Source organism: Aeromonas sp. S16(2024), from assembly GCF_041403065.1.
Lineage (GTDB): Bacteria > Pseudomonadota > Gammaproteobacteria > Enterobacterales > Aeromonadaceae > Aeromonas.
In genome coordinates this window covers 1-56426 of sequence record NZ_JBGLQX010000004.1, presented here as the reverse complement: position 1 = coordinate 56426, position 56426 = coordinate 1, and the positions used below count along the sequence as shown (strand labels likewise).

Here is a 56426-nt window from a genome sequence, read left to right as displayed (position 1 = left end):
TTTCTGGGATGGGAGGTGGGGTGCAACCCTTGATGTATCCGGGTTGCTCTTTTTTCATGAAATATCAGCCAGGTACTCATGGGGAAACGGGGGGAAGCACCACTTAGGACTCACGGGGGTAGTGAACGACCTGGGTGGCGTTGGCTCTTCTATGCTGATAGCTGGCCTCGAAATCCGCTATCAATGACCAGGGAGATCATCATGGCGCGTGTCAGTACCTATCTCAATTTTGCCCGGGAGACGGAGGCGGCCTTCCTCTTCTACCGCGAGGTGTTCGGCGGCGAGTTCAGCGGCCCCATCCACAGATTCAAGGAGTCCCCCGGCTGCCCGGGCCAGCCGCCCCTGTCACAGGAGGATGGCGATCTGGTGATGCATGTGGAGCTCGCCATCTTGGGCGGCCACGTGCTGATGGGCACGGACGCCCCCGCCAGCATGGGGTTCACCCTGGTGCAGGGCAACAACAGTTACCTCAACCTGGAGCCGGACAGCCGGGCCGAGACCGACCGTCTGTTTGCGGCCCTGGGGGAGGGCGGCCAGGTGGAGATGCCGTTGCAGGAGATGTTCTGGGGCGACTATTTCGGTTCTCTGGTGGACAGGTTTGGCACCCGCTGGATGTTCAACTGCCAGAGCAAGAGCTGAGCCCTTGCCTGTGAATGAGAAGGGGCGCCGCGGCGCCCCTTCTGTTTTAAACCACCTCCATTTACCTGGTCCCACCATCTGGGGAGCACCGGCATCTGACTCCCGGGGGCTGAGATGACCTATGGCTGCCATCCCGCCATCTCGCCGGGAAGGATCCAGACATCGGACTCCTGGGGGCCGAGATGGCCCAAGGCAACTTGGCTTATAGCTGCCGCCCTACCATTTCCGCCGGTATGACCCGGGCATCGGGTTGCTGGGGGCTGAGATAGCTTATGGATGCCGCCCTACCATGTCGGCGGGCACCACCCAGGCATCGAACTGCTGGGCCGTGAGGTGGCCGGAGGCGATGGCCGCCTCCCGCAGCGTCAGCCCCTGGTGGTGGGCCAGTTTGGCAATCTCGGCGGCCTTGTCATAGCCGATGTGGGGGTTGAGGGCCGTCACCAGCATCAGGGAGCGGGCCAGCAGCTCGTCGATGCGCGCCCGGTTCGCAGCGAGGCCGAGGGCGCAGTGATCGTGGAAGCTCTGCATGCCATCCGCCAAGAGCCGCACGCTTTGCAGGAAGTTGTAGGCGATCATCGGCCTGAACACGTTGAGCTCGAAGTTGCCGCTGGCACCGCCGATGTTGATGGCCACGTCGTTGCCCATCACCTGGGCGCAGAGCATGGTGAGCGCCTCGCTCTGGGTCGGGTTGACCTTGCCCGGCATGATGGAGGAGCCGGGTTCGTTCTCCGGGATGCTGAGCTCCCCCAGCCCGCTGCGGGGGCCGCTTGCCAGCCAGCGCACGTCGTTGGCGATCTTCATGAGAGAAGCCGCCAGCGTCTTGAGGGCGCCATGGGCATGGACCTGGGCATCGCTCGCCGCCAGGGCCTCGAACTTGTTAGGGGCACTCACCAGGGGCAAGCCGGTCTGCTGTGCCAGGGTGCTTGCCACCGCCTCGGCAAAGCCGGGCGGGCAGTTGAGACCGGTGCCGACCGCGGTGCCGCCGAGGGCCAGCTCACACAGATGGGGCAGGGCTGCATTCAGGTGGCGCTCCCCTTGCGCGAGCTGGGCGACCCAGCCGGAGATCTCCTGACCCAGGGTGAGGGGGGTGGCGTCCTGCAAATGGGTACGGCCAATCTTGACGAGGTCGTCGAAGGCGGCGGCCTTGTCGGCCAGGGTCTGTTTGAGGGTGATGAGAGCAGGCAGCAGCTGGCCTGTGATGGCGGTGACGGCCGCCAGGTTCATGGCGCTGGGGAAGACGTCGTTGCTGGACTGGCTCTTGTTCACCTCGTCGTTGGGGTGCACCAGCCGCGCCTCTCCCCGTTCGCCGCCAAGCAGCTCGCTGGCGCGGTTCGCCAGCACCTCGTTGAGGTTCATGTTGGTCTGGGTGCCTGAGCCGGTCTGCCACACCATCAGGGGAAACTCGGCATCGTGCAGGCCGCACAGCACCTCGTCGGCGGCGGCCATGATAGCCTGGGCCTTGCGGGCGGGCAGCAGCCCCAGGGCATGGTTCACCCTGGCGCAGGCGGACTTGATGCGGGCGAGGGCATGGATGATCTCCATGGGCTGGCGCTCCCCCGAGATGTTGAAATGGTGCAGGGAGCGCTGGGTCTGGGCCCCCCAGAGCCGCGCCGCCGGGACTTCGATATCACCGAAGCTGTCGTGTTCGATCCTTACTGTCATGGCCTTCTCCCATCGAAAAACAAGGAGCAAGGGATAACCCTTGCCCCCACAGCATGGCAAATCCCGTGATCGCTCACATAGGTTCGTTTCTCATGGCGTCAGTCGCGGGGCTGAAACGGCGTCAGCGCGGCCAGTGGCCGGGCGTCCTCATACTCCTGGATCGCCTCGCCGTGCTTGAAGATCTTGAAGCCTTCGCCGCGCACGCTCCAGTACTCGACGGTCTCGCCGCTGCTCTCGCCGCTGATCTGCAACAGGCTGGCCTCCCGCAGGGCCACCACGGATTCGCTCGGGTTGATGGCGCAGAACTCGGCGAGCCGCTCATCCCGGGTCTCCCCCATGTGGCCGCTGATGCTGGCATCCAGATAGTGGGGATTGATCTGCAGCGGGAACAGGCCCAGCGCCGGCAGCACGGCGGCGCTGCACACCGGCATGTCGTTGGTGGTGCGGATGCTCGGGGTCGCCACGTTGCAACCGGCGCTCCAGCCCACATAGGGCACGCCCCGTTCACGCACGGCCCGCTGTATGGGCACGATGAGACCGTATTCGTGCAGCAGCTGGTTCAGGCGCCAGGTGTTGCCGCCACTGATGAAGATGGCGTCTGCCTGGTTGATGGCGTCCACGGGATCGTCGAACTGGTGGATGCTGATGGCCTCCACCCCCAGGCTCTCGGTGAGATCCTGGGCACGGGCATCCCAGTCGCTGCGGATCACCGCATAGGGAATGAGCAGGATGCGCTTGACCTGTTTGCGGGCGAGCAGGGCCTGCACCCGGTCGCGGGCCCAGCCGAGCAGGCCCGGGTGTTCGGTAGTTTTGCCATTGCTGAGCAGAAGCAGTTCCATGAAGTCTCCTCGAAATAATGCGCAGGACCTCGGTCCGTCCTGATAAAGGGAAGGGGTTACTCTACCCCCAAGGCGGCGCCAAGTGTGTGATCTCGCCGCGTTTTGTGCCCCGGGGTTTGCCCATGGCGTGAGCCATTCAGGGCTGCCCATTGACCGCCGCATAGCGCAGCATCAGCTCGGCCAGGGAATCGACCTCTAGTCGCCTCATCAGGCTGGCGCGGCACACCTCGACGGTGCGCACCGAGATGCAGAGATCTTGCGCTATCTGCTGGTTCTTGTGGCCCCGGGCGATGAGTTGCAACAGCTGGTGCTCGCGGGGGGTGAGCCGCTCAAAGGCCGCCCGATGGGAAAGACGCGCCGCCGCGGCCAGGGTCCCCTGCTCGGCCCGCGCTATGGCGGCGAGCAAAGGGGCCAGCTGCACCGGCTTTTGCAAGAAATCCACCGCCCCCTGTTTTAGGGACTCCACCGCCAGGGGTACCTCGCCGTGGCCGGTGAGAAACAGGATGGCGATGGGGCTTTGGGCCGCCTTCAGCCGCTGCTGCACCTCGGGGCCCGACAGTCCCGGCATGCGGCAATCCAGGATGAGGCAGGCGGGCAGGCGCAGATCGACCTCTGCCAGGAAGCGCTCGCCGTCGGCAAAGCAGCGCAGCTGCCGCTCGTCGCAGCTCTCCAGCATGAAGCGCAGGGAGTCGAGCACGGCCTGGTCGTCATCGACCAGATAGAGGGGAGGGCGGTCAGTGGACTGCATGTCAGCTCCTTGGATTGAAATCGGAAGCGGCCTCAAGCCGCTGCCGAGGGGCGGGCAGGGTCACCCGGGCCAGGCAGCCATGGGGGCTCAGGTTGCTCAAGGCGAGCTGGCCGCGATGACACTCGACCACGTCCCGGCAGATGGCGAGCCCCAGCCCCATGCCATCGTCCTTGTCGCTGTGAAACGCCTGCTGCAGCCAGGCCTCTGGCATCCTGAGGCCAGGGCCGTTGTCGCGGATCTCCAGGACCAATAGCGCCGCCTCGAAGGAGACAAGCAGCTCGACCCGGCCCGGCTCAGCCCTTTGCGCCGCCGGGCCGTCCGTTCGGGCCGCGCTCTCGGCGCCATTCTTGATGAGGTTCATCAGCAACTGCTCCACCCCGGTACCATCCAGGGGGAGCAGGCGCGGCTGCCCCTGCCAGCGCAGTGTGAAGGTGACGCCGAGGGGGCCCAGCATCTGACCGAGCAGGGGTTGCAGGCCCTCCACCAGGGCGACCAGATCCGTGGGCTCGGCTTGGCGGGGGCGCTTTTGCAGCCGGGATCTCAGCCGGTTGACTGTCTGGGTGATGCGCTGGACCTGCAGGCCAATCTGCTCCAGGGCCTGGCGCAGGGGTTCCTGTGATGCGGCCGTGGCAGGATCCTGCCCCTGCCTCGCCAGGCGCAGCAGGGCACCCTGGCTGTAGTTGGCGATGGCGGTGAGGGGCTGGTTGATCTCGTGGGCCACGTTGGCGCCGAGTTCACCGAGTTCGGCGAGGCGTCTGGCCTGCTCTAGCTGGCGCCCCTTCTCCTCGAGTTGCTGGCGGGTGGCGAGCAGTCGGCGCTGGCTGCGGTTGAACAGGTATTGCAACAGCAGGTGGTGACCGCCGAGCAGCAGCACCAGCGCCAGGGCGCCCCAGCCCCACTGCTGATGCTGGCGCAGCCAGTGCCAGGCCGATTGCCACCAGGGCCCCTGCAGGGGGTGGCGATCCAGCGCCTTGAGCAGGCGGTCGATGCTGAGCTGGCTGGTGGGCACTGTCCAGCCCGCCGAATCGGCGGCCATGGCCGCCTCGCTGTCTGCTGGCAGATCGAACAGTGCTCGGGTCACCGCCAGGGCGAGCGCAGGGGAGGCCTGCTCCGTCTTGGCGAAGGCCCAGTTAGGGTAGAGCCGGGTCGAGCTCTGGCAGCCAAAGCCCGCCGGCGCCTGGTTGTCCAGCACCCGAAAATCCGAGTCGGCGACCTTGCCCTCCCGCACCATGCGCTCCAGCTGGCATACGGGCACTATGGCGGCGGCGACGTCCCCTGCCGCCAGCTGCTCGATGAGCCTGTCCAGGGGGAAGCCGGTGAAGCGCACGGCGGAGAAGAAGCGCTCCAGCCTGATCCCCTGCTCGTCTGCCTCGAAGCGGTAGGCGAGGTAGCCGCCGAAGGCGTTCTCCGACACGGCGGCAACCGGCTGTCCCTCGAGATCCTGCCAGTGCCGGTAGGGGGCATGGGCGCGCACCACCAGGGCGGCGCCTATGGCGAGGTTGTCACCCCCCGCCGGGCTCTTGAGGGTGGCGAGCCAGGCCAGCGGATACTGGCGCGACAGGCTGACCGACTGGCCCGGGTTGGTGATGACAAAGTCGAGCCTGTTCTGTGCGACGGCCTCGGCCAGCGCGTCGAGCTCCAGGGGCACCAGCGCGAAGCGCCGCTCTGGCACGCGCTCGTCCAGCCAGCCCATCAGCGGCTGCCACTGGGTCTTCGCAAGCGCCGGGCCGCGAGTCGCCAGCACCCCTATTCGGACCGGCTCGGCCAAGGCTCGCACCGGCTCGCTCCGGGCCAGCGCCGACGCTGTCTGGGGCGGCACAGGCTCTGCCAGGGCGGGGGCGACGCCAAGCCAGAGCAACAGGGCCAGCAGGGGCTTGCGGGCGGGCGATGAGGGGGCGTGACGGAACAGGGCGCTCTCCTTGGGCGGCTGATGGGGAGGCCAGTCTATCACCGGGGCGATGTGCTGGGTCGCCCTGGCGCCGTGATGGGTGACGAATGGGGCTTTGGTCACAGTTTGGCGGTTATGGGGCCGGTTTTATTGCGCTGGATCAACCCGGCTCCCGGTATGTGGAAAACCACAATAGAGGCGACTTGCTGCGTTGCGGACAATCGGCCCAACCCCCCTTTCGGGGAAGCCAGCTCAGCAGAAGGAAAGACGCCATGGAGCTCAGCAAGCGCCGATTGTTATCCGGAATCGCCGCCCTCACCGCAGGGGCGGCCCTGATCCCCGTGACTCAGGCCCAAGTTCAGGCCCAGCCCGTCCCCGTTCCCTGCAATGGGCGGGCGGCCATCAGCCGCGGGGACGGGCGCAAGCGTTACGGCATGCTGATCGACTTGCGCCGCTGCGTCGGTTGCCAGGCCTGCACCGTGGCCTGCACCATCGAAAACCAGCCCCCCCTCGGCCAGTTTCGCACCACTGTGAGCCAATACGAGGTGAGCGATGTGGCGGCCCTCGAGGCCCCCGCCTCCCTCTTGATGCTGCCGAGGCTGTGCAACCACTGCGCCGAGCCCGCCTGCCTCGATGTCTGCCCCACAGGCGCCACCTTCCAGCGCGACGACGGCATAGTGGTGGTCAACAACGACTGGTGCGTCGGCTGCGGCTACTGTGTGCAGGCCTGCCCCTACGACGCCCGCTTCATCAACCACGAGACCAACACCGCCGACAAGTGCACCTTCTGCGCCCACCGGCTGGAGGCGGGGCTCTTGCCCGCCTGCGTGGAGAGCTGCGTCGGCGAGGCGCGCATCATAGGGGACTTGAACGATCCCAAGAGCCGGATCAGCAGACTGCTGCGCGAACATGAGCCCGCCCTCAAGGTGCTCAAGCCCGAGGCCCACACCCAGCCGCGGGTCTTCTATCTCGGCATGGATGAGGCTTTCGTCAGCAAGATCGACGGCCATCCGGCGCAGCGCACCCTGCTCGGCGACGACGGCAAGGAGATAGCCCATGACCATTCATGAACTGCTGGCCCCGGAGCAACCCATCACCTGGCTGCCCTGGGCGGTGCAATATTTCTTCCTCATCGGCCTCGCCTATGGGGCCCTCTGGCTAGGGGCGGCGAGCCTGTGGCGCAAGGAGCCGGATCGGCGGCTGCAGACCCTGGCCGCCGTGCTGATGGTGGCAGCCGGCCTGGTGGCCCCCATCGCCCTGACGGCAGACCTGCACCAGCCCGCCCGGGCCTGGCACTTCTACGCCCAGACCCGCTTCACCTCCGTCATGTGGTATGGCGCCTACCTGCTGCCGCTGTTCAGCCTGCTCTCCATGCTGCTCGGCTGGCTGCTGCTCAGGCCCGCCCTGGCCCGGCGCGGCGAGGAGCATGACAGGGTGGCTGCCCTGGCGCGGCTGCTCTGCCTGGGACATTGGCCCAGCGACCCCTGGCTCAAACCGCTGGCTTTGATGGCGGCTTTGAGCGGGCTCAGCATCGCCCTCTACACAGGTCTGGAGACCATGGCGGTAGCGGCGCGGCCCCTCTGGCACAGCCCCTGGCTCCCCTGGCTGCTGGCACTGAGCGCCCTGCTGGCGGCCCAGAGCGCCCTGCTGCTGCTCAACCGCCTGCTGGCGGGCTGGCAGCAACGTACGGAGGCGGGGCTGCTACGCCAGATCCGCCCGACCCTGGCGCTGCTCGCCCTCTCCCTGCTGGGCTGGGCCCTCTTTGGGGGCGCCTCGGCGGCGGAGGCGAGTGCCCTCTATCGGCTGGATCCGAGCTGGCGGCTGGCGGCCCACTGGCTGCTGCTGACCCTGGGCCTGCTCGGCCTGCTGCTGTTGGCGGGGCACCGATTCTCTTTGCGCCTGCAAACCTGGGGCCTGGGGCTGCTGGCACTGCACCTGGTGTGGGGCCTGCGCTGGCTGGTGCTTATCCAGGGGCAGCTGGTCCCGAAATACGGGGCCGGCGTCTATCTCTACCAGATAGCCTGGGGGCCGGCCGGGGTGCTCGGCATCCTGGGCACCTTCGGCCTGCTGCTGGCCTTGCTGGTGGCGCTCTCAGAGCTGGTGCGCGCCCCGGCTCTGCCATCCGTCACACACTCATCTGCCACCCAGGCAGCCACCACCCATTCCGCTCGCGAGGCACTCTGATGGATCACAGCAAGCGCAAGTTTCTCAAAGGGGCCGCCATTGCCGGGGGCACAGGGCTCTTCGTGGCCGGTTACAGCGACACCCTCAAGCAGGTGGCGAGCGGGGTGGCCACCGGCAGCTCGGGCAAGCCGACCCGGGATCCCATCCACGGCAACTCTCTGGCGGTGGAGTACAGGGTCGACGAGCAGGGGGAGCTTCACCCCAACCCGAACCAGCGCCTCGCCAACACCATGTGCCTCGGCTGCTGGACACTGTGCGGGGTGCGGGCCCGCATCGACAACGAGAGCGACAAGATAGTGCGCATCCTCGGCAACCCCTATCACCCCCTCTCGGCCCTGCACCACATCGATTTCAAGACGCCGGTCAAGCAGGCGCTGATCGCTACCAGCGGCTATCAGGAAGGGGGGCTGGAGGGACGCTCCACCGCCTGCGCCCGGGGCAACGCCATGCTGGAGCAGCTCGATAGCCCCCACAGGGTCACCCGCTGCCTCAAGCGGGTCGGCCCCCGTGGCAGCGGTCGCTGGCAGAGCATCTCCTTCGAGCAGCTGATCGAGGAGGTGGTGGAGGGGGGCGATCTGTTCGGGGAGGGCCAGGTTGAAGGGCTCAGAGCCATCCGCAACCTGGCTGAGCCGCTGGATCCCGCCAACCCGGAATACGGCCCCAGGGCCAACCAGTTGCTGGTGAGCAACGCCTCGGACGAGGGGCGCGATGCCCTCATCAAGCGCTTCACCTTCAACAGCTTCGGCACCCGCAACTTCGCGAACCACGGCGCCTACTGCGGCCTGTCGTACAGGGTCGGGGCCGGCGCCCTGCTGGACGATCTGGAGAAGAACGCCCACCTCAAGCCCGACTGGGACGAGAGCGACTTCCTGCTGTTTATGGGCACCTCTCCCCAGCAGTCCGGCAACCCCTTCAAACGCCAGTCCCGCCAGCTGGCGGCGAACCGGGCGCGTGAGGGCAAGCCCTTCTCCTATGTGGTGGTGGCCCCCAGCCTGCCGAACACGGTGAACCTGCCGTCTGCCCCCGCCAACCGCTGGCTGCCCATCAGGCCCGCCACGGACTCGGCCCTGGCCATGGCCATGCTGCGCTGGATCATCGACAACGAGCGCTACGCCGAACCCTTCCTGGCGGCCCCCAATGCCGAGGCCGCCGAGCGGGCCGGCTATCGTGGCTTTTGCAACGCCAGCCATCTGGTTGTCTGCGACCAATCCCACCCCCGCTTCGGCCAGATGCTGCGATCAAGCGATCTCGGGCTGCCCTTTGAGGGCGAGGCCTATGGCGAGGGGGATGCGGTGCTGGTGGTCGAAGAGGGGAGCGACGAGCTGACACCGGCCGGCCGCTGCGAGCGGGCCCGGCTCTGGGTGGCGCTAAGCGTTCCGACCCCGGGCGGGCCGCTGGCGGTCAAGAGCAGCTTCCAGCTGCTGGCCGAGGCGAGCCGGGAGATGAGTCTCGAGCAATACAGTGCCGAGTGCGCCGTGCCGGTGGGCGACATCAAGGAGCTGGCGCGGGAGTTCACCAGCCACGGCACCCGGGCGGCGGTGATCACCCATGGCGGCACCATGAGCGCCAACGGCTTCTACACGGCCTGGGCCATCATGATGCTCAATGCCATGATAGGAAACCTCAATGCCCGGGGCGGCGCCGTGGCGAGCGGCGGCAAGTTCGACCCCTTCGGCGCCGGGCCGCGCTACGATCTGGCGAGCTTCCCCGGCATGGTCAAACCCGCCGGGGTCTTCCTGTCCCGCTCCAAGTTCCCCTACGAGCAGACCTCGGAATATCGCCGCAAGCGCGAGGCGGGGCAGAACCCCTATCCGGCCCACGAGCCCTGGTTCCCACTCTCCGGGCCCCTGCTCGGCGAGCACCTGACCGCGGCGGTGAGCGGTTATCCATACCGCGCCAAGGCCTGGATCAACCACATGGGCAACCCCCTCTACGGTCAGGCGGGGCTCAGCCATGCCATAGGGGAGCAGCTCAAGGACCCTGCCGTGCTGCCGCTTATTGTCAGCATCGACAGCTTCATCAACGAATCCTCGGCGCTGTCGGACTACATAGTGCCGGACACCCTGACCTACGAGTCCTGGGGCTGGGCCACCGCCTGGCACGGGGTCATGACCAAGGTCTCTACCGGCCGCTGGCCCGTGGTGGAGCCTCGCGTCGCCAAGACCGCCTCGGGGGATCCGGTCTGCATGGAGTCCTTCTTTATCGCGGTGGCCAAACGCCTCGGCCTGCCGGGCTTTGGCGAGGGGGCCCTCAAAGGGGCGGATGGCAAGCTGCACGGTCTTCACAAGGCGGCGGACTTCTCCCTCTATGGGGCGGCCAACGTCGCCTATCTCGGCGAGCCGGTGCCGCCCATAGGGGCCGAGGATCTCGCCTGGTCCGGGGTGGAACGGATCCTGCCTGTGCTGAATACCACCCTGAGCGCGGAGGAGGCGGGCCGCGCCGCCTATCTCTTCGCCCGCGGCGGGCGCTTCGAGCCGGTGGCCAAGGGGCGCGATGAATCGGGTCAGCCGAGCAAGCGCTGGCCCAAGCCATTGATGCTGTGGAACCCGGCGGTGGGTAGCCGGCGCCACAGCCAGAGCGGCCAGTTTTTGAGCGGCACCCCGCGCTTCTTCCGCCCCCAGCTCGCGGATGGCACGCCGCTCAAGGAGGCGTTCAAGCCGGCCCAGTGGCCCCTGCTGCTCACCAGCTACAAGTCCCACACCATGAGCTCCATGAGCATAGGCTCGGATCGCCTGCGCCAGGTGCACCCCAGCAACGGGGTGCGGCTCAACGTCCAGACGGCGGCCCGCCTTGGCATAGTGAGCGGGGACAGGGTGCGGGTCAGTACCCCCAATGGCAGCGTGATCGGGCTGGCCGAGTGCGTGGCCGGGGTGCAGGAAGATGCCATCGCCATCGAGCACGGCTTCGGTCACAAGGAGCTGGGGGCGCGGGCGCATTGGGTCGACGGTAAGGAGGTGGTGGCCAGTGCCCTGCGCGGCGCCGGGGTGAACCTCAACGATCTGGCGGTGCTGGATCCCAGCCGTCACGGCCGCTACCCCCTGGTGGACTGGGCCATCGGCTCCTCGGCGCGCCAGGGCCTGCCAGCCCGGGTGGAGAAGCTGGTGTAGCGCCAGAGGCAAAAAAAAGCGGGGCCATCATGGTCCCGCTTTTCATTGCGTGCTCCTGAACATCACTGGTCCAGTTCAAAGTCCACCCACACCAGGCGGTGATCCGAGCTCACCCCCTTGGCGATGCCGAGCTTGGCGTCATACACCAGGTGGTAGCCGGGCTCGAAGCTGGCGGGCCAGAACATCCCCGAGGCGATGGCATTGAGGTTGGCGGAGGGGATCAGGTGATCGAGCTGCAGGCCGCTGCTGCTGGTGATGCGCTCCGGGGTCGGCCTGTTGTTGTTGCGCTTGCACTGATCCGGCTGGCTGGCGAGACACTCGGGGCCCCCCTGGCTCACCGGGATCAGGGCGCCGTTGGTGACCGCCTGATTGACCAGCACATGGTTGTGCAAGTCCTGGATGGCACTGAGATCGCCGTCGCCAAGTTGGGGATCGGCGTTGAGATCCCCGGCGATGACGAAGCGGGCACCCTGTGGCAGGCCGCCCGCCTTGCCGGCGTCGTCCACCATGTAGCTGGCGCTCTCCACATAGTCTTGCCAGAAGGCGACCTCGGCCCTGTTGTGCTTGACGTTGTGGCGTGCCGCATTGCCGAAGATGGGGGGCGTGGGGTGGGAGATGAGGAAGTGGACCACCACCTCCTTGTTGCCCTGCTTGATGCGCACCGGCACGTCGGCGTGATTCTTGGAGGAGAGCGGGAACTGCTCCCAGGTCGCGGCGTCATACCAGGCATCGCCGCACTGGCGACCGGCCGGGATCGGCGCCCTGGGGTTGTTGCAGTCGTCGATGACGGGGTTCGTCTCGCCCGGCATGTCCTTCCACTTGAAGTGCTGGAAGGTGCGGATTCCCTTGGTGTCGATGGGATACTTCGACATCAGGGCGAAGGCGTACTGGCCGTGGTAGTTGCCAAAGCCCCAGGCGTCGTCCGGCCCGTTGTTGCGCTTGCCATCCAGGTTGAGGTCATGGCCGCTCATCAGCCCTGTGTTGGTGGCGAAATTCTGCATCACAGGGTAGCTGATGGCCTTCACCTCGCCGTGCTGGGCGTGGGCCAGGTAGTTGTCGTTGAAGGCCTTGAGATCGGTTGTGCTCTCCCCCTTGCCGTCATTGTCGAATTCGTTGAGCAGGAAGACATCCGGCCGGGTGCGCTGCACTATCTCGGCGATATTGCGGATCTGCTGCACGTTTTTGGCCTGGGTGACCTCGGCCTTGCCGAGGCTGGCGTCGCCGTCCTGGTAGCGGGCCAGCAGTGCATCCTGGGCGGCGCGGTCCAGCGCCAGTTCGCCGGAGAGCATGCCGGGGGCGGTGCGATCGAAGGAGAGGTTGAAGGTAGCGAAGCGAACCATGGGATCTGGGGCCTTGGAGTCATTGTTGCCGTGACAGCCTGCCATCATTCCAAGGGAAATGGCAGCACCCTGCCGGATTTCATGGGGAATGTGCCCGTGTTTCCCCCTTCAAGGCCCAGCGCTCCGTTCAGGACCAGCGGGAGAGGGGGGAGGGCATGGCGTAGGCGTAGCCCTGCTGATAGTCGCAGCCGAGTCGGTTCGCTATCTCGATATGGGTCTGGGTCTCCACCCCTTCGCACACCACGGCCATGCCGAGTCGCTGCAGGTAGGCCACCAGACCCACCAGCATCTTGAAGGCGTGAGAGGTGCGCGCCGCCTGCAGCAGCAGGGAGCGGTCCAGCTTGACTACCTCGTAGGGCAGGGCCATCAGGCGCTGAAAGTTGCACTCCAGGGAGCCGAAGTCATCGCAGGCGATGTGGGCGCCATGGGCGCGCAGCACCTCTATCAACTCCCTGTACTGGCTCTCCAGCCGGGCGTATTCCAGCACCTCGAACCAGATGTCGATCCCCACCTTGCGTGCCTGCACCAGCACCAGCAGCAACAGGTTCTGATAGGTCGGGCTGGAGAGCGCCGGGTTGAGGTTGATGGAGAGCGTATAGGGCCCCCCCTTCGCCAGGACAGGCAGATCCCTCATGATGGCCCTGAGCATGACGATATCCAGATGCAGGGATTCGTCCTGGTTGAGGGAGGCAAAATCGATGCCTTTGTAACACTGGGCCACCGGATCCCAGCGCCTGGCCAGCGCCTCATACCCCTTGACCTGACGGTCCCGACCTATGATCGGCTGGTAAAAGGGAACGGCGACATCCGCCATGGCCATCGTTGCCATGGCACTCATCGGATCCTCTTCTTTGAACGCAAACATGGCTCTCACCTGATGGCGATGGATGGCTGCGCATAATACAGGGCGCAGCCACCCGGCAGCTGTAGGAATTGTCTGATAATCAACCGACCACTCGAGTGGGCAGGGGCCGGACTGGAGGGCCGCGACGGAGATCCGTCAGGCTGCAGGGGCCCGTGATGAAACGGGCTCAAGGGAGGTCGGGTGAGGTGTCAACGAAGAGCGTGTTCCAGCTGATGGTCTCCGGCATCAAGGAGGGGCGTGCCATGCATGGCCTGGGCCAGCCACTCCCAGTCCAGTGGCGGTGTGCCGGCCTTGAAGCGTTGGTAGGCCTGGCCCTGATGGATGGTCAGGAACAGGGTCGTCGACAGGCCGAGGCGGTTGAGATAGCGCACCATGACGTCACCCTGATAATGGCGCAGTCGTTGCTGCAGTTGGGGCAGGCTCAAGCCCTGCTCCTGGCCGGTTTCATCCCAGATTGCAAACATGTGAGGCGGCTCCTGACGGTGAGGAGTCCACTGTTTCGAAAAATCGGGGGCAGGGCAATTGTCAGATCTGACAGTGCCGAATGGAGTCTTTCCAGAAAAGCGAAAACCCGGCGCCAGGCCGGGTTTTCTGAAGGATGGTGGAGGGAGAAGGATTCGAACCTTCGAAGGCAGAGCCGTCAGATTTACAGTCTGATCCCTTTGGCCGCTCGGGAACCCCTCCACAGGGGTACTACTTTTTACAGGCCTTTCACGCAATGCAGGAAGATGGTGGAGGGAGAAGGATTCGAACCTTCGAAGGCAGAGCCGTCAGATTTACAGTCTGATCCCTTTGGCCGCTCGGGAACCCCTCCACGGGGTATTTTCCTGATTTTTTACTTACTTGGCGCACTTGAATGGTGGAGGGAGAAGGATTCGAACCTTCGAAGGCAGAGCCGTCAGATTTACAGTCTGATCCCTTTGGCCGCTCGGGAACCCCTCCCCAAGTGCGAGGCCGCATACTACCAGATCCGGCAAGCTTGTGAACCCCTAGGCCGCATTCTGACGACAAAAAAGTGTCAACTGGTTATTTTTTGATATGTTTCGCTCAAAATTCACGCTTTTCAATGACTTTTATGTCGATGTCCGAGGAGGCCGGCAGGGAGGGCATGGACAGAGGAGCCACGATGGGCTCCTCTTTTTTATGCGGGAAAGGGTGGCAGTGGCGAGGCTCAGGCGTCTGAGGTGCGTGCCTGCTGGCAGCCCTGAACCGCGTGGGCGATGAGCTCGAGGGCGCTCTGCTCGCAGGAGGGCAGCTCCTCGTCACATTGGCCTAGGGGGGTGACGCGCTCGCCCCATTTGATGAGGGCGGCGCCCCAGGTCAGGCCGGCACCGAAGGCGGCGGTCAGCAGGTGGCTGCCTGGCTTGACCCGGCCCTGCTCCAGCGCCTCGCACAGGGCGATGGGCACGGTGGCGGCGGAGGTGTTGCCGTACTGCTCTATGTTGACCATCACCTTCTCCATGGGGGCGTTCATCCGCTTGGCCAGGGTCTCTATGATGCGCACGTTGGCCTGGTGGGGGACTATGAGGTCGACTTGCTCGGGGGCTATGCCGGCCTGGGCCAGCACGGCACCTGTGGCCTCGCCCATGCCGCGCACGGCGCGCTTGAAGATCTCCTGCCCCTCGAAGTTGAAGGTGAAGAGACCGTCGATGTCGGCGAAACGCACCCGATCGGTGCCGAAGTTCGGCACGTGCAGTATCTCCCGCGCCTCGCTGTCACAGCCGAGCTTGCTGGCAATCAGGCCGCTCTTCTGCTCGCTCGCCTCTATCACCACGGCGCCGGCGCCGTCGCCAAACAGCACTGCGGTGTCGCGCTTGGCCCAGTCCAGCAACTGGGTGAGGCGCTCTGCGCCTATCACCAGCACCTTCTGCATCATGCCGGTCTGCACCAGGGAGGTGGCGACCGAGAGCGCATAGACGAAACCGGTACAGGCTGCATTGAGGTCAAACACCGCCGCCTTGTGGGCGCCCAGGGCCTGCTGCACGGCAGAGGCTCCATTGGGAACTAGCGTGCCCGGGGTGGCGGTGGCCAGTATGATGCCATCGAGTTCACCGGCGTCCAGGCCGGCGCAGGCCAGGGCGCGGCGGGCGGCCAGGGTGGCGAGCGCCTGGGTGCTGACGTGGGAGACCCGACGGGCCTTGATGCCGGTACGCGGATAGATCCACTCATCCGAGGTATCCATGATGGTGCTGAGGTCATCGTTGGTCAGCACTGCGGGGGGGAGGCATTTGCCCCAGCCGGTGATATTGGCGTATTTCATCTTGTTATCGCTTCTTGTTGTGGATCGCCCGCGGGCGGAAAAGTGCGCAATTATGTCGTACAGGTTTTCCAGTGTCATCCCGCGAGGAGGGGAGCGCAAGGGGGCGCAGGGGGAACAAGGTGGTGATTTTGCTTAAATTCCCGCTTCTCCATGTCTTAAGATGAGAGCCCGACCCAGGCTCTCCCTTCCCGAGGTGTTGTCAGTGCACAAAGCGAATCTCAACCTCTTGCCCACCCTCAAGGTGTTGCTGGAGACCCGCAACATCAGCCGGGCGGCGGAGCTGCTGCATCTGAGCCAGCCCTCCATCAGCAAGCAGCTCGGCCAGCTTCGCAGCGAGTTTGGTGACGAGCTGCTGGTGCGGGAGGGACAGCGCTGGCTGTTGACGCCGCGGGCCGAGAGCCTGGCGGCGGCGCTTGCCGATTCTCTCGGTGCCCTGGAGCGGCTCTATGCGGCGCCCGAGTTTGCCCCCGAGCGTTGCGAGCGGGTGTTTCGGCTCGCCTCCTCCGACTACGTGGCCCAGCATATCCTGCCCGACATCTGCGCGGCGCTGGCCAGGGCCGCCCCCCTGGCGGCGCTGGAGTACAGCCTGTGGGACAAACGCCAGCTGCCGCAGCTGTGGCAGTCCGAGCTGGATCTGGTCTCCACCATCACCGAACTGGTGCCGGATCAGATCCGGGGCCTGCACCAGGGGGAGGACAGGCTGGTGATGCTGATGGGGCGCCACCACCCGCTCTCGGGCACGGCGCCCAGCCTGGATGACTACCTCGCCTGGCCTCATCTGCAGGTGAGCGGCGGCGGCGACAAGGACAGCCCGGTGGAGCAGGTGCTGGCGCCCCTGGGGCTCTCCCGCCGCTGGTTTGCCCGGGTGCCCTTCTTCCAGGCGGCGGTAGAGGTGCTGCTGCGCACCGACTGCCTGATGACCACCCCGGCCCACATCGCCTGGCAGCTCTCCCGGGAGCACGCCCTGAGTTTTTGCGATCTGCCCTTCGCCACCCGGGTGCAGCAGTATCATCTGCTGTGGCACCAGCGCCACCACCTGGATCCGGCCCACCGCTGGTTTCGCGAGCTGGCCTACCCCTTCCTGCGGGATCACCTGCAGCGCACCCTGGGGGAGAGCCGCAAGCAGCTGGATCTGAAGGCGGATCACCTCCGCTAGGACAGTTTGTTATGCCAGCCTATAGCCGTTGGCTATGGACTCTATTCATAACTTTCACTTCTGGCATAGCTGGCCGCCTCCTACCCTGATCCCAGGTAGAGACATTCGACTAGAGAAGGAAAGGGTATGGAAATGACGAGTTGGCTGGCGCTCGCCGCCATTTGCGTGATGGGGGCCATCAGTCCGGGGCCCAGCCTGGCACTGATCATCCGCAATACGGTGCAGGGAGGGCAGGGCCACGGGGTGGCCACGGCGCTCGGCCACGGCCTGGGGGTGGGGATCTACGCCCTCATCACGGCCTTGGGTCTCTCGCTGCTGATCACCCAGACCCCGCTGCTGTTTGATCTGATCCGCTACGGCGGCGCCGCCTTCCTCGCCTGGCTCGGGATCAAGGCGCTGCTGGCCAAGCCCGCCAGTGGCGACGCTGCCGACGAGACGGTGCACGGCGCCCGTGGCCGCCAGGGGGCGTTCGAAGGCTTTATGGTGGCCTTCCTGAACCCCCAGCTCGCCATCTTCTTCATCGCCCTGTTCAGCCAGTTCGTGCACGCCGATACCGGCTGGCGCGAGGGGAGCATCATGATGCTGACCGCCGGCGGCATAGACGCGCTCTGGTACGTGCTGGTGGCCCTGGTGCTCTCCCGCGGGCCTGTGCTGACCTGGCTCAAGGCCAAGTCCTTCGTGATCGACAAGGTGAGCGGCCTGGTGCTGCTGGGATTGGCGCTCAAGGTGGTGATCTAGACCCGCGTCGGGTGCCAGCGTAGTCGCCCCTCATCCCCAGCCCTTCTCCCCTGGCGGGAGAAGGGCTGGGGATGAGGGGGCAGCCATATGTGCTTGTCCTTGTACCGGGTCAATCCTGCATTCTGCGGTGATCTTAAGCGGGATCAAGGCAGGGGGCGCCCGGTCTCGCTAGAGTGACGGGCATTTCTCGTCCGCCTTCAGACCAGACCCATGCAGGATCACACCCAGACTAACCGCCTCGAGCTGCTGGCTCCGGCCAGGAACCTCGCCTATGGCATCGAAGCCATCAACCATGGCGCCGATGCCGTCTACATGGGCGGCCCCGCCTTCGGTGCCCGCAGCGCGGCGGGCAACTCCCTCGAGGATATCGAAGCGCTGGCGCGCCACGCCCACCGCTTCGGCGCTCAGGTGTTCGTCGCCTTCAACACCTTGCTGCACGACCACGAGCTGGAGCAGGCCCGGCGCCTGACCCACCAGATCTACGAGGCCGGGGCCGATGCGCTCATAGTGCAGGACATGGGCCTGCTGGCGCTCGACCTTCCTCCCATAGCGCTGCACGCCAGCACCCAGACCGACAACCGCACGCCGGAGAAGGTGAAGTTCCTGCAGGATGTGGGCTTCTCCCAGGTGGTGCTGGCGCGCGAACTCTCGCTCGAGCAGATCCGTGCCATCAGCGCCCAGACCCTGGTGCAGTTGGAGTTCTTTATCCACGGCGCCCTCTGCGTCTCCTACAGCGGCCAGTGCAACATCAGCCACGCCCGCACCGGCCGCAGCGCGAACCGCGGCGAGTGCGCCCAGCTCTGCCGGCTGCCCTGCTCCCTGCAAACCCCAAGGGGGGAGGTGCTGGTGGAGAACAGCCACCTGTTGTCCCTCAAGGACATGGATCAGAGCGCGAACCTGGAGGCGCTGATCGCCGCGGGCATCCGCTCCTTCAAGATTGAGGGGCGCCTCAAGGGGCTGGATTACGTCAAGAACGTCACCGCCTGGTATCGCCAGAAGCTGGACGCCATTCTCGAGCGCCGCCCCGATCTGGTGGCCGCCTCCGCCGGTCGCTGCAGTTACGGTTTCACACCGGATCCCAAAAAGAGCTTCAACCGGGGCAGCACCGACTACTTCCTCCATGGCCGCCAGCCGGGGATAGACGCCACCAGGAGCCCGAAATATGTGGGTGAACCCCTGGGCCGCGTCAGCAGGGTGACCCGCGACGGCATCGAGATCGACGGCAAACCCGTGAGCCTCAACAACGGCGACGGCCTTGGCTTCTTCAAGCCGGGGGGCGAGCTGGTGGGGATGCGCCTGAACAAGGTGGACGGTAAGCAGTTACTGCTGTCGGAGCCTGTACCCGGGCTCAAGGTCGGTGCCGAGATCTTCCGCAACCACGATCAGGCCTTCAGCAAGTTGCTGGAGAAGCCGAGCGCGGATCGCCGGATCCGGGTCGATATGCGGCTCTCTGAGTGCGACGAGGGATTGCGACTCGAACTGGTCGACGAGCAGGGCATAGGCGCTGCCGTCACGCTCCCCTGCAACAAGCAGCCGGCCGACAACCCGGCGCGGGCGCTGCAACAGGCGCGCGACCAGCTCGGCAAACTTGGCAACACCCTGTTTGTGGCGCGCCAGATTGAGTTGGCATTCACTTCTCCCCTGTTCATTGCTGCATCCATGCTCAACGGCCTGCGCCGGGACGCCATAGCCGCCCTGGAGGCGGCCCGTCTGGCCGCCTACCGGCGACCCGAGCGGCGCATCCCGTTGCGAGGCGCCACCTATCCCCAGCATCGCCTCTCCTACCTTGGCAACGTGCTGAACAGCGCGGCGGAGCAGTTCTTTCGCGAGCACGGGGTGGGGCGCATCGCCCCTGCCTATGAGGCAAATAAGGAGCAGGGGGAGGTGGTGCTGATGATCACCAAGCACTGCATTCGCTACAGCCAGCACCTCTGCCCGAAGGAGGTGCCCGGCCTCAAGGCCGAGCCGCTGGAGCTCAAGATGGGCAAGGATACCTTCCGCCTGCGTTTCGACTGCCATCGCTGCGAGATGCAGGTGATGGGTAGCCTAAAGGGGTGATGGCTGCCCGTGTGGGCATAGGGCGACAGCGGATTTGATGGCAGTATGGGGCTGGGAGGGGGTTTGCCTGATCACGGATATCCCGTGGTGGCGAGCAAGCCTCCTCGATACCTCTCTCTGCAGACAAAGGAGCTGTCATGAACATCAATGCATTACCGTTTTGCACGACCCGCTGGGCCGACATCCCGCCGACCGAACACCAGGGGGAACGCGGCGTCGCCCGCTGGCACACCCAGCAGTTCGGGGCGCTGCGGGTGCGGATGGTGGAGTACTCCCCCGGCTATCTGGCGGATCACTGGTGCAGCAAGGGGCACGTGCTGCTCTGTCTCGAGGGGGAGCTGCACACCGAGCTGCAGGATGGTCGCGTCTTCACCCTGACGGCGGGCATGAGCTATCAGGTGGCGGACAACGCCGAGCCCCATAGATCCTACAGCGAACAGGGCGCCCGGCTCTTTATCGTCGACTGAGCCGCGCGCTTTCCCGTTTCCCCTTGTGCTTCAGGATCTTGCCCATGCTTGAGCTCAGACCCAACTGTGAATGCTGTGACCGTGATCTGCCCGCCGACACGGCAACTGCCTATATCTGCTCCTTCGAGTGCACCTTCTGCGCCGAGTGCAACGATCAGTATCTGCACCTGACCTGCCCGAACTGCGGCGGCGAGCTGGTCAGGCGCCCGCGCCGCCCGGCGGCCAAGCTGGTGAACAACCCCGCCTCCCTCAAGCGGGTCTTCAATCCGGCCCTGAAAGCGGCTCTGAGCAAGGGGCGCTAGGGTCGAACCTTCCACGGCAAGAGCGGGGCTGGCAAGGGGCTGGCCCCGATGGCCCTTGACCTTCTCCCGACGGCCATGCTGGCCAGGTTTGAGCCGGCAGAGCCGTCCTTCCTCCTGAAGCGGGGCCGAGGGGCCCCGCCTGGGATCACACCGGTTATTTCTCCATCACCAGGTTCCAGGGGCCATCGGCCTGGATAAAGAAGACCGCATCCTCGCTGCCTTCCACCTTGGCCACATGGGGCTGCTTGTCGGTCAGGGCGAAGTAATCGCCGGGGCCGAGGGAGTACTCCTTGCCTGCGACCGTCAGGGTGATGGCGCCCGACACCAGGGTCACATAGTGATCCGTGTCGTGATGATGGTTCGGCGTCACCAGCCCAGCCGGGTATTTCAGGAAGAACCGGCTCTGCCCCGTGGCCATGTCACCGGATACCGGTGCGGCGGCGATGCCGTTGCCCATGTCCTTCCACTTGAGATCGGCCTTGGTCATCACCACGGTCGACTCGGCCCGGGCGGGGACGCCGACCAGCAGCAGAGCCGATAGCGAGAGAACGACGGCATGCATGAGTTTCATCTGCACTCTCCTTTGCGAGTTGAACGACCCGTTCAATGGGGCGAGGCCATCATGGTCTCGCCTCTCCAAGCATAGGGTCTGGGCAGCCTGCCCGCGGTGCCCGGCCGATGTGGCGCTTTAGGTGGTGATGCCCTCGAGGTGCAGCAATGCCTGCTTGATGGGCAGGCCCCCCGCATAGCCGGTCAGGCTGCCGCTTTGGCCGATCACCCTATGGCAGGGCACTATGATCGACAGCGGGTTGCGACCGTTCGCGGCCCCGACGGCGCGGCTCGCACTCGGCTTGCCGATGGCGCGGGCGATGTCGCCGTAGCTGCGGGTCTCGCCATAGGGAATGTCGCACAGCGCCTGCCACACCGCTTGCTGAAACGCCGTGCCCCGCGCCGCGAGCGGTAGCGTGAAGCGTTGCAACCGCCCCGCGAAGTAGTCTCGAAACTCGGCGAGAAAGGGGGCGAGCGCCTCGCCGTCCTGCCGCCAGTCGCTCATGTCGGGCAGTGGCCGCAGCCCTGCCACAAAGTCCACGTGCACCAGCCCCTGCTCATCGATGGCGACCAGCAGATCGCCGCAGCGGGTGGGTAGAATATCGTAGCGGATCATGGGGTTGTCTCCTTGGGGTCGTTGTCCGGGTGCTTCCGGGCCGGATCTGTCAGCAGCGCAGGCTGCTCGCTCATGGCGTGCCACAGCCAGCTCGCGGCATAGGCGCGCCACGGCTGCCAGGGGGCGCTGCGCGCTTCCACCTCTTTGACCGGCAGCTTGGTGCCGCCCCCCAGCGCCTTTTGCAGCACGAGATCCGAGGCGGGGAAGGCATTTGTGTCCAGCCCGCAGCGCAGCCGCCAGTAGGCGACTGTCCAGGGGCCTATGCCCGGCAGCGCGAGCAGTTGCTCGTCGCTCGCGCTGCCAAGGGTGAGCGCGCCGCCCGCGAGTGCCGAGGCCAGCCCCTGCAGCGTGCGGATACGGCTGCCCGGCATGCCGATGCCGCCCAGATCCAGCGCGCACAGCTGGGCCGGGGTGGGCAGCTGCGCCACCCCGAACTGCGCCAGGGTGCGTGCCACCAGGCGCCCCATGATGGTGATGGCGCCCTTGACTGACACCTGCTGGCCGACGATGGCGCGCAGCATCACCTCGTATTCGTCCCAGCCCCCCGGCAGCCGCACCCCGGGCCAGCGCCCCTGTATCCGCGCCAGCAGCGGATCCTGCCCGAGCTGCTCGCCGATGCGCACCATATCCGCATCGAGATCCCACATGCGGCGCACGCGATACAGTATGTCCGGCAGCGCACTCGGCGGCAGATCCTGCACCGTCAGCCTGAGCCTCTCCCCCTCGAGGGGCTCGATGCGAACCAGCCCCTCCTGCTCGCCGACCCGGTGGCGGCGCTCGTAGCCGTGCTCATCCACCCGCTCCAGCCCCGGAATGGCGCGCAGCCGGTAGAACGCGAGCATGGCCTGCGCATCGAACGGCGGGCGATACATCAGTTGCAACTGCAGGCTAGCCTGCGGCGTCTGCGCCGGCGTACCGCCCTCCCGCTTGCGCAGGGCGCCCGGCGTCAGCCCGTACGCCTGTTGCCAGGCGTCGTTGAAGCGGCGAATGCTCGCAAAGCCAGACGCGAACGCGACGTCCGTGATGGGCAGATGTGTCTCTGTCAGCAGCCGCTTCGCGAGCAGCAGGCGGCGCGTTTGCTCCACCTGCTTTGGCGAGGCGCCGAGGTGTTGCTCGAACTGGCGCCGCAGCGTGCGCTCCGTGATCCCGGCCTGCGCCGCGAGCGCGCCCAGGCTGTGCTCCGCGAGCTCACCGCGCTCGATGCGCGCCAGCACCTGGGCGACCAGGGGCGGCAGATCCCCGCTCTGCGCCGGTGCGAGCTCGGGGCGACAGCGCAGGCAGGGGCGCAGCCCGTGCTGCTCTGCCGCCGCCGCGAAGCGAAAATAGCGCACGTTGTGCTCGTGCGGCGCCCGCGCAGGGCAGATGGGGCGGCAATAGATGCCGGTGGAGAGCACGCCGGTGAAGAAGCGGCCGTCGAAACGCGCGTCTCGCGCGAGCCGCGCGGCATGGCACTGCTCGCGGGTGAGGCCGGGGATGATCTCGTCCTGGGGCGATGGGACGGGGGGCGCTGTGTTCATGGCATGACTCGGATTTCTGTGGGCATGTCCCAGAGACTAAGCGGGGGCGAGAGGGGTGACTAGCCAAAAACGGACAGGGATAGCAAAAATAGTGGGGCAGGGGGAAGTGCGGGCGCGACGAGGGTCGCGCCCGGGAGCGGTTATTTCAGGTAGCGCTGTTCCAGGTGCTTGCGCAGCCACTGCGGATTCAGTGCCTCGCCAGTCGCGCGGCGAATGAGCTCGTCCGTGCCGTGCAGGCTGCCCTGGGACCAGATGTGGCGACCGAGCCAGCCAAAGATCTCAGGCAGGCGACCTGTCTCGATGAGCTGGCCCATGTCGCCGAGCTCTCGCTCGAGTGCGAAGCGCAGCTGCGCCGCGTACATGGCGCCGAGCGTGTAACTCGGGAAGTAGCCAAACGAGCCGTCCGTCCAGTGAATGTCCTGCATGCAGCCATTCTGGTAGTTGCCCTGGGTGGACAGCCCGAGCCACTGCTGCATCTTGCCGTCCCACAGCGCCGGGATGTCCGCGACCTCGATGCGCCCCTCGATGAGATCGCGCTCCAGCTCGTAGCGCAGTATGACGTGCGCCGGGTACGTCACCTCGTCCGCATCGACGCGGATGAAGCCGGGCTCGACCCTGTTGTACAGCTTCTCGAGGTTCGCCGGTGCGAGTGCGGCCTGCTCGCCAAAGTGCGCGCGGATGCGCGGCGCTATCTGCGAAAGGAACGCGGGGTGATGGCCGAGCTGCATCTCGCAGAACAGGCTCTGGCTCTCGTGAATGCCCATGGAACGCGCCTCGGCGACCGGCTGGCCGAGCAGATGGCGCGGCAAGCCCTGCTCGTAGCGCGCGTGGCCCGTCTCGTGGACTATGCCCATCAGGCTGGAGACGAATTCGTCCTCGTTGTAGCGCGTGGTGATGCGCACGTCCGTCGGCACGCCGCCGCAGAACGGGTGGCTGCTCACGTCGAGCCGGCCGTGGGCGAAATCAAAGCCGAGCAGCCCCATCACCTCCTGGCCGAGCGCCTGCTGTGTCGCGACCGGGAAGGGGCCCTTCGGGGTGAGGATGGCGTCGCGCTTCTGCCGCTCGCTCACGGTCTGGATGAGGCCGGGCAGCCAGCTCGTGAGATCGCCGAAGATCTGATCCAGCCGCGCGCTCGTCATGCCGGGCTCGTACAGCGCCAGCATGGCGTCATAGGGGCGCACCCCGAGCGCCTCGGCGCGCAAGGTCGCCACCTCCCGCGACAGGCGCACCACCTCCTCGAGATTAGGGGCAAAGCCCGCCCAGTCGTTCTCCTTGCGCTGGCGGCGCCAGGCGTGCTCGCACTTGCTGCCGGCCAAGGATAGTGCCTCCACCAGATCGCTCGGCAGCAGGCTCGCATCCTGCCAGTGGCGTTTGATCTCCGCGAGGTTCGCGCGCTGGGTCGCGTCCAGCGGCTCGCTCTCGGCCCTGGCAATCCAGTCGCCGAGTTCGGGGGCGGTGCGCTTGTGGTGGATCAGCACGCCGAGCTCCGCCATCGCCTCGGCGCGGGCCTCGTTGCCCCCCTCCGGCATCATGGCGGCCTGATCCCAGCCGCAGATGGCGGACAGGTGGGAGAGGCGGTGCAGTTGTTGCTGATGTTGTTCGAGTTTCTGGTATGACATGGGATTGTCCTTGTTATCGTCCCTGATGGTATGCACCCCGTACCTGGCATGATCGGGGCTGCCCGATGCTAGCACTGTGCCGCAGGCGGGGGCCACCCTCAGGCGGTCAGCCGAGGCGCTTCTGGTGACGTTCGCGGTTCTCGGCCTTCTTGCGCTCGCTCTTTCGCAGCAGCACATAGAGCGCGCCGCTGCCGCCGTGGCGACGCTCGGCGCTGTGGATGGCCATCACCGCAGGCAGTTGCGGCAACCAGGCGCTGACATGGCTCTTGAGCAGGGCGCGCGGGGTGCTGCGCTCCCCCTTGCCATGCAGGATCAGCAGGCAGCGGATGTCCCGCACTTCGCACTCCGCAATGAACTGCACCAGGGCGGTTCGCGCCTCCTTGATGGTCTTGTGGTGCAGGTCGAGGGAGCCTTGCAGCTCGTACTTGCCGAGCCGCAGCTTCTTGTAGACCCCCTCCTGCACGCCGTCGCGCTTGAAGCCGACGATGTCGTGGGGGTCCAGCATGGGGACAGCCTCCATGCTGAGGTGATCCAGAGCGAGCTGTTCGGCGGTGGCGGCATGGCGGCGCGCGAGTTGCGCCTCGGTCGGCAGGCTGTTGCCCGCGCTGGGGGCTATGTGGTCGCTGCGCAGCGGCCGCACGTCAGCCACTTCCTGCAGGAACAGTGAGAGTTCGTCGTTATGAGACACGGCAGGCTCCCCGCATGAGAATGAGGGGGCATTATAGCGGGCCAGGCCTGTGCTTAGAATGGCGGGGGCGCGGCGGGCTCAGGGGCCCGCACCTGGTGTCGCCGTCGGGTTATTGACCCTCTTTCGGCGGCTCGGCGTGCATCACCTTGTAGATGAAATAGACCGCATAGGCGCTGATCAGCAGGAAGGTGCCGATAATCACCAGCATGGACATCAGCCCCACGCTGTTGCCGAACATCAGGTTCATCCAGAATTCCATCTCGTTCACTCCTGTCATTGCGCGATGACAGGCATGATAGATACCTCTTTGGGTGGGATGAGATGATCTCGATCAAGTCCCTTTGTGGTTGTTTAATCGGCAACCCATTCTGTGAGCGGCCTCGCACCCGGCGCCCCGCACGGCGGCAGGGCGCAGGTCTGGCGGACTTAGTCTGCCGCTGCGGGCTCGGTGAGCGGCGTGATGCGCCAGCCCTGCTGCTCCAGCAGGGCGAGCAGGCCCTGTTCGCCATAAAGGTGCAGGGCCCCTACCACGATAAAGCTCTCGTTTGGCAGACCGGGCCACTTCTTGACCCAGTTGCGGTTGCGCTCCGCCAGCAGGGTCTGCTCCAGCCAGGCTTGCAGCTTGGGTGGCGCCATCTCCTCTTTCAGTAGGTTGATCAGGGTGGCCTGATCCCCGTTCTGCCAGGCCGCCATGACCTCGGTGAACCCCTTCTCGAGCTCAGGCAGCTCATCCAGGGTGCTTTCCAGCATCAGGGTCTGGTTGTCACCGACGCTCGCCAGATAGCCGAGCTGCTCCAGCAGGGTCTCCAGTCCGACTATGGGTTTGCCGCCGTCGTTTGCCCGCCTGGCGAAGTGCTGATCCACCCCGAATTCACCGCGATAGCCGGTGCGCTCCAGGGCCGCCTGGGTCAGGGTGATGGCCGCAAACCAGGGGCGCAGCGGCGCCAGCATGCTCTCGTTCAGGCCGTTCTGACCGGCGGCGATCAGGGTGCGGCGGTAGAGATCCATGGGCAGGTGATCCTTGAGGGTCTTGCCGTCCACCAGCCGGGTGATGGCGCCCATCTCCTGCCACTGCGCCTGGCTGATGTGGGTCATGTCGACCTCCATCACCAGGGCGCGGCTCTGCTGCCAGGCGCGCTCGACGGGATCCGGCAGGGGATAGAGGGAGGGCTTGCCCGCGTGGATGGACCCCAGCAACCAGTGCTGCTCACTGCCCTTGCTGATGCGATAGAAGGCCGGATCGGCATAGGCGTTCAGCGGCAGCAGCAGCCAAAGGAGTAAGGAAAGCAGCGTGCGATGGAATCTCATGAGGCACCTTATGTGAGCGGGATGAGTGCTCTATGATAAGTCCTCATTTGTCACAGCCAAGAGGTTTCCCATGCCCCACCTTCGTTTTCGGGCAGTTTCTGTCGACACCCTGCAGCAGATAAGCAGGCCCCTGCTGGCGGATCTCTGCGCCCTGACCGGTGGCAAGCCGGAGTTCGTCACCCTGGAGTGCGTGCCGAGCCAGTGGGTGCGAGACGGCCAGCCCGAGGCCGGCTTCCCCTTCGTGGAGCTGGTCTGGTTCGAGCGCCCGCAAGAGCTGCAGGATGCCGCCGCCGCCCTCATCACCCGCCATCTCAAGGCGGTGCTGGGGGAGCAGACCTATGTGGTGGTGCAGGTGCTGCCCATCGTCAAGAGCGCCTACTACAGCAACGGTCAGCACTACTAAACGGATGTCATTGTGGATACAGGTGCTGTCCAGACGGTCAAGTCCCGATACGACAGCAAGGGCCAGCACTACTGATCAGATGCTGGCGCTCGGGCGGGGATCAGTCCCCGCCGGGGATCAGGCCGACTTGCCGAGGATCCGGTCAAGCCAGCGGCTCGGCAACAGGCGGCGCAGTATGCTGAACAGCCTGGTGGGCAGGGTGACCGGGTAGCGGTGCTTGGGGCGCTTGCTCTGGAGCGCGTGCAGCAGCGGCGGTATGCAGGCCTCGCTCGGCAGGGTGAAGCCGCTGGTGGAGCCCTCTTTCTCCAGCCGGGTCAGGGTCTGGCGATAGGCGCCCTGATGGCGGCTCTGGGCCGGATCTATGTGGCGCACGAAGGCGTCGCGGGCATTGGCGCGAAACCGGGTGTCGATGGGGCCGGGCTCGATCAGGCTGATGTGCACGCCACTGCCCTCGAGCTCCAGGCGCAGGGTGTCGGTGTAGCCTTCCAGCGCGAACTTGCTGGCGTTGTAGGCGCCGCGATACTTCATGGCCACCAGGCCAAGCACTGAGCTGTTCTGCACGATGCGACCCTCGCCCACGGCCAGCATGGCCGGCAGCACCTGACGAATGAGATGGTGCCAGCCAAACAGGTTGGTGTTGAATTGCGCCTTGAGCGCTTCCGTCGGCAAGTCTTCCAGCGCACCGGGCTGGCCGTAGGCGCCGTTGTTGAACAGCCCGTACAGACGTCCCCCGGCCAGGGCCAGCGCCTCTGCCGCCCCCCGCTCTATGCTGGCGGTGTCCGCCAGATCCAGCTGCACCGCCAAGAGACCCCGCTGTTGCAACTGGGCGACATCCTCGCTCTTGCGGGCGGAGGCGATCACGGTGAAGCCGTGGGCGCCGAGCGCGTTGGCGGCGGCGAGGCCGATGCCGCTGGAGCAGCCGGTGATAAGCACGAAGGGGTGGGGCATGAAGATCATCCTGATTGGCGGCCAGCACAGGGCCGAAGATGGCATGGTAGCCCGAGCGCCACCAAAAACAAAACCGGGCCACGTGGCCCGGTTTTCGGTCAGAACAGATGCCTGATTACATGATGGTGAACGGCATGATGATGTGGAACTTGACGTCATGCTCGGAGCTGAACATGTTCGGGTAGTACCAGCTGCCCTTGTCGTCCTGCTCGTTGTTGTAATCGGTGTAGTGCAGCTTGAACAGAGTGCCCTTCAGCTTGCCATCCTGCACCGTGTACATGACGTCGAAGTTGGCAGCCCACTCTTTACCGCCTTCCAGGGTACCTTCGCCGTTGTTGGCATCCCAACCGTAGGCACCGGAGACACCGGCGGCCCAGCCTGGGGCACCGACCAGATCATCCAGCGAACGGGTCACACCGAAGAACACCGCCTTCTCTTCGTTGTGGTTCCAATCTGAGCGGGAATCCCACCAGATCTCGTTCGCGCCCTGGGAGTTGCCGTAGCCACGGGTCAGACGGGGCAGGTAGTTGCCCAGATCCCCTTCGGCCTTGGTGTACAGGCCTTCCAGGCGGAAGCCGTAGGGACCGGCTGCCCAGCTTGCGGTCAGGGCTTGTTGCCATGCCAGACCGTCATAGTCTTCGTTCTCGGTGTCGGAACCGTAGAACTGGTAGCTGGTGTTCAGGCCACCCAGCACGTCAAACTTGTGAGCCAGCTTGAAGTGGTAGCTGTCCATGTAGCCTTCGGCCTGACCGAAGCCACCTGTGATGGCGGTGCCATCTTCGAAGGTGTAACGGGCTGCCAGACCGTGGATGTAGTCGATCTTGTTCGCATCGGTGAAGGGATCGCTGGCATAGGGGCTGCTCTTGGAGAAGCCGGCGGTGTTCTTGAACCAGGGCGCCTTGTACTCATCGGCGATGGCGTAGGTCAGGTAGAGGCCACCGAAGTTCCCCTCGATCTGGCCACCGCGGTAGGTACCGGGTTGATAGGACCAGTTGACGCCTATGATGCCGGGTACATACAGCTGGGTGTAACCCCCCTTGGCGGTGACCTTGTCACCAAATTTGAGTTTCAGGGCGGCATTGGAGAGGCTGAAGCCATTCTCGGGTACGCCGTCACCACCTGAACCCCACTGGTCGCCCCAGAAGGAGAATTCGTTCTCTTCGTTGACGCCATTGCTCTCGTCGACGGCCAGGTCATAGGCGCCAAAGCCGCCCACATCGATCCCCACCACATCCCAGGCATAACCGGAGTTGAAGTTGAGGGCTGCCTGGGTGGTGGCATGGCTCAGGTTGGAGTGGTATTTGCCATCCTGACCCGGGCCGGCCTGGACGCGGTCACGCTCACGCTGGAAGTAGAACAGGCCGCCTGTCAGCTTGGCGTCATCGGCAAACGCCTCGTAGGACTTGCCGTATTCCGGGCTCATCATGTCTTGAGCTGCTAACGCCATACCGGGGGCGACCAGAGCGGCCAGCACGGCGGCACTCAAAGAGGCGCGCTTGAAGATTACTTTTTCCATTTGTTATTGCTCCTGATTTTATGGACTTAGCTTTTTTTTCCGGCAGTCAGGCTGGCGCCCGCCGCTCGGTATTGGCATTGCAATCAACACCCCGCAGGGCAAAAAAATAAATTTTTCTGTGTTGTGCCCGGATGCCTTGGCGCATCAGTAACGGGCAATCTGCATCTTTACAGTCTTTATTTTTTAGGTCTCGATCCTTGGCGATCTGACACCACCAAGAGTACGTTCGCGGTGCGAAATATCAACCGGAAGTTCCCGCCAAGTTTCAAAAGTATGACCGAGTGCAAATAATCATGATTCTTGGTGTGGGCACTCCCAGCCCGCTGATGTCGGTAATGAGAGCGTTTTCAGGTGATTTTTTCCGTTTACCTGATGGGATCTTGGCGCGGATGCAGAACTTTCTTTGTTAACCTGATGGCAACATATAATTTTGTGTCACAAAAAAAGATATCCCCCCTCCCGGAACGGTGTCGAGCCGACCCCCTGAGGGACATCATGGTATGCGGTAGGGCAGAGAGGGGCTGAGTTGAATGAGGGTGTGTCAGGGGGCAGGCCCGGCGCGCATCAGAGGATGGGGCCGGGCTTGATAGAGGGATAGGGGCGACTCAGGCCTGGCTCAGGATCCGGGGGATCTGCTGGGCCTGGTGGTGGATATGCTCAGACACCTGCACCGAGAGGCGGCTGCCCTGGCGGGCGTGCTGGCTGATGCGGCCGATGAGGGCGGCGAAGCTGGCCAGCCTGTGCTCCTGGCTCCTGGCGTTGTCGGCTCCTTGCAGGGCGATGACGGCGGTGCTGCGCGCCATCTCCCGCACCGTCTGGGTGGTCTGGCGCAACTGCTCGGCCTGCTGGCGCTGCCCGGCGGCTTCTGCGGTGATGCGGGTCAGCACGGTGGCGAGCTGATCTCCCGCCTGGGTGAGGCTCGCCAGGATCTCGGTGATCTGGCCGAGGGAGCGCTGGGTGTCGGCGGAGAGGTGGCGTACCTCGTCGGCCACCACCGCGAAGCCGCGTCCCTGCTCACCGGCGCGGGCCGCTTCGATGGCGGCGTTGAGCGCCAGCAGGTTGGTCTGCTGTGAGATGTGGCCGATGACGTCGACGATGGCGGTCACATCCTCCACCGAGCGGGTCAGCTGGGCCAGGGCGCCGCTGCTCTCGTCGATGGCGAGGCCCGTCTGGGCGGTGGCCGCCAGCATGCCCCCCACCAGCAACTCGCTCTGGCTCATGGAGTGCTCGTTGTGCTGGGCGTGTTCCGCTATCTCGGCGGCGACCTGGTGCACCTCGCTGGCGAGCTGATTGAGCTCCTGCATCATGGTATCGCTCTCATCCACCGCCTGCTCGGTAGTGCGGGTGCTGTGATGGATCTCCTGCACCTGCTCCACCATCTCCTGCAGGCTGGAGGAGACGCTCGAGAGCTGGCCCGCCTTCTGTTGCTGATCCTGTTGCAGGCGCTCGATCAGGCGGTTGTAGCTCGCGACTATGTCGGCCAGCTCGTTGCGCTCGCCCCCGGTTGCCAGCAGCTGCGCCTGACCCGTGGCATCGAGCTGCAGGAAGGCCGCCCGCAGTCGCAGCAGAGGCCTGACCAGCCAGCGGCGCTGCACCAGGGCAAACAGCAGGGCGACCACCACCAGGCAGAGCGCCAGGGAGCCGAGTATGGTGGCGAGCTCTTTGTTCATCGTCTGACGGGCGGCGGCGAGCCGCTCCCCCAGCTGCTCACCGGCCTGCAGCAGCTGGGTGATGTCCTGCTGCACCATCTGGCGCGCCAGTTGCTGCTGTTGCAGCGCCTTGCGGCTGCTCTCCAGCTCCTGGGGATAGCGCTTGAGCAGGGAGACCAGCTCGGCTTTGGGCAGCTCCCCGAGCTCCTTGCGCACCGGCTCTCCCAGGGTGAACTCATCGGCGGCGGCTTCCTCGAAGAGGTTCAGGCTCGGCAGGGCCGCCAGCGCGTCCGCCTGCTTTTGCAGTGCGGCGAGTTCGAACTGCAATCCTTCGAGGCGCTTGGCGCTGGCCTGCTCCATGTAGTTCTGACGCTGGTGGGCGAGGGCGGGCAGGCTCGCCAGTATGTCGGCGGCCCCCTGACGATAGGCCTCGGCGCTGGCCGGATCCTGGTTTGCCCCCTGCTGGCCGTAACGCAGCAGCGCCCTGGCCTGGGTGGTCAGCTCGTTCTCGGCATTTTGCAGCAGCCACTGGCTGTTGCCGGAGAGCTTGCCCGCCGCCAGGTAGTCGCCCTCGATGCGTTCCCCCATCTGCTCGAGCCGGGCGCGCAGCGGGTCGGCTTGTTGCCCGTCCAGCTGCGCCAGCAGCGCGAGCGCCTGCTGGCGCCCCCCCTGGGCCTCGGTCAGGCGCAGGGGATCGCCGCTGCCGAGGTAGTCGCGAAGGGCCCCCTGCAGGGGGCCGCTCAGTTGTTGTTGCAGGCGCTCCTGCTGGCGTTGGGACTGTTCGGCCCGATTGAACTGCTGCCAGCCGTGAAACAGGGCGGCGGCCTGAACGCCGGCCACCAGCAGCAGTACCAGGGAGGAGAGGGAGGCATAATGGGCAATTTTCACATCTGAGTCCTGCTTGAACCACGCAATGGGCGTGAGCTTAAGCAGGGGAGATGGCGTTTTTATGACAGCGGCTGCGCCGCTTTGTGGACTCTGGGCGTCTTTACCAGCAGACCGAGCAGGGCACCGCCCATGATGAGGGCCCCCGCCAGCAGGTGGCGCGGGGTGAGCTGCTCACCGTTGAGCCAGACCAGCAGCAGGGTGCTCAGCAAGGGGGTGAGGTAGGCCAGGGCCCCGATGCGGCGGGGATCCCCGTCACGCAGCGCCAGATACCAGGTGACGAAGGCGGCCCCCATGGGGCCTAGGGCCAGCCCGGCGATGAGCAGCCAGTCCCCCTGGGGGATCCGGGCGAGGGGCAGCGGCCCCTCCAGCCCCCAGGCGAGCAGCAGGGCCAAGAGCCCTGCGGGCAGGCAGGCGGCCGCCGTGACCACGGCGGGGGCGGGGGGCAGACGGCGGGAGAGCACGGAATAGGCGCCCCAGACGATGGCGGCGCCGAGGGCCAGCAGGTAGCCCGGCAGATGGGCCTGCTGCAGTTGCAGCTTGCCGTCGACCATCACCAGCACCGAGCCCGCAAGGCCCAGGGCCCCGGCCAGCAGATGGTGCAGGCTCAGGGGATGGCCCGGCAGCAGCAATGGGGTGAACAGTATGATGCACAGGGGCCAGAGGTAGTTGATGAGGTTGGCCTCCAGCACGGGGGCGTGGCGAAAGCTCATGAACAGCAGCAGGTGATAGAGCAGGAGGGCCGTGATAGTCACCAGCCAGGTGAGGGGGCTGGCGCGCCACTGGCGCCAGAACGGCAGGGTGCCCGCGCCGCAGAAGAAGAGCACCAGTCCCACCAGCACCAGGGGCGATACGCTGGTGATCCGGGAGGTGAGGGCTGCGAGCGAGGCCCACAGCAAGATGGTGAGCAGCGCAAAACCGGTGGACTTGTCCCACCAGGAAGAAGCAGACATCCAACACTCCTTTGCAAGATGAATAAAAAAGAGGGCCAGTCTAGCAGACTGGCCCTCGTCACACAGCGTTGCCGTGACGCTGCGGGTCAGGACTCCCGGCTTGGCACTGCGCTGGCCGCCGGGGTCAGGGACTGGCCTCTGACGTACCAGACGATGAGCGCCAGCACCAGCAGCGGCAGCACGGGGTCGAACCAGGTGCCGCCGGAGCCGAACATCAGGTTCAGCAAGGCGACGCCGGTGCCGCCGATGGCCCAGGCGATGGTGGTGGGGATGGACCAGACGATCATCTGCTGCTTCACGTCCGAGATGCCCATCATGCGGTTGACCACCCAGAACAGGCTGTCGTTGAAGTAGCCGAAGAAGAGCGACCCCATGGTGGCAGCCTGGGCGGCCAGCAACATGTTGACCCCGGGGATTTGCGCCAGTATGGGGGCGGAGATGGACGCCGCCGTCACCATGGCCACTGTGCCTGAGCCCTGGATGAGGCGCACCAGGGTCGCGACTATGAAGGGGATCAGTATGGGGGAGATGGGCAGTTGGGCTATCTGCTCGGCGAGTTGCTGACCCGCGCCGCTGTCGCGCAGCACGGCACCCAGGGCGCCGCCGGCACCGGTCACCAGCAGTATGATGCCGGCCGATTGCAGCCCCTCTTCGAGGCGAGCGGCGGTGGCGTGCCTGTCCATGTGCGGCACCAGCGTATAGACCGCCAGCAGCACGCTGATGGCGAGCGCTATGATGGGGGTGCCGATGAAGTTGATGCCCTGCACCAGGGGATTCGCCATCAGGTCGTCCATCCCCTCCAGGGTGGCCAGGGTGGTGAAGATGGCCTTGACGAAGATGAGCACTATGGGCACCAGGATCGGCAGCAGCGACAGGGTCAGGCTCGGCAGGGTCTTGCCCTCCTTCTCCTTGAGGTACTGCTCATAGGTAGCTTGCAGCTCGTCCGGGGTCTGGGCGGCTTTCTCACCGAACTCGGGGTACTTCTTGTCGAGCCACTGGGCGTAGAAGACGATGCCGAGCACGCAGGGGATGGCCAGCGCCATGCCCATCAGCAGCATGGCGCCTATGTCCACGCCAAACAGACCGGCGACGCCGAGCGGCCCCGGGGTCGGCGGCACCGTATGGTGGGTGACCACCAGACCCCCCGCCAGCGCGACCCCCAGGGTCAGCAGGGAGCGCTTGCCGCTTTTCGCCAGCGCCTTGGCCACCGGATAGAGGATGACGAAGGCGGAATCCACGAAGATGGGGATGCTGACGATGTAGCCCGTGATGGCCAGGGCCCACTCCTCGCGCCGCTTGCCGAGCCACTTGATAAAGCTGTAGGCGATCTGTTCGGCGGCGCCGGAGACCTCCAGCAGGCGGCCCATCATGACCCCGAGGCCAATGACGATGCCGATGCTGCCGAGGGTGGAGCCAAAGCCCTGGGTGATGACGGTGAGGGTCTTGTCGATGCTCATGCCGCCGGTGATGCCGGCGATGCAGGCCGCCGCCAGCATGGCGATCAGGGCGTGCACCCGGGTGCGGACCACCAGGAACACCAGTACGAAGACGGCGATGACCAGGCCGATGATGGGGGTAGGGATGTCGCTCATGATGCCTCCTGCATGTCATGGGTGATGAAACTGTCGATGATGTCGGCAAACGTCCTGTCTGCCGCGAAGCCGAGGGCGCTGGCCCGCTGGTTGTCGATGCGTCCCGGCCAGCTTGCGACTATGCGCTCGACGGCCGGATCGGCGGCAAACTGCACCCGATCCCGGGCCGCCTGGCCACCGGCCAGGGCGAGGGCCTCCAGCATTTCGCCGACGGTGACGCTGATGCCGGGCAGGTTGATGCTGCGGGCGTCACCTGTGGCGGGGAGCCTGGCCGCCAGCAGGAAGTTCGCGACCACGGTGGCGGGGCTGGAGAGCCAGAGGCGCAGCTCCGGGCTCACCGGGCAGAGGGCGATCTCCCCTTGCAGCGGCTCGCGGATGATGCTGCTGACGAAGGACGAGGCGGCGCGGTTCGGCTTGCCCGGCCGCACGCAGATGGTGGGCAGGCGCAGCACCAGACCATCGACGAAGCCCTTGCGGCTGTAGTCGTTGACCAAGAGCTCCCCCATGGCCTTCTGGGCACCATAGGAGGAGGTGGGGGTGAGCGCCGTGCCGTCATTCACCAGCGCCGGCAGCGGGCCGCCATAGACGGCGAGCGAACTGGTGAAGACGAAGCGGATGCCGGGGCGGGCATGGCGGCAGGCCTCCAGCAGGGTGCGGGTGGTGTCCAGGTTGACCTTCCAGCCCAGATCGAAATCCTGCTCCGCATGGCTGCTGACGATGGCCGCCAGGTGATAGACCACGGCGGTCCGCTCGCTGATGAGGGAGTCGGCGACACCGGGTTCGGTGAGGTCGGCCTGGAGGCAGCGAACCCTGGGGTCCGGCAGGGGGGATTGCGGCTGCTGTATGTCCACCAGCAGCAGCTCGGTGAAGGGGTGGGGGCCTTGCAGCAGGGCTCGGGCCAGTTTCTGGCCCAGGAAGCCACCGCCGCCGGTGATGATGATCTGCATCTCGTTATCCTCAGACTCGTTCATGTTCAGGGTCGTTATTGTTGTGTCAGCCAGCCCAGCCCCTCCCGGGTGCCGGCTCTGGGGTTGTATTCGCAGCCTATCCAGTCGTGGTAGCCCGCCTGCGCCAGCACCTTGAACAGGTGGGGGTAGGCGATTTCCCCCTCGTCCGGCTCGTGGCGATCCGGTACCGAGGCTATCTGGACGTGGCCGATGGCCGGGCCCAGCTTGCCGATGAGACGGGTGAGATCCCCGTCCATGATCTGGGCGTGGTAGAGGTCGAGCTGCACCCCCACGTTGGGTCTGTCTATCTCCTGCACCAGGGCCAGGGCGTCGAGCTGGTGGGCCAGGAAGTAGCCGGGCACGTCCCGATCGTTGAGAGGCTCCAGCAGCACCCTGATGCCGTCTGCGGCCAGGAAGTCGGCGGCGAAGCGGATGTTCTCGATCAGGGTCTGGCGGTGGGCTGCCAGGCTGTAAGCGGGGTCCACTATGCCGCTCATGGCGTGCACCTTGGTGCAGCCGAGCGCCAGGGCGTAGTCACGCACGCTTGGCAGGTGGGCGCGAAACTCCGCCTCCCGCCCCGGGATGGCGGCCATGCCGCGCTCCCCCGCCCCCCAGTTGCCCGGCGGCATGTTGAACAGGGCCTGGGAGAGGCCGTGCTCGCGCAGCAGGCGGCCCAGCTCGGCGGCCGGCCACTCGTAGGGGAAGAGGAATTCCACGGCCTCGAAGCCTGCCTCGCGGGCGGCGGCGAAGCGCTCCAGGAACGGCACCTCGGTAAACAGCATGGTGAGATTGGCGGCAAACTTGCTCATGGCGTGATGCTCCTCAATGCGTTGTGTTCGTATCGGGTCAGAGAGGCGGACCAGGGTTGGCTCATGGCTTCAGGCTCCTCAATTCGGTGATCTCGGGTTCACTCAGGTAGCGGATGGACTGGCCATGGAGCATCAGTGCCAGGCGCGCCGTCTCCTCCAGCTCTTCCATGTTGTTGACCGCATCCACCAGATCCTTGCCCGTCACCACGGGGCCGTGGTTGGCAAGCAGGAAGGCGTTGCCCTCGGGGGCGCGGCGCCCCAGCTCCTCGGCGATGCGGGCATCCCCCGGTTTGTAGTAGGGGATGAGCGGCAACTGGCCGACCCGCATCACGTAGTAGGGGGTGAAGGGGCGGATGACGTTGGCCGGGTCCAGCCCCTCCAGACAGGAGAGGGCGGTCAGGTAAGTGCAGTGCAGGTGCACCACGGCCCGGCAGTCCGGATTGCTGTGATAGATGGCGAGGTGGAAGGCTACCTCCTTGGAGGGGCGGTCACCCCCCAGGTGTTCCCCCTGCAGGTTGACGTGGGAGAGCCTGTCGGCGCTCAGACGTCCCAGGCAGGAGCCGGTGGGGGTGGCGATCAGGGTGCCGTCCGGCAGCAGGGCGGAGAGGTTGCCGGCGCCTCCGGTGGCATAACCGCGCTGGAAGAGGGAGGCTCCCAGCATCACCATGGTGTCGCGCAGTGCCTGTTCAGTCATGGAAGTACTCCTGAGCCTTGTCGAAGAAGTCGTCGCTCCCGAAATTGCCGGACTTGAGGGCCAGCGACAGGGGGGCGTCGATGGCCCGCACCCAGGGCACACCGGGGGCGATCTGCGGGCCTATGTGGAACGCCTTGACGCCGAGGGCCTGGGTGACCCGGCTCGAGGTCTCGCCACCGGCGATGATGAAGCGGTCCACACCGGCGCCTTGCAGCAGTTGGGCGAGGCGGGCAAAGCAGTGCTCCACCGCGTCGCTGGCCGCCTGCTGGCCGTGGGTCTCCTGAATGCGTGCCAGCTCAACCGGGCTGGTGGTGGCGTAGACCAGCGGCGCCGGGGCCGGGGGCTGGGCCAGCACCCAGCGCGCCAGCTCGGCCGGGTAGTCGGCCTCTTCGAGGCAGCGCACCACGTCCAGCGCCAGGGCAGGGGCGTGCTGGCGATAGCGGGCCACCTGGCGGTTGGTCATCTCGGAGCAGGAGCCCGACAGCACAGCGGCGCGGGTGCCTCTGGGCCAGCCCGCCTCGCGGGCACCCTGCAGATCGCCGCTGCCAAGCTGGCGGGCGAGGCCGATGGCGAGGCCGGATCCGCCGGTCACCAGGGGCATGTGGAGGGCGGCGGTGGCGATGTCCAGCAGGTGCTGCTCGGTCAGGGTGTCGACCACGGCGTAGCGCACGCCAGCTTGTGTTAGCTGCTCGAAGGCGTCGGCAATGGCTGCGGGGCCCTGCGCTATGGTGGTGAAGGGCACCAGTCCTGCGCGCCCTGAACCCTGCCCCTCCATCAGCCGCAGCAGATTGCTGTCGGTCATGGGGGTGATGGGGTGGTGGCGCATGCCGGACTCGGCCAGCGGCTGGGTGCCGACGAAGAGGTTGCCCTGATAGACGGTGCGACCGTTCACCGGCAGGGCCGGGCAGATCAGGGTGAAGTCGTGGCCAAGCGCCGCCAGCAGGGCGTCGGTGACCGGGCCTATATTGCCCGCCGCCGTGCTGTCGAAGGTGGAGCAGTATTTCTGGTAGATGCGTGGGCAGCCGCGGGCCTTGAGCCAGTGGAGGGCCGCCAGGGAGTCGCGTACCGCTTCGCCTGCCGGACAGGAGCGGCTCTTGAGGCTGATCACCACGGCATCGACCCGGGGCAGATCCCCGTCATGCTCCGGCACGCCGGCGAGTTGCAGGGTGGAGAGGCCGTTCTCCACCAGGAAACCGGCGATGTCGGTGGCGCCGGTGAAGTCGTCTGCGATGACACCGAGTTTCATGGCTGATCCTCCTGACCCGGCAGTGTGATGCCGGAGAACGTCTTGATGACGGCGCTGTCATCTTCCTGGCCGTGCCCTGCGTTGCTGGCGTCGAGGAACATGTTCAGCGCCGTGCTCGCGAGCGGCAGCGGGAAGCGCAGCGCCTTGGCGGTGTCCGCCACCAGGGTGAGATCCTTGACGAAGATGTCCACTGCGGAGCGGGCCTGGTAGTCACCGGCCAGCACCCTGGGCATGCGGTTTTCAAACATCCAGGAGTTGCCGGCGGCATGGGTCACCACGTCATACATGAGGTCCAGCGACACGCCAGCCCGACTGGCCAGGGCCATGGCTTCGGCGGCCACCGCTATGTGCACCCCGGCCAGCAGCTGGTGGATGATCTTGACCGTGCTGCCCTGGCCAGGTTCGCTGCCGACCCGGTAGAGCTTGCCTGAGACTGCATCCAGCACAGGGGCCAGCTTGTCAAAGGCGGCGTCTGAGCCTGCGGCCATCACCGTCATCTCGCCCGCATCGGCCTTGATGGCGCCACCGGAGACAGGGGCATCCAGCATCGGCAGCCCCAGCTGTGCCAGCTCGGCGGCCAGGGCGCTCGCCTCTTCGGCCGCTATGGTGGAAGAGACCATGATGGCGGTGCCCGGTTTAAGGTGGCGGGCCAGCCCCTCTTCGCCGAGCAGGATGCGGCGTACCTGGGTGGCGTTGACCACCAGCAGCAGCACCGCATCGAGCGTCTCGGCCAGAGGCCTGGCATCGGCCATGACGGCGGCGGCACCGGCCTGCTGCAACTGGCTGCGGGCCTGCTCGCTGAGGTCGATGCCATAGGTGGTGAGTCCGGCCCGCAGGCAGGAGCGGGCGGCGCCCATGCCCATGGCGCCAAGGCCGATGACGGCGACATGATAGGAAGTGCTCATCTCGTGATTCCTCGATAACGACTGATGAGCAGATAGTAGAGGCTTGCGACGGTGAAATATCAGGCAGTCGTCACAAAAAATAACTTATTTGGTGTTAATTTTTGTTATTGATAAGGATTTGGATTCTTTTGAATCAATTTATGGCGCTTTCTGTGTGAATAAATGTGATTTGTGAGCCCCTTCGAGCTTATTTATCATTTTTTACCAGGTTGCTGGGGTAGAATGGCGCCTCTTTTCCCCGAGGGGTGAACCAGAATGATTCCCGTAGAGCGACAGCAGCGTATCCTGCAACTGCTGGCAGAGCGCGGCGTGGTCAGCATAGTGGAGCTGACCGAGTGGTTGCAGGTCTCCCACATGACCATCAGACGCGACATCCAGAAACTGGAGGAGCAGGGGCGGGTGCTCTCCGTCTCGGGCGGGGTCAGTCTCTCCCAGCGGATCAAGAGCGAGCCCTCCCACGCTACCAAGCGCAACCTGATGCAGGGGGCCAAGCTGGCCATCGCCCGGCTCGCCGCCGCCCAGGTGGCCGAGGGTAGCACCGTCTATCTGGACGCCGGCACCACCTCCCTGGAGCTGGCCCGGGAGCTGGCGCTGCGGGAAGATCTGATGATAGTGACCAACGACTTCATGGTGTGCGCCTACCTCATCGAGCACGGCCGCTGCCGCCTCTATCACACCGGGGGCCAGGTCATTCGGGAGAACCAGTCCTGCGCCGGGGAGGCCACCGCCCACTTCCTGCGCAACCTCCATCTGGACGTTGCCTTCCTCTCCTCCTCCTCCTGGGATGGGCAGGGGATCTCCACCCCGAGCGAGCAGAAGGTGCCGGTGAAGCGGGCCGTGGTGGAGTCGGCGGCGAGCCGCATTCTCATCTGCGACTCGTCCAAATACGGCAAGGTGGGCACCTTCAACGTGGTGGGCTGGGATGCGATCGATCAGGTGATCACCGACGAGCAGTTGCCACAGAGTGCCCGCGACGTGCTGGCGCAGCACGGGGTCAGGGTGACCATGGCGCCGCTCGCCAGCCTGGCCTCCGGCGTCGAATGACTGTGTCAGCCTGTCACTCTTTGCCGGCCTGAGGCTCGCTCGCCAGGTTGGCGGAGCCCTGGATCACCTCACCCGCCTTCTCTATGTCTCGCCCCACCCCGTGGATGGTGTTGCAGCCCAGCAACCAGAGGCTGGCACAGAGCACCAGCAGCATGCGATTCGCGTTCATCCTTCCTCCTTGCATCCTATGGGGTCAGCTTGAGCAGGCGCCCCTTGCCTGAGTCCGTCAGCAGATAGAGGGCGCCGTCGGGGCCCTCCTTGACGGTACGGATCCGCTCCCCGAGATCGGTCAGCAACCGCTCCTGTGACACTATGGTGTCCCCGTCGAGGCGAAGGCGCAACAGGGCCTGACCGCGCAGGGCGCCGACCAGCAGATCTCCCTGCCACCCCTTGAACAGGGAGCCCTGATAAAACGCCATGCCCGAGGGGGCGATGGAGGGCACCCAGATCCAGCGCGGCGGCGTCAGGCCGGGCGCGCTCTGGCCCAGGCCAATCTTGCCGCCCCCGTACTCCTCGCCGAAGGTCACTTTGGGCCAGCCGTAGTTGTGCCCTGGCAGGATGAGATTCACCTCGTCCCCGCCCTGGGGGCCATGCTCGTGGGCCCAGAACTGCTGGCTGCCGGGACGCAGCGCGGCTCCCTGCATGTTGCGATGGCCCAGGCTCCAGATCTCCGGCAGGGCACCCGCCGTCTTGACGAAGGGGTTGTCGGCGGGCACCCGGCCATCCTTGTGCAGGCGCACCGTCTTGCCGAGGTGGTTGTCCAGCGTCTGGGCCCACTCCCGCTCGCTGTAACGATCCCCCAGGGTGATGAAGAGATAGCCGTCCTCGGTCAGCACCAGGCGGGAGCCGAAGTGGGCGCCGCCGGCCACCTTTGGCTCTTGGCGAAACAGCAGTTGCCAGTCGACGAGGGCCTCTTTTTGCAGCCGAGCCCGGGCCACGGCGGTGCCGGCGCCTCCGTCCCCCGGCTCGCTGTAGCTGAGATAGAGCCAGCCATCGCTGTCCAGGGCGAGATCGAGCAGACCCCCCTGGCCCTTGGCGGCGAGGGGCGGCAGGCCCGAGATGAGGTGGCGCTCGCCCCCGGCGTCGATGCGCAGCAGGCGGCCCGGGCGCTCGCCAATCAGATAGCCGCCCCCCGGCAGCAGGGCCAGCCCCCAGGGATGGTTGAGCCCCTCCACCAGGGGGGTCAGTGTCAGCGCCCGGAGCGGGCTCGCCAGGCAGATCAGCAGCAGTGCAAGCAGTCGCAGCAAGGGGGATCTCCTCTTGGAAAGGGGGCTGGCCGGCGGCGCAACGTCGCTGAAGTATAGGGGAGCAAGATAGCAAAACGTGAGAAACAACAAGCCTCTGCGTCTGGCGGGCGCATACACTTCACCCTGTAGTCGCGCCAGCATCCTGCTGTTGCAGGGGCGCAGGAGGTAGCACCTGGCTGCCCATCATGGGCGCCTTTGAGCGTCCAGCCCCGCCGGTGCCGGCCAGACAAGCGTTCATGGAGGAGAAGATGTCATCACCCGCGTCGGCGCCAAGGCGCTACCTGTCCGACCTGCTGGCCGGCGTCACTGCGGCGGCCGTGGTGCTGCCCAAGGCCATGGCCTATGCCAGCGTGGCCGGTCTGCCGGTGGCTGTCGGTCTCTATACCGCGTTCGTGCCCATGGTGCTCTACGCCCTGCTGGGCTCTTCCCGGGTGCTCAGCGTCAGCTCCACCAGCACGCTGGCGATCCTGACCGCAACCCAGCTCGGACTGGTGGTGCCAGACGGGGATCCCGGTCGGCTGCTCACCGTGACCGCCACCCTGACCCTGCTGGTGGGCGCCATGCTGATGCTGGCGGCGGTGCTGCGGCTCGGCTTCGTGGCCAACTTCATCTCCCTGCCGGTGCTGGTGGGGTTCAAGAGCGGCATAGGGCTGGTGATCATCCTCGATCAGTTGCCAAAGCTGTTCGGAGTGCACCTCCAGAAGGAGAACTTCTTTCTGGATCTCTATCACCTGGGGCAGGCGTTGCCCCAGAGCTCCTGGCTGACCCTGGGGGTCGCCCTGGTCACCCTGGTGGTGCTGGTGTTCATGGAGTGGCGCTTTCCCCATTCCCCCGCCCCCTTGCTGGGGGTGGGCATCGGCATCGCCCTGGTGTGGGGCTTTGGCCTGAACGAGGAGGGGGTCGCCATCGTCGGGGCCATTCCCACCGGCTTGCCCGCCCTGACGATGCCGGATCTGACCCTGGTGTTGCAGCTGCTGCCGGGGGCGGCGGGCATAGCGCTGATGAGCTTCACCGAGACCATAGCCGCAGGGCGTGCCTTCATGGGGAAGGAAGAGCCCGAGATCAACCCGAACCGCGAGCTGGTGGCCACCGGGCTGGCCAACCTGGGAGGCGCCTTCTGCGGCAGCATGCCGGCGGGAGGCGGCACCTCCCAGACCGCAGTGGTGCGCTCTGTCGGGGGCGTCAGCCAGCGGGCCTCCGTCGTCACCGCCGCCATGGCGCTGGCCACCATGATCTTCCTCGCCCCGCTGCTCTCCTGGCTGCCGAGCGCCACCCTGGCGGTGGTGGTCATCGTCTATTCGGTGGGGCTCATCCAGCCGGGGGAGTTTCGCAAGATAGGGCAGATCCGCATGATGGAGTTTCGCTGGGCCGCCATCGCCTGCCTCGGGGTGCTGCTGTTCGGCACCCTGGAGGGGATAGTGGTTGCCATCCTGGCCTCCCTGCTGGGGCTCGCCAGCCAGACGGCGCAGCCCAGAGTCTATGTGATTGGCCGCAAGCCAGGGGAGGATGATGTGCTGCGCCCGCTCAGTGAGCAGCACCCCGATGACGAGACGATCCCTGGCCTCTTGATCCTGCGCCCGGAGGGGCGCCTCTTCTTCATCAATGCGCAGCATGTGGCGGCCCAGATCAGGCAATTGACCGAGACCCACCAGCCCGAAGTCGTGGTGCTGGACATGAGCCGGGTGCAGGATGTGGAATACTCGGCGCTGATGATGCTGATGGAGGGGGAGCGGCAGGTACGTGACAAGGGGGTCGCCCTCTGGCTGGCCGGGCTCAACCCCAGGGTGCTCGAGAACGTGCGCCGCAGCGGGCTGGCCGACCAGCTGGGGGAGAGCCGCATGCTGTTCACTGCCAGGGCGGCCATCCGCCAGTATCAGCAGAGCAAGGGGCTAGCCTGAAGCCCCCGAATGCCAGGGTGCCAGGGCGGTGATTCGCCAGTATCAGCAGCGCAGGAAGTGGGAGAGCAAGGGGCGAGCCAGAGGCTCCCCCTTGACGGTGATCAGAAGATTTCCGGGATCACCCTGAACGGGTGCTCCGAGGCCTTGACCTTGCCAATCTTGCGCTTGGGCAGTTTGACCGGCTCGGCAGGCAGCTCCTCGTAGGGAACGTGGGACAGCAGGTGGGAGATGATGTTGAGCCGCACCCGCTTCTTGTCTTCGGAGCGGGCCAGGAACCAGGGAGCCCAGGCGGTGTCGGTGGCGGTGAACATGGCATCTCGCGCCCGGGTGTAATCATCCCAGCGATCGAAGGACTTGATGTCCATGGGGGAGAGCTTCCAGATCTTGCGACCATCGTCGATGCGATCCCGCAGCCGCCGCTCCTGCTCCTCTGGGGTCACCTCCAGCCAGTACTTCAGCAATATGATGCCAGAGTCGACCATGGCCTGTTCCACCATGGGGACCCCCGCGAGGAACTTGTCGCTCGCCTCCTGGCTGCAAAAGCCCATGACGCGCTCCACCCCGGCCCTGTTGTACCAGCTGCGGTCGAAGATGACGATCTCGCCCGCCGCCGGCAGGTGCGGAATATAGCGCTGGAAATAGAGCTGGCTCTTCTCCCGCTCGGTGGGGGCCGGCAGCGCTATGACCCTGAATACCCGAGGGCTGACCCGCTCGGTGATCGCCTTGATGGTGCCCCCCTTGCCGGCGCCATCGCGCCCCTCGAAGACGATGCAGACCTTGAGTCCCTTGTGCACCACCCACTGCTGCAGCTTCACCAGCTCCACGTGCAGGCGACGCAGCTCCTTCTCGTATGCCTTGTTGCCAAGGGGTTTGGGCTCGGCGACCGGTACCGGCTGTTCTGCTCTGGATTTTTTTTTGCTAGCCATGATGTCCTTCTTTTTTCTCGAACGGATGAGGTGTGGCCGTCATCCCGGACGGCGCACTTCAAGGGTAGATGACGGCGCGCCGCCAGCGGACGCGGCAAGCACCAGGGATGATCGGGATCCGGGTTGGCGGGGCTCACGGGGACTGTGGGTGGCAGGGAGATATTGAAGAGGGGGCGGGACGCAGCCGCCACTGATGCAGGTGGCGAAGGTCGGGAGAAGGCCAGAAAGGATCAAGGGGTTGGCATCTTGCGATACCAACCCCTTGTTTTGTATGGCGTTCCCGACTGGAGTCGAACCAGTGGCCTGTCCCTTAGGAGTCCAGAAATTATTAGTTTCATATAGAATCAATTGGTTTTATATGAAATGTTTTTTTGATTAAAAACAGTTGTTTACATAATATATCTGTACCAAGTGGTTTCATAAAGTCTCACTCCAATGCACTGCGCTGGAGGGGTACGGAGAGGGGTACGGATGGCGATAAGTAAAGACTTGGAGATCTCGTCACTCAAGCCAGTCGAAGGGGTTAAAGTGAAACGCTATGCGATTCAATCGAAGCATGGTGGTGGGCTCAAAATAGAAATCCGTGAAAGTGGCCTCAAGCGTTTTGTATATCGCTTCAAGATTGGTGGTAGTGAAGGCGAATTGTTGCTGGGGAGTTATCCTGCCCTGACTCTGGCTAAAGCCAGAGAGGAGCATGGGAAAGCGGTGCTGCTTGTGAAGCGGGGCATTGATCCCACCAAGTTTGCGGCGCAAGAAAAGGCTAAAAATGAAACGGCCCTGACGATGGATGAGTTGCTTGGACGATGGCTCGATGCACAGCGTGTTGCTCAGGTCGTCAAACCCAAAACCCTCCAATGCCATCAGGATCGTTGGAATCGTCATCTCAAGAAGACCCTAGGCAACATTCGCTTAATCGATCTGACTCGTGCCCACTTGGCACAAGCGTTAGAGATAACCAGGCGTGCAACAAAAGACGAAACCCGTAAAGGGTTGGGAACGCTGAACCAGATGTTAGATTATGCAGTGGTTCACTGTCTGCTTGAGGCCAACCCTGCGAGACTGTTGCGCCCAAAAGATTTTGGTGCCAGTGCTGGCTCGCCAAGAGAGCGATGGTTGACCGTCCCCGAATTGCGCAGGTTATGGAAGGCGATAGATGAGGATCTTGGGAGTGGTGGTAGCTTGGCGGCCGGAGGGCGTGGTGTTTCTCGCCATGCAACGATTTCTATACCTGCTGCGAATGCGATTAAGTTATTAATACTGACCGGATGTCGTAGAGGTGAAGTCGCTAATATGCGTTTTTCACAGATAAAAGATGATATATGGACTATACCTGAAACAAAAAATGGTAGAGCTCATACTGTCTTTATTTCCCCTCAGGCGAAATCGGTCATTGAAGAGCAGGCGCAGTATGCCAATGGTGATTTAGTATTCGAATCTGATCGTCCAAAAACAGATGAAATCGAGCCAATTTTAGTTGATTCCATTACTCGGGCTCTAAGGCGATTCATCGCACGATGTTTACCTGATATGGACCCATTTACTGTCCATGATTTGCGGCGTAGTGCGGCTACTAACTGGGCAGAAAGGCTAGATGTTGAGGAAAGAGTTATTGAGCTTTGCTTGAATCACACCCCCATTAACAAACTTATTAGAACTTATCACCGTTCACGTCATACCGAGAAAACCCGACTTGTCTGGATTAATTGGGGGAGACTGGTAGCTGATGAGGTGATGCAAGATCCTGTTACTGAAGCAGCAGTTAATAACGTTGTGAAGGTGAGCTTTAATAGAAAGTAAATGTGGCTATGATGATTTTTAGTGATGGACTGAATGATTTAATCACTCAGTCCATTTTTTATATTGCGCACCGTTTTGCGTATGCCTCTCTAATCAACTCTTCTATGATGGCGTTTTTATTTTTCTGTTCCATTTGGCTTAGTTCGTCAAGAATATTACCTATATCTTTACTCATGTTAATGCTGTATTGTTTCTTTTCTAGATTTTTATCACGATATACTTTTTGGCTCCATGCCTTCTTGATGTTGGAAACTAAAAGTTTATATCTATCAATATTAGTGATGCTTAATACATCTAAAAATGAAACAAGATCATCTTTTTGAGCTGATGTACCATTTAAAACTAATGGGACATAATCTATTTCTTTATGCTCAAGATATTTGTGTAGCCATGTTGTTTTTTCCTTGTTTTGTTTGTTAAGCCAAAACTTAATATCATCATTTTTCATTGCTGATTCAGCAGATTTGGATATAGCTCGTACTAATTTTTCCTTTTCTATTTTGTTGCAAGGTAGTCTGTTGATAAGTGCAGTTATATCCTGCGTGCTTATTTCAGTATTCCATTTTTTATTAGTGTGTGTGTGCGTTTTTATGTTTTCATCGAGTATTGATGGGCTCAATAAAAACACGCACTTATGTTCTAGTTGTTGGTCTTTTTTTTCTATGGATATACCTAAGTGACTCAAAAATCTCCATGTGAAGTAATGCAGCCTCGTATTTTTATTATCTAGCCAGTAATAGTATTTGTCTGTAAGGCATCTTGTGTGAAATTCATCCAGTAAAGTGTCAATCCATTTTTCAAGTCCATTAGGTCGTTCATTTCTTACATTGTAATTATGCATAAAAGCAAAAGCACTAGCAGTATTGCAGGCATCTTTTAAATTCTTGATTAGTATATGGCGAGGTGGTGTATCTACAGCTTGAGCTTGATTGATTTGACCTGTTCTATACCAGAGGTAGTCCACAAAAATAGGGTCATCTAATTTCTTATAAACTTGAATATCCACACCATTATCATGAATTGCCATAACACCCCCTTAATCTACATTGTAGTGTTTTGTGTTGATTTATGGTTGCGTTTAGTGTGTGATTTTTCATGGTATTTTTCAAGCTTTATTGTTGCTTATGTTGGCGGGCTGACCTGTGAATGTATGGCTCAGGCTCTGCAATCTAACCTACTTAGTGGCATTGAAGCACTCTGGGAGAACTAGTGATTGTTTCTTCTGCATAGCTAATCGGCTTAGGGGCAATGTGAGAAGCTATAAACGTAAATATTAACATTGTTGGTCCAGCTATGGAAAAATAGCCGGATCCAAAAAATGAAACTAATCAAACTCAAAGAAGTCACGGAAATGACGACGCTATCCAAAGCGACAATTTATCGTTTGATGAGCAAAGGGGAGTTCCCTGGTGTCGTTCGTTTAGGGCCTAGAGCGGTCGCTTGGATGCAGAGTGAAGTAATAGAATGGATTGATTCGAAGGCATCTGCTAGATAGGAGAGGGCAAGCTAAGTTCAGAGTAACTTTCTTGCTTTAATAACCGGTATTACTGGAGTTTTATTTAAAATAATCACGTATTCCCCGGTGATTTAGGAGGTCGCTAAGTTCGGTAATAGTAATATATACACCAAGGTGTATAACAAGGTAGAGGGTGTAGGAGATATATCGAGGGAGAGAGTGATACACCGTCAGAGTGTATCACAGAGTATACCAACGAGAACATGTGATATATACACTTCGTGTATACCAATCAGATATACATCAGGCTTGTACGTCAGATACAAGCCATTAGCCGTATACATTGGCATAGCGCAGCATATGCAGAATAGATAATGATAATCTACGGTAAAGATTTACATTTACCATTTAATTCATGAGTGATAAGAATCAATCGAAATCAGTTGGCATGGATAACCATGCATTCTCGGGAGTTAATATGAATTTTATTCGTGAGCATTATTTTATTCCGGGTGAGTTTGAACAGTTACTCGCCAGGGCTGAGACCATGTATGGTGAAATTTCATCAACACAGATGAAAGTAGCAATAGACGTAATCGAGGATTTTGTGAGTGTATATCCACGCGTTTTTACAGTGCGTGTTGATTTGCGCTTTCCCCAGATGGTTTCGTCAGATGCGCCTGATATGCTGATTTGCTTACCGAAAACAGATGCTAAGGTGATTACTCGCTTCTTTGCATCTCTTGAGAGCCAGTTGTTAGCAGCGCATCACCGGAAAGGAAAACAGGGCGTTCCTGCACCCTTTGGATATATTTGGGTAAAGGAGCAAGATGCGAGTGACTTTCCTCATTACCACTTGATTTTACTGTTCAATAAAGATGACTATGCACATCTCGGTGATTATACCCGTCAGGGTGCGAATAACATGGCTACACGAATCAGAAAAGCTTGGTGTAGCGCTTTGGGTCTTGTATTTCCATTTTACCAAGCATTGGCTCATTTCCCAGATAATTGCGAATATTGGATTGCTCGTCGTGATGCTACGTTTCACAATGAAAACTATTATGTTTTCCTACTCAGAATGGCATATCTTTTTAAACTACGAACCAAAGTGCCTGGGAGACGTAATTTCGACCATAGCAGGCCAATAGGTCATGCTAATAACCCGACTATACAGAACATAGTGGTCGATGTCATAAAACGTCGGTCTCAGTTATTAAGGGCATTACTCATGGAGGAATAATAGCAGTATGTACAGATCTAGTTATCACGGGACAGCTATTGGCTTGGCTGGCTGAGACCGAGGCTCATCCGCTGATCGCTTCCTGTGCCTTGCATTATGAGTTGGAGTTTATTCACCCCTTTGCGGATGGAAATGGTCGGATGGGACGTTTATGGCAGACGGAGATATTGAGTCGCTGGCAGCCTGTCATGGCCTTCTTACCAGTGGAGATGGTGATCAAAGCTCGGCAAGATCACTACTATCAGCAGCTAAGTCAGGTTGATAGTCGCAGTGATTGTACCGATTTTATCCTCTTTTTGCTGGAAGCGCTGCGCGATGCGCTGGCCCAGGCGATTGCGACTCAACCAGCAGCAGTATCACCTCATCAGGAGAAAACGCGGGTAGAAATGAAGGTTGAAATGCAGGTAGAAAAACGGATAAAAACGCCGCAGGCCATCTTGGCGGAACTGACGGCTGAGCCGACCATAATGCTCAAGCAAGTCGCAGAGCGGATTGGCAAATCGACCAGTACAGTGGAGAGAGCTGTTGCCGTGCTGGTCAAAGATGGGCGATTACGTTTTGTTGGGCCGCGTAAGAGCGGACATTGGGAGGTGTTGGATCCGGACGCGTCAACCATCTAGCCCCAGAGCTAACAGACTTAGGACTACCTCGCCACCGGCAGGTCCTCCCAGCGGGTGGTGTAACAGGGGCTCAGGAGCTCTTGTCGCATCATCCACTCAGGCGACCCCGTACCTTGGCTGGCAAAGCCTACGCGCCCCAATCCCTTGGCTTTGATCTGGTCCATCACTGCCATCAGCGCATCTGATTGAGCGGAGGACGGGGCAAACAAGTCGGCCTGTTGCTGCCCCTTGGGGGTGAACTCACTCAGCATGACGCCCCCCTTCTGATAACGGTAACCGTCGCGCCAAATCTGTGGTAGCAGCACGTTCACTTGCTGCAGCAGCAACCGGGTATCATCGCTAGGACAGACCAGCCGGATGCCCGCCTGCTCACTGTAGTAAGGGGCTCGTTCATCAAAGGGGCTGGTTCGCACGAACAGGTGCACCCGCTGGCAACACATCCCCTCGACCCGCAGCTTCTCGGCTGCGCGAGCCATAAAGCCTGACAACGCCTGGGCCATTTCTCCACGGTCAGTCACTCGCTCACCAAAGGAACGGCTCGAGAGGATCTGCAGCTTCGCCGCCGGTTCAACGGTCAGCTCTGCGCAAGGCAGGCCACGCAGTTCCTGTACGATCCGCTCGACCACCACGCCGTATTGGGCGCGTAACCCTTTGGCGTCGCTAGCCACCAGGTCAGCCACGGTGTTGATGCCTTGTGCCACCAACTTGGCTCCCAAGCGCCGTCCTATGCCCCACACCTCGTCCACCGGGGTGATAGCCATCAGCCGGGCACGGCGCAGCTCGTCACGCAAGTCCACGACGCCGCCAGTGGCAGGCCACTTCTTGGCTGCATAGTTGGCCAGCTTGGCGAGGGTCTTGGTGGGGCCAATCCCGACCCCTACCGTGAGGCCGGTCCACTGCCACACTCGCTGCCGGATCTGTTGCCCATAGGCTGTCAGGTCCCCGGCAAACGACTCCGACAACGCCATGAACGCTTCATCGATGGAGTAGACCTCAAGCTCAGGGGCCATGGTCTCCAACGTGCTCATCACCCTGGCAGACATATCGCCGTAGAGCGCGTAGTTGGAGCTGAATGCCACACCGCCATGCGCCTCGAACTGCTCGCGGATCTTGAAGTAGGGCCCGGCCATCTTGATACCCATCGCCTTGGCTTCGGGGCTGCGCGACACCACGCATCCATCGTTGTTGGAGAGCACCACGATCGGGCGGCCACGCAGCTCAGGGCGAAACAGCCGCTCACAGCTGGCGTAGAAGTTGTTTACATCAACGAGCGCTATAGCCATCACGCTGCCTCAGATTGCCAATCACATGGGTGACCACTCCAAACAACTCCAGGGAGAGGCTCATACAAGGGTCGATAGGCGCGAACGCCGGATTGGCTGGCAACAGCCGCAACCTCGGCTTGAGCTGCAAGGTCTTTACCGTGAAGCCGCCATCGAGTAGTGCAATCACCACATCACCATGGCGCGGGGTGAGGCTCTTATCGACCACCAGCAAGTCACCGGGAAAGATGCCGACCCCGGTCATGCTCTCCCCCTCGGCACGCAGATAGAAGGTTGCTGCAGGGTGGGCCACGCAGTGGGTGTTGAGGTCCAACTTCCCTTCCAGATAGTCGCTGGCTGGGCTGGGAAAGCCGCAAGAGGCGCGGTGCAAGAACAGCGGGATGGTCACCTCGGCGGGTGATGGGTCTGGGGTTAACAGCTTCATGGCAAAACACCTGTATTTATATACAGCCATTATAGCGCACCACCTTTGAACCAGCGCAAGTCCCGCATGCCAGTGATGGCGTACCATGGCGCCAACAAATAACAAAGAGGTCAGTATGAGTCACAATCTGTGTGCCCTACCGAAAGAGCAGCAAGAACGGGTCGAGGTCGAGAAGGCTGCCGCATATGCGGTATGGAAGGAGCGCAACGGTCACTTGGCCAGCGCAGAAAGCGAAGCAAGCCAGCATAAGGGGGAGCTGAGCAGCTACTTTCTTGAGCAAGTAAGTAGGTACAAACGGGGCTAGCCTTCCTGTAGCCATGTTTTTATTCTGGGAACACCCTAAGTCCCTTAACTCTCGCGCAAATCCGGGCTTCGGAGCTTGAAGATGCAGCCCTTGGCTACCAACTCGTCCCGGTTTGCCAGCACCAGCGGGTAGAGCAGCGGATGCTGTTCGTGATCGCCGTTATAACTCACTTGCATGCGCTCCAGCGCGTAATGCACCAAAGGGATGCGCTGGTTGAGCAGCAGCTTGCCATCAGGCATGGCATAGTCACTGGCAATGATGGCCTGTTGTCCTGCGCTGAGGGTTGGATTGGGTATGACCACCGCAGTGACCTTGGTGTTCCACTCAAGATCCTGATCTCGGCCGTGAGGAGAGGTATCAAGTAGCTCAGGTTCCCCACGAAACCGGCTCATCACAAAATCCAGATATACCCTTTTCTTCTCGCAGTAAGCGCGCACGTGCCAGCGGATCCCGTCATAGACCAGGGTATGGGGCACAATATTGCGGCCGCTCTGCTCCTCTGAGCTGAGGGATACGTAATCGACGTCGACCCGCAACTGACCGCGAGCCGCTTGCACCAGACCCCGCACAATCTTGGGGTCGATATGGCGGTTGGGTACATCCAAGATCTCGATATGGCCGTAGCGCAAATCCATCAGTGGCAGGGTCAATAGCCCCGCTTCATGTTGGCGTTGGTGCTGTTTTTCACGATGTAACAACATCAGGTATTCATCTACTTTTCCTTCACTAAATCGCGGTACGAATTGCTCGGTGGGCTTGTATCCCTTCAGGCTTCGGTCATAGATCAACCCTTCTGGTGAGTAGTGGGTCAGGTAGTGATTGATATCCCGTGATGCTTGCTGGCGGCCAATATTGAAGGCTGTCATTAGGTGATTGGTGGTCAGCCGTCCTTCCCATTGCAACACGATCTCTAGCAGGCGAAAGCGCAGCGTCTGATCCCAAGTGAGCTCTCTGGGGGTCATATGTGCTCCAAAATGCGACATGTGTATGTAATCAGTATTTTCATGTGTATTCAGGCTACATATACTCGTTCCACTTGATCAGTCAATCTGCCGGTTGCAAGGGGATGCTACTCCTTCTTTTATAGGGCTATTTTTCTGCATCATTGGCTCGCAACAATCCTCAGTCTTGCCGGAGCATTGGTGCATATATCTCTTCCATGGACATTACACGCATGAAAAACAGACAAAGTGCCTCCAAGGGATGCCTGCTGGGCCTCGCTATTGGCGATGCATTGGGGACAACCCTAGAGTTTGCTCCCCGTGATAGTTACACGACATTGACAGATATGATCGGGGGGGGGCCATTTAAGCTCGAAGCTGGTCAATGGACCGATGATACCAGCATGGCCTTGTGTTTGGCTGACAGCCTGTTGGCATGTCATCGCCATGATCCACTCGATCAGTTAGCTCGCTATCAACGTTGGTTTCGGCAGGGTGAAAACTCAGTGACAGGTTATTGCTTTGACATCGGTAGTACCGTCAGAAGGGCACTACGCCAGTATGGTCATAGTGGCGAACCTTATCCCGGCAGCGAAGATGCCATGAGTGCAGGAAACGGCAGCTTGATGCGATTAGCTCCCATAGTTCTCTTTTACAGTCAGCATAGGGTGCAAAGAGAGAATGCTCTGCAATATCTCTTGAATATGGTTGCACTGAGTTCTCGTACTACCCATGGTGAGGCTCGAGCCGTTGCGGCGTGTCAGTTGATGGCGCTGTTTATTGATAAGGCGTTGCTCATCGATCCCTCCCAAGATGCTGGCAAAGATGCGGTTCTGAAACTGACAGAGTCTGAGTTGAGTGCGTTGGGAGTATTGCCGGAGGAGATAGACGCGATCGCGTGTGGAACATATCGCCACAAGACTCGCCACGAGATTTCCAGTAGTGGTTATGTTGTGCACAGCCTGGAGGCGGCACTATGGAGTTTCTGGCATAGCACTACATTTGCCGAAGGTGCTTTGCTGGCTGCCAATCTAGGGGATGATGCCGACACTGTCGCTGCCATCTATGGCCAACTGGCCGGTGCCTATTATGGCGAAGATGGAATCCCGGCTAGTTGGCGTGAGCGTTTAGCCTGGTATGACAAGATTTCTAATATGGCATTGACTCTACATGACGCAAATACCTGTCGCTTGCCTCAGGACTGCGAATTGGCCGAACTGGCTATGCGTATGCAAGTTGTGGCAAATCAGAGTGAGGATGAGCAGATGTTGGTGCTCGCTTCTGCCTGCTATGAGCTGGGAATCATGCAGCCAACTGGTTTGGATTGGCCGCAAGCCAGCGTTGTAATGGCACTGCAGTCATCTCTGACACCAGCAGAGCAAGAGCAGGCACAGAGTGCCGTGATTGCGACCTGGTCCAGGCTCGACTGCTGCTGCATGTTGACCGCACTAATTCGGATGGATCGTTTTTGCGACAACCTTCTCTATGATGCTGTGCGAAGTGGTCTTGTTTCCATGATATTGCAGAGACTGTCTCAACTACTGGAGGTTTAGTTGGGTGCTATCGGCTCTCAAGCTGGATCGTCTGTCATTTCATTCTCTATTGCTCAAGCTTCTTCACCGCCAGATTTTAGGTAGTTCATGACGCGACAACATTTGATTTTTATCGGCGATATTCATGGGCAACACGGTAAGCTGCGTGCGTTGCTCGAGCATCTTGATTTTATTCCGGACCCACACCAAGAGCGTCGTAAATTGGTTTTTCTCGGCGATTTGATCGATAACGGGCCAGGGCATGAGATAGATCATCAAGGGGTGTTGACCATGGTCAAGGCCCTGTGTGAGAAGGAACTTGCCTGTTGCGTGATGGGCAACCATGAATTTAATGCGGTGGGTTGGGCGCTACGTCACCCAGAAACAGGCTTGCCGCTTCGTTGCCACAGCGAAAACAATCGCAAACAACACCAGCGTTTTCTAGACGATGTGGAGGAGGGGGGCGAGCAACATCAGGCTTGGATCCACTGGTTTATGACGCTGCCCCTCTTTCATGACTTCGGCCATGTCAGGGCTATTCATGCCTGTTGGCACGAGGGCACAATCCAAAGGATCCGACCATATCTCAACGAGGACAACAGCCTGAAGGCTGAGCATTGGCCTGATGCCTTCGACGAGCGACACGAGCTGTATCAGCTGTGTGAAACCTTGCTCAAGGGACCGGAGTTGGCATTGCCGCAAGGTTACAGCTTCTTGGATAAATCCGGCACCGAGCGTCACCGGGTCCGTATCAAGTGGTGGTGTGAAGAGGCCAAGACCTATCGCGATATAGCCCAAGTGCAACACGAGATGGTAAGTGGTATTCCCTCTGTGCCTCTGGCAGAAGTGCATCGTAATTCGGTGATCGAAACCCCGGTTGTTATTGGTCACTACACCCTGACAGGGCTTCCTGCGCCACTGAGCGATAAGGTGGTGTGTGTCGATTACAACGCGGCGAGTACCCAAGGGGAGTTGGTGGCCTACTGTTGGTGGAATGATGAAACGCCGCATCAGTTGCATGAACGCAACTTTGAATACCTGGGCACCATGGCGTTCGGTCAGGAGGGGGTGGTGGCAATGATGGCGTTGTTCAATCAACTTGCAGGTTGTTATCCCCCCGTGTCATTGACACCAGATCAATGTGAGGCGATTCGCCACTGTTTGCTGAACCATTGGGATCCCGCCTTCGTAAGCGGGCTCGACGAGTGCCGGAGCGAATATGACGACCACATCACAACGCTTGCTACCCTGGCTCAACAAGCGAGCTGGGGCGATGTATCCGCTTATTTGATGGGAATAACCAAAGTCTATTTCAATCAGGATCTGGAACCTGTTTGTGCGGACCGTTTGGCCAAGCGGTTGCGGCTGATTATGAATCAAGACAGGGGTTGATCCCGGGCCCGCATCGATAACTTATTTAGCAGGAAAGCAGAAACATGAAACGATATTTAAAAGTGGGTGATAGCTGCAAACAGTGTGATACCCCTCGGGTAGACATTAGCCATGAGACACTACTCGAGATTCAACGTGAGCTTCACCCATCGATTAAATCAATTCCTGCGAGTGTACTAGCAAAGGGTAGGGATGTTTATGCGATCTGTCCGTGTTGTGATGTTTATGCGCTGGGCATGGATCTGGAGACCGGTTACCCCTTTACCGAGGGTGATGGGCAGACCACCACCATTCACGCGCTCACTTCAAGGCCAGAATGGCGATGGTAAATCGCATTCCTGCCTGAAAACACGACATGTGCAAAACCCCAGTATCGAAGCTGCGCGGCAGGCCCGGTATAGTCAGCCGAGTTCACATCAGAGAGGGTATTTGATGAGTAACCGAACCGGGTTTCGGGTAGCAGCGCGCCAATTGCCGCTGGCCGCTTTGCTGCTAGGTCTACTGCAATCAACAGCATTTGCTACCGACTGCACCTATCGGGAAGATGCGTTGGGTCATACCCGCTATCAGTGTAACGATGGCAAACAGGGCACTCTGCGTGAGGATGCACTCGGCAATATCAAGGACTCGGGCACGGGCATCACCTGGCGCACCGATTCCTTGGGTAACCTCAAAGGGAGTGATGGCACCACTTACCGTGAAGACACGTTGGGCAATGTGCGCGGCAGCAACCTCAAAACCGGTGAGCGAGTAACTTGGCGTGAGGATAGCCTCGGTAATCTGCGAGCGTCCGACGGCACAGTTTGCAGAGTCGATGCGTTGGCGCGTCTGAAGTGTACCGGAGATAGCAGACCCCCTTCGTTGTTGATGGGGAAATGATCACTCTATTTGCGCGAGGTTTAGCTGGAAACCTGCCTGTTGGATGCATTTTGGTCGAACAATAGAAATAAGTGATTTTGGTGACCTGGCTTCATAGAGCAATCGCCCTCTGAGGGGTAGAATGACGCTCCTTTGATAGCATGAACTGAGCGCCGTTAGGGTCAATAGAGCATTTATGAGTAGCGAAGAACACCTGGTTAAGCTGGGCTTTAAATTTGGTAAAAATGGGGCCCACTCGGCTAGAAGCTTGATGTATAGCGAGCTAAAAACGCTGCTGGATGGTCGCCCTGAGCAGGCAACCCGGCATGACTATCAGCAAGATATCGAGCTTTACAATGTGCTG

The 56426-nt window shown here is 62.3% G+C and carries 52 protein-coding genes and 3 tRNA genes; 20 read left to right on the top strand and 35 right to left on the bottom strand.

Translation table 11 applies throughout. The features are described from left to right. Positions 1-201: 201 nt before the first annotated feature. Entirely contained in the window at positions 202-639 is a 438-nt protein-coding gene (locus ACB030_RS04475) for a VOC family protein (protein WP_371158362.1), read from the top strand. Between the two features lie 270 nt (positions 640-909). Here the strand turns inward: ACB030_RS04475 and fumC are convergent, their stop codons facing one another. From fumC to ACB030_RS04455, 4 genes are all read right to left on the bottom strand, one after another. Next, the gene (fumC, locus tag ACB030_RS04470) at positions 910-2301 is read right to left on the bottom strand and encodes a class II fumarate hydratase (protein WP_371158360.1); all 1392 of its coding nucleotides are present in this window, start codon (positions 2299-2301) and stop codon (positions 910-912) included. Positions 2302-2399: 98 nt separating this feature from the next. After that, complete coding sequence (pepE, locus tag ACB030_RS04465) at positions 2400-3140, bottom strand: dipeptidase PepE (protein ID WP_371158358.1); 741 nt, start codon at positions 3138-3140, stop codon at positions 2400-2402. A gap of 136 nt (positions 3141-3276) precedes the next feature. Further along, positions 3277-3888 carry a response regulator transcription factor gene (locus tag ACB030_RS04460; protein WP_371158356.1) on the bottom strand — a complete coding sequence of 204 codons (612 nt, stop codon included), beginning with the start codon at positions 3886-3888 and terminating at the stop codon, positions 3277-3279. A gap of 1 nt (position 3889) precedes the next feature. After that, entirely contained in the window at positions 3890-5707 is a 1818-nt protein-coding gene (locus ACB030_RS04455; RefSeq protein WP_371158518.1) for a PhnD/SsuA/transferrin family substrate-binding protein, read from the bottom strand. Between the two features lie 341 nt (positions 5708-6048). Here ACB030_RS04455 and dsrO point away from each other — a divergent pair, with 341 nt between their 5' ends. The 3 genes from dsrO to ACB030_RS04440 are packed head-to-tail and all read left to right on the top strand — an operon-like array spanning position 6049 to position 11067. Next, positions 6049-6846 (top strand): sulfate reduction electron transfer complex DsrMKJOP subunit DsrO, encoded by a 798-nt coding sequence (gene dsrO / locus ACB030_RS04450; protein ID WP_371158354.1) that lies wholly within the window; start codon positions 6049-6051, stop codon positions 6844-6846. Then, positions 6833-7960 (top strand): NrfD/PsrC family molybdoenzyme membrane anchor subunit, encoded by a 1128-nt coding sequence (gene nrfD, locus ACB030_RS04445; protein WP_371158352.1) that lies wholly within the window; start codon positions 6833-6835, stop codon positions 7958-7960. The genes dsrO and nrfD overlap by 14 nt, the downstream gene beginning before the upstream one ends. After that, positions 7960-11067 carry a tetrathionate reductase subunit A gene (locus ACB030_RS04440; RefSeq protein ID WP_371158350.1) on the top strand — a complete coding sequence of 1036 codons (3108 nt, stop codon included), beginning with the start codon at positions 7960-7962 and terminating at the stop codon, positions 11065-11067. Before nrfD ends, ACB030_RS04440 begins: the two co-directional genes overlap by 1 nt. Positions 11068-11129: 62 nt before the next feature. Here the strand turns inward: ACB030_RS04440 and ACB030_RS04435 are convergent, their stop codons facing one another. The 7 genes from ACB030_RS04435 to ACB030_RS04405 form a co-directional block, all read right to left on the bottom strand. Next, positions 11130-12455: an endonuclease/exonuclease/phosphatase family protein gene (locus ACB030_RS04435; RefSeq protein WP_371158348.1), complete on the bottom strand. Its 1326-nt coding sequence runs from the start codon at positions 12453-12455 to the stop codon at positions 11130-11132. 79 nt (positions 12456-12534) lie between these two features. After that, positions 12535-13272, bottom strand: coding sequence for an EAL domain-containing protein (locus tag ACB030_RS04430; protein ID WP_371158346.1), 738 nt, complete (start codon positions 13270-13272; stop codon positions 12535-12537). A 188-nt stretch (positions 13273-13460) separates the two neighbouring features. Continuing rightward, complete coding sequence (locus ACB030_RS04425) at positions 13461-13736, bottom strand: hypothetical protein (RefSeq protein WP_205641153.1); 276 nt, start codon at positions 13734-13736, stop codon at positions 13461-13463. 135 nt (positions 13737-13871) lie between these two features. Beyond that, positions 13872-13956: transfer RNA gene (locus ACB030_RS04420), tRNA-Tyr, on the bottom strand. Between the two features lie 45 nt (positions 13957-14001). After that, positions 14002-14086: transfer RNA gene (locus ACB030_RS04415), tRNA-Tyr, on the bottom strand. Positions 14087-14129: 43 nt separating this feature from the next. Further along, positions 14130-14214 (bottom strand) — tRNA-Tyr (locus ACB030_RS04410). A 229-nt stretch (positions 14215-14443) separates the two neighbouring features. Beyond that, positions 14444-15532 carry a ketoacyl-ACP synthase III gene (locus ACB030_RS04405; RefSeq protein ID WP_371158344.1) on the bottom strand — a complete coding sequence of 363 codons (1089 nt, stop codon included), beginning with the start codon at positions 15530-15532 and terminating at the stop codon, positions 14444-14446. 202 nt (positions 15533-15734) lie between these two features. Between ACB030_RS04405 and ACB030_RS04400 the strand changes: the two genes are divergently transcribed. From ACB030_RS04400 to ACB030_RS04380, 5 genes are all read left to right on the top strand, one after another. Next, positions 15735-16688, top strand: a complete 954-nt coding sequence (locus ACB030_RS04400; RefSeq protein ID WP_371158342.1) for a LysR family transcriptional regulator — start codon at positions 15735-15737, stop codon at positions 16686-16688. A 126-nt stretch (positions 16689-16814) separates the two neighbouring features. Then, positions 16815-17426 (top strand): LysE family translocator, encoded by a 612-nt coding sequence (locus ACB030_RS04395; RefSeq protein WP_371158340.1) that lies wholly within the window; start codon positions 16815-16817, stop codon positions 17424-17426. A 210-nt stretch (positions 17427-17636) separates the two neighbouring features. Then, a complete protein-coding gene (locus ACB030_RS04390) occupies positions 17637-19484 on the top strand; it encodes a U32 family peptidase (RefSeq protein WP_371158338.1) in 1848 nt (615 codons plus the stop codon). Positions 19485-19621: 137 nt separating this feature from the next. Continuing rightward, entirely contained in the window at positions 19622-19951 is a 330-nt protein-coding gene (locus tag ACB030_RS04385) for a DHCW motif cupin fold protein (protein ID WP_371158336.1), read from the top strand. 44 nt (positions 19952-19995) lie between these two features. Beyond that, complete coding sequence (locus ACB030_RS04380; protein ID WP_171272476.1) at positions 19996-20253, top strand: DUF1272 domain-containing protein; 258 nt, start codon at positions 19996-19998, stop codon at positions 20251-20253. Positions 20254-20407: 154 nt separating this feature from the next. Here the strand turns inward: ACB030_RS04380 and ACB030_RS04375 are convergent, their stop codons facing one another. From ACB030_RS04375 to ACB030_RS04345, 7 genes are all read right to left on the bottom strand, one after another. Further along, on the bottom strand, positions 20408-20824 hold the full coding sequence (locus ACB030_RS04375; protein ID WP_371158334.1) for a cupin domain-containing protein: 417 nt from the start codon (positions 20822-20824) through the stop codon (positions 20408-20410). 117 nt (positions 20825-20941) lie between these two features. Further along, positions 20942-21418, bottom strand: coding sequence for a methylated-DNA--[protein]-cysteine S-methyltransferase (locus ACB030_RS04370; protein WP_371158332.1), 477 nt, complete (start codon positions 21416-21418; stop codon positions 20942-20944). After that, positions 21415-22935 (bottom strand): AlkA N-terminal domain-containing protein, encoded by a 1521-nt coding sequence (locus tag ACB030_RS04365; protein ID WP_371158330.1) that lies wholly within the window; start codon positions 22933-22935, stop codon positions 21415-21417. Before ACB030_RS04365 ends, ACB030_RS04370 begins: the two co-directional genes overlap by 4 nt. Before the next feature lie 140 nt (positions 22936-23075). Then, entirely contained in the window at positions 23076-24554 is a 1479-nt protein-coding gene (locus tag ACB030_RS04360) for a carboxypeptidase M32 (RefSeq protein WP_371158328.1), read from the bottom strand. A gap of 106 nt (positions 24555-24660) precedes the next feature. After that, the gene (smrA, locus tag ACB030_RS04355; RefSeq protein ID WP_371158326.1) at positions 24661-25242 is read right to left on the bottom strand and encodes a DNA endonuclease SmrA; all 582 of its coding nucleotides are present in this window, start codon (positions 25240-25242) and stop codon (positions 24661-24663) included. Positions 25243-25351: 109 nt separating this feature from the next. Then, positions 25352-25501 carry a DUF3149 domain-containing protein gene (locus ACB030_RS04350; RefSeq protein ID WP_081805766.1) on the bottom strand — a complete coding sequence of 50 codons (150 nt, stop codon included), beginning with the start codon at positions 25499-25501 and terminating at the stop codon, positions 25352-25354. 167 nt (positions 25502-25668) lie between these two features. After that, positions 25669-26550 carry a TraB/GumN family protein gene (locus ACB030_RS04345; RefSeq protein WP_371158323.1) on the bottom strand — a complete coding sequence of 294 codons (882 nt, stop codon included), beginning with the start codon at positions 26548-26550 and terminating at the stop codon, positions 25669-25671. Between the two features lie 70 nt (positions 26551-26620). On the opposite strand from ACB030_RS04345, the gene ACB030_RS04340 reads away from it, so the two are divergent. Further along, on the top strand, positions 26621-26953 hold the full coding sequence (locus ACB030_RS04340) for a DUF1904 family protein (protein ID WP_371158321.1): 333 nt from the start codon (positions 26621-26623) through the stop codon (positions 26951-26953). 117 nt (positions 26954-27070) lie between these two features. On the opposite strand, the gene ACB030_RS04335 is transcribed toward ACB030_RS04340, so the two are convergent. The 10 genes from ACB030_RS04335 to ltnD form a co-directional block, all read right to left on the bottom strand. Beyond that, complete coding sequence (locus tag ACB030_RS04335; protein ID WP_371158319.1) at positions 27071-27901, bottom strand: SDR family oxidoreductase; 831 nt, start codon at positions 27899-27901, stop codon at positions 27071-27073. A gap of 115 nt (positions 27902-28016) precedes the next feature. Then, the gene (locus ACB030_RS04330; protein ID WP_371158317.1) at positions 28017-29417 is read right to left on the bottom strand and encodes an OprD family outer membrane porin; all 1401 of its coding nucleotides are present in this window, start codon (positions 29415-29417) and stop codon (positions 28017-28019) included. Between the two features lie 605 nt (positions 29418-30022). After that, a complete protein-coding gene (locus tag ACB030_RS04325; RefSeq protein ID WP_371158315.1) occupies positions 30023-31954 on the bottom strand; it encodes a methyl-accepting chemotaxis protein in 1932 nt (643 codons plus the stop codon). Between the two features lie 59 nt (positions 31955-32013). Next, positions 32014-32904: a DMT family transporter gene (locus ACB030_RS04320; RefSeq protein ID WP_371158313.1), complete on the bottom strand. Its 891-nt coding sequence runs from the start codon at positions 32902-32904 to the stop codon at positions 32014-32016. An 86-nt stretch (positions 32905-32990) separates the two neighbouring features. After that, positions 32991-34496: a GntP family permease gene (locus tag ACB030_RS04315; RefSeq protein WP_371158311.1), complete on the bottom strand. Its 1506-nt coding sequence runs from the start codon at positions 34494-34496 to the stop codon at positions 32991-32993. Then, positions 34493-35467: a D-erythronate dehydrogenase gene (denD, locus tag ACB030_RS04310; protein WP_371158309.1), complete on the bottom strand. Its 975-nt coding sequence runs from the start codon at positions 35465-35467 to the stop codon at positions 34493-34495. Before denD ends, ACB030_RS04315 begins: the two co-directional genes overlap by 4 nt. A gap of 11 nt (positions 35468-35478) precedes the next feature. Beyond that, complete coding sequence (gene otnI / locus ACB030_RS04305) at positions 35479-36252, bottom strand: 2-oxo-tetronate isomerase (RefSeq protein WP_371158307.1); 774 nt, start codon at positions 36250-36252, stop codon at positions 35479-35481. Between the two features lie 61 nt (positions 36253-36313). After that, the gene (locus tag ACB030_RS04300) at positions 36314-36946 is read right to left on the bottom strand and encodes an aldolase (protein WP_371158305.1); all 633 of its coding nucleotides are present in this window, start codon (positions 36944-36946) and stop codon (positions 36314-36316) included. Continuing rightward, a complete protein-coding gene (otnK, locus tag ACB030_RS04295; protein ID WP_371158303.1) occupies positions 36939-38192 on the bottom strand; it encodes a 3-oxo-tetronate kinase in 1254 nt (417 codons plus the stop codon). The genes ACB030_RS04300 and otnK overlap by 8 nt, the downstream gene beginning before the upstream one ends. Then, positions 38189-39097 (bottom strand): L-threonate dehydrogenase, encoded by a 909-nt coding sequence (gene ltnD / locus ACB030_RS04290; RefSeq protein ID WP_371158301.1) that lies wholly within the window; start codon positions 39095-39097, stop codon positions 38189-38191. Before ltnD ends, otnK begins: the two co-directional genes overlap by 4 nt. A gap of 255 nt (positions 39098-39352) precedes the next feature. On the opposite strand from ltnD, the gene ACB030_RS04285 reads away from it, so the two are divergent. Continuing rightward, complete coding sequence (locus tag ACB030_RS04285; RefSeq protein WP_371158299.1) at positions 39353-40141, top strand: DeoR family transcriptional regulator; 789 nt, start codon at positions 39353-39355, stop codon at positions 40139-40141. Positions 40142-40154: 13 nt separating this feature from the next. Here the strand turns inward: ACB030_RS04285 and ACB030_RS04280 are convergent, their stop codons facing one another. Further along, positions 40155-40310: an entericidin A/B family lipoprotein gene (locus ACB030_RS04280; protein WP_371158297.1), complete on the bottom strand. Its 156-nt coding sequence runs from the start codon at positions 40308-40310 to the stop codon at positions 40155-40157. 16 nt (positions 40311-40326) lie between these two features. Beyond that, positions 40327-41388 carry a PQQ-dependent sugar dehydrogenase gene (locus ACB030_RS04275; RefSeq protein WP_371158295.1) on the bottom strand — a complete coding sequence of 354 codons (1062 nt, stop codon included), beginning with the start codon at positions 41386-41388 and terminating at the stop codon, positions 40327-40329. A gap of 248 nt (positions 41389-41636) precedes the next feature. On the opposite strand from ACB030_RS04275, the gene ACB030_RS04270 reads away from it, so the two are divergent. Beyond that, positions 41637-43286, top strand: coding sequence for a SulP family inorganic anion transporter (locus ACB030_RS04270; protein ID WP_371158292.1), 1650 nt, complete (start codon positions 41637-41639; stop codon positions 43284-43286). A 101-nt stretch (positions 43287-43387) separates the two neighbouring features. On the opposite strand, the gene ppk2 is transcribed toward ACB030_RS04270, so the two are convergent. Next, a complete protein-coding gene (ppk2, locus tag ACB030_RS04265) occupies positions 43388-44212 on the bottom strand; it encodes a polyphosphate kinase 2 (protein WP_371158290.1) in 825 nt (274 codons plus the stop codon). Between the two features lie 471 nt (positions 44213-44683). Here ppk2 and ACB030_RS04260 point away from each other — a divergent pair, with 471 nt between their 5' ends. Beyond that, entirely contained in the window at positions 44684-46009 is a 1326-nt protein-coding gene (locus ACB030_RS04260; protein WP_081396153.1) for a site-specific integrase, read from the top strand. Between the two features lie 58 nt (positions 46010-46067). On the opposite strand, the gene ACB030_RS04255 is transcribed toward ACB030_RS04260, so the two are convergent. Then, positions 46068-47036 (bottom strand): hypothetical protein, encoded by a 969-nt coding sequence (locus ACB030_RS04255; RefSeq protein WP_335847497.1) that lies wholly within the window; start codon positions 47034-47036, stop codon positions 46068-46070. A 291-nt stretch (positions 47037-47327) separates the two neighbouring features. On the opposite strand from ACB030_RS04255, the gene ACB030_RS04250 reads away from it, so the two are divergent. The 3 genes from ACB030_RS04250 to ACB030_RS04240 all read left to right on the top strand — a co-directional run bounded on the left by ACB030_RS04250 (position 47328) and on the right by ACB030_RS04240 (position 49328). Then, positions 47328-47504: an AlpA family transcriptional regulator gene (locus ACB030_RS04250; protein WP_076362302.1), complete on the top strand. Its 177-nt coding sequence runs from the start codon at positions 47328-47330 to the stop codon at positions 47502-47504. Positions 47505-47943: 439 nt separating this feature from the next. Then, positions 47944-48708, top strand: coding sequence for an inovirus Gp2 family protein (locus ACB030_RS04245; RefSeq protein WP_335847495.1), 765 nt, complete (start codon positions 47944-47946; stop codon positions 48706-48708). A gap of 38 nt (positions 48709-48746) precedes the next feature. Beyond that, on the top strand, positions 48747-49328 hold the full coding sequence (locus ACB030_RS04240; protein ID WP_335847493.1) for a Fic family protein: 582 nt from the start codon (positions 48747-48749) through the stop codon (positions 49326-49328). 23 nt (positions 49329-49351) lie between these two features. Here ACB030_RS04240 and umuC read toward each other — a convergent pair whose 3' ends face one another. Continuing rightward, positions 49352-50611 carry a translesion error-prone DNA polymerase V subunit UmuC gene (umuC, locus tag ACB030_RS04235; RefSeq protein WP_371158286.1) on the bottom strand — a complete coding sequence of 420 codons (1260 nt, stop codon included), beginning with the start codon at positions 50609-50611 and terminating at the stop codon, positions 49352-49354. Further along, a complete protein-coding gene (gene umuD / locus ACB030_RS04230) occupies positions 50592-51035 on the bottom strand; it encodes a translesion error-prone DNA polymerase V autoproteolytic subunit (RefSeq protein WP_025327594.1) in 444 nt (147 codons plus the stop codon). Before umuD ends, umuC begins: the two co-directional genes overlap by 20 nt. An 85-nt stretch (positions 51036-51120) precedes the next feature. Between umuD and ACB030_RS04225 the strand changes: the two genes are divergently transcribed. Continuing rightward, positions 51121-51339 carry a DUF3283 family protein gene (locus ACB030_RS04225; protein WP_307808536.1) on the top strand — a complete coding sequence of 73 codons (219 nt, stop codon included), beginning with the start codon at positions 51121-51123 and terminating at the stop codon, positions 51337-51339. 44 nt (positions 51340-51383) lie between these two features. Here ACB030_RS04225 and ACB030_RS04220 read toward each other — a convergent pair whose 3' ends face one another. Next, entirely contained in the window at positions 51384-52301 is a 918-nt protein-coding gene (locus ACB030_RS04220) for a WYL domain-containing protein (RefSeq protein ID WP_371158283.1), read from the bottom strand. A 212-nt stretch (positions 52302-52513) separates the two neighbouring features. Between ACB030_RS04220 and ACB030_RS04215 the strand changes: the two genes are divergently transcribed. From ACB030_RS04215 to ACB030_RS04205, 3 genes are all read left to right on the top strand, one after another. Continuing rightward, positions 52514-53833, top strand: a complete 1320-nt coding sequence (locus ACB030_RS04215) for an ADP-ribosylglycohydrolase family protein (protein ID WP_371158281.1) — start codon at positions 52514-52516, stop codon at positions 53831-53833. An 87-nt stretch (positions 53834-53920) separates the two neighbouring features. Continuing rightward, positions 53921-55204: a metallophosphoesterase gene (locus tag ACB030_RS04210; RefSeq protein ID WP_371158279.1), complete on the top strand. Its 1284-nt coding sequence runs from the start codon at positions 53921-53923 to the stop codon at positions 55202-55204. A 432-nt stretch (positions 55205-55636) separates the two neighbouring features. Further along, a complete protein-coding gene (locus ACB030_RS04205) occupies positions 55637-56083 on the top strand; it encodes a hypothetical protein (protein WP_335847486.1) in 447 nt (148 codons plus the stop codon). Positions 56084-56426: the final 343 nt, after the last annotated feature.

Coding starts and splice junctions, on each gene's coding strand:
- ACB030_RS04250 (WP_076362302.1), top strand. CDS start 47,328: ATGAAACTAATCAAACTCAAAGAAGTCACGGAAATGACGACGCTATCC.
- dsrO (WP_371158354.1), top strand. CDS start 6,049: ATGGAGCTCAGCAAGCGCCGATTGTTATCCGGAATCGCCGCCCTCACC.
- pepE (WP_371158358.1), bottom strand. CDS start 3,140: ATGGAACTGCTTCTGCTCAGCAATGGCAAAACTACCGAACACCCGGGC.
- ACB030_RS04340 (WP_371158321.1), top strand. CDS start 26,621: ATGCCCCACCTTCGTTTTCGGGCAGTTTCTGTCGACACCCTGCAGCAG.
- ACB030_RS04375 (WP_371158334.1), bottom strand. CDS start 20,824: ATGAAACTCATGCATGCCGTCGTTCTCTCGCTATCGGCTCTGCTGCTG.
- ACB030_RS04370 (WP_371158332.1), bottom strand. CDS start 21,418: ATGATCCGCTACGATATTCTACCCACCCGCTGCGGCGATCTGCTGGTC.
- ACB030_RS04345 (WP_371158323.1), bottom strand. CDS start 26,550: ATGAGATTCCATCGCACGCTGCTTTCCTTACTCCTTTGGCTGCTGCTG.
- ACB030_RS04280 (WP_371158297.1), bottom strand. CDS start 40,310: ATGAACGCGAATCGCATGCTGCTGGTGCTCTGTGCCAGCCTCTGGTTG.
- fumC (WP_371158360.1), bottom strand. CDS start 2,301: ATGACAGTAAGGATCGAACACGACAGCTTCGGTGATATCGAAGTCCCG.
- ACB030_RS04330 (WP_371158317.1), bottom strand. CDS start 29,417: ATGGAAAAAGTAATCTTCAAGCGCGCCTCTTTGAGTGCCGCCGTGCTG.
- ltnD (WP_371158301.1), bottom strand. CDS start 39,097: ATGAGCACTTCCTATCATGTCGCCGTCATCGGCCTTGGCGCCATGGGC.
- ACB030_RS04270 (WP_371158292.1), top strand. CDS start 41,637: ATGTCATCACCCGCGTCGGCGCCAAGGCGCTACCTGTCCGACCTGCTG.
- otnI (WP_371158307.1), bottom strand. CDS start 36,252: ATGAGCAAGTTTGCCGCCAATCTCACCATGCTGTTTACCGAGGTGCCG.
- ACB030_RS04435 (WP_371158348.1), bottom strand. CDS start 12,455: ATGATGGCAGGCTGTCACGGCAACAATGACTCCAAGGCCCCAGATCCC.
- ACB030_RS04360 (WP_371158328.1), bottom strand. CDS start 24,554: ATGTCATACCAGAAACTCGAACAACATCAGCAACAACTGCACCGCCTC.
- ppk2 (WP_371158290.1), bottom strand. CDS start 44,212: ATGGCTAGCAAAAAAAAATCCAGAGCAGAACAGCCGGTACCGGTCGCC.
- ACB030_RS04460 (WP_371158356.1), bottom strand. CDS start 3,888: ATGCAGTCCACTGACCGCCCTCCCCTCTATCTGGTCGATGACGACCAG.
- nrfD (WP_371158352.1), top strand. CDS start 6,833: ATGACCATTCATGAACTGCTGGCCCCGGAGCAACCCATCACCTGGCTG.
- denD (WP_371158309.1), bottom strand. CDS start 35,467: ATGAACGAGTCTGAGGATAACGAGATGCAGATCATCATCACCGGCGGC.
- ACB030_RS04405 (WP_371158344.1), bottom strand. CDS start 15,532: ATGAAATACGCCAATATCACCGGCTGGGGCAAATGCCTCCCCCCCGCA.
- ACB030_RS04365 (WP_371158330.1), bottom strand. CDS start 22,935: ATGAACACAGCGCCCCCCGTCCCATCGCCCCAGGACGAGATCATCCCC.
- ACB030_RS04395 (WP_371158340.1), top strand. CDS start 16,815: ATGGAAATGACGAGTTGGCTGGCGCTCGCCGCCATTTGCGTGATGGGG.
- umuD (WP_025327594.1), bottom strand. CDS start 51,035: ATGAAGCTGTTAACCCCAGACCCATCACCCGCCGAGGTGACCATCCCG.
- ACB030_RS04320 (WP_371158313.1), bottom strand. CDS start 32,904: ATGTCTGCTTCTTCCTGGTGGGACAAGTCCACCGGTTTTGCGCTGCTC.
- ACB030_RS04220 (WP_371158283.1), bottom strand. CDS start 52,301: ATGACCCCCAGAGAGCTCACTTGGGATCAGACGCTGCGCTTTCGCCTG.
- ACB030_RS04300 (WP_371158305.1), bottom strand. CDS start 36,946: ATGACTGAACAGGCACTGCGCGACACCATGGTGATGCTGGGAGCCTCC.
- umuC (WP_371158286.1), bottom strand. CDS start 50,611: ATGGCTATAGCGCTCGTTGATGTAAACAACTTCTACGCCAGCTGTGAG.
- ACB030_RS04210 (WP_371158279.1), top strand. CDS start 53,921: ATGACGCGACAACATTTGATTTTTATCGGCGATATTCATGGGCAACAC.
- ACB030_RS04380 (WP_171272476.1), top strand. CDS start 19,996: ATGCTTGAGCTCAGACCCAACTGTGAATGCTGTGACCGTGATCTGCCC.
- otnK (WP_371158303.1), bottom strand. CDS start 38,192: ATGAAACTCGGTGTCATCGCAGACGACTTCACCGGCGCCACCGACATC.
- ACB030_RS04475 (WP_371158362.1), top strand. CDS start 202: ATGGCGCGTGTCAGTACCTATCTCAATTTTGCCCGGGAGACGGAGGCG.
- ACB030_RS04315 (WP_371158311.1), bottom strand. CDS start 34,496: ATGAGCGACATCCCTACCCCCATCATCGGCCTGGTCATCGCCGTCTTC.
- ACB030_RS04350 (WP_081805766.1), bottom strand. CDS start 25,501: ATGGAATTCTGGATGAACCTGATGTTCGGCAACAGCGTGGGGCTGATG.
- ACB030_RS04245 (WP_335847495.1), top strand. CDS start 47,944: ATGAATTTTATTCGTGAGCATTATTTTATTCCGGGTGAGTTTGAACAG.
- ACB030_RS04335 (WP_371158319.1), bottom strand. CDS start 27,901: ATGCCCCACCCCTTCGTGCTTATCACCGGCTGCTCCAGCGGCATCGGC.
- ACB030_RS04205 (WP_335847486.1), top strand. CDS start 55,637: ATGAGTAACCGAACCGGGTTTCGGGTAGCAGCGCGCCAATTGCCGCTG.
- ACB030_RS04425 (WP_205641153.1), bottom strand. CDS start 13,736: ATGTTTGCAATCTGGGATGAAACCGGCCAGGAGCAGGGCTTGAGCCTG.
- ACB030_RS04215 (WP_371158281.1), top strand. CDS start 52,514: ATGAAAAACAGACAAAGTGCCTCCAAGGGATGCCTGCTGGGCCTCGCT.
- ACB030_RS04285 (WP_371158299.1), top strand. CDS start 39,353: ATGATTCCCGTAGAGCGACAGCAGCGTATCCTGCAACTGCTGGCAGAG.
- ACB030_RS04430 (WP_371158346.1), bottom strand. CDS start 13,272: ATGTTTGCGTTCAAAGAAGAGGATCCGATGAGTGCCATGGCAACGATG.
- ACB030_RS04385 (WP_371158336.1), top strand. CDS start 19,622: ATGAACATCAATGCATTACCGTTTTGCACGACCCGCTGGGCCGACATC.
- ACB030_RS04255 (WP_335847497.1), bottom strand. CDS start 47,036: ATGGCAATTCATGATAATGGTGTGGATATTCAAGTTTATAAGAAATTA.
- ACB030_RS04440 (WP_371158350.1), top strand. CDS start 7,960: ATGGATCACAGCAAGCGCAAGTTTCTCAAAGGGGCCGCCATTGCCGGG.
- ACB030_RS04390 (WP_371158338.1), top strand. CDS start 17,637: ATGCAGGATCACACCCAGACTAACCGCCTCGAGCTGCTGGCTCCGGCC.
- ACB030_RS04260 (WP_081396153.1), top strand. CDS start 44,684: ATGGCGATAAGTAAAGACTTGGAGATCTCGTCACTCAAGCCAGTCGAA.
- ACB030_RS04225 (WP_307808536.1), top strand. CDS start 51,121: ATGGCGCCAACAAATAACAAAGAGGTCAGTATGAGTCACAATCTGTGT.